The sequence below is a fragment of the Guyparkeria hydrothermalis genome, from assembly GCF_023555375.1.
In the GTDB taxonomy this organism is placed as follows: Bacteria; Pseudomonadota; Gammaproteobacteria; order Halothiobacillales; family Halothiobacillaceae; genus Guyparkeria; species Guyparkeria hydrothermalis.
Genome location: NZ_JAJSEE010000006.1, coordinates 1 through 57671, shown reverse-complemented (window position 1 = coordinate 57671; position 57671 = coordinate 1). Strand labels below are relative to the sequence as shown.

The window sequence follows — 57671 nt, the reverse complement described above, 5'->3', positions numbered from 1 at the left end:
CCTGATGCCCGAGCTCGAGGCGTACTTCCACTACCGCAACCTAGACGTCTCGACGATCAAGGAGCTGGCCCGACGCTGGCAACCGGACGTGCTGGCCGGATTCCGCAAGCCCTCGAATCACCAGGCAATGGACGACATCCGCGGGTCGGTTGCCGAGCTTTCCCACTACCGGGCCGGGTTTTTCAAGCTCTAAGGTTGGTAGACTTTGCCGCCTCGGTAACCAGAAGCCATCCCAAGTACAACCTTTGGAGTCGGACAGAAGATCATGAGCACACGAGTCGGGATTGTTGGCGCCAACGGCCGGATGGGTCGTCGCCTGATCGAGGCGGCCCACCAGGGTGGGCACACGCAGATGGGGGCGGCCTTTGCCCGCAGTGGCAGCCCGCTCATCGGCCAGGATGCCGGTCAGATCGCCGGGATCGGCCAGATCGGCGTGCCGGTCGTCGACGACCTGCCGGGCCACGGCGACGACTTCGACGTGCTGATCGACTTCACCTCCATCGACGCGACCATGCGCCACCTCGAGATCTGCCGCGAGGCGGGGCGGGCCATCGTGATCGGCACCACCGGCCTGTCCGATGCCCAGAAGGAACGGCTGGAGGAGGCCGCGCGTGACATCCCGGTGGTCTTCGCGCCCAACATGAGCATCGGCATCAACGTGCTGCTGCAGGTGCTGGGACAGGTAGCCACCATGCTGGGCGATGACTACGACGTCGAGATCATCGAGGCGCACCATCGCCACAAGGTGGACGCCCCGTCGGGTACGGCCTTGCGGCTGGGCGAGGCGGTGGCCGAGTCCCTCGACCGCGACCTGCAGCAGGTCGCCATTTATGGTCGCGAGGGCATCACCGGCGAGCGGGCCGCGGAGACCATCGGTTTCTCCACCATTCGCGGCGGTGACGTGGTGGGTGATCACACCGTACTGTTCGCCGGCATCGGCGAGCGCGTCGAGATCACGCACAAGGCCTCGAGCCGGATGACCTTCGCCAAGGGCGCCGTGCGCGCCGCCCACTGGGTGGCCGACAAGCCGGCCGGGCTCTACGACATGAGCCACGTGCTGGGCCTCAAGCCGGTCTGAACTCCCCTCGGCGTCGGCGACGGCAGGGCCTTGCCCGACCCGTCAGGAAGTGCTCCGCCGTGGACAGCATCGGGGCCTTTCAGTCATAATTGCGCCCCGAAACCGAGGCACGCCGACTGCCTCGATGGCCGGCGCCGACTCGGGCGGGGCGACACGACAATTCAGTGGGGGAAAGTTCTTGGATAGCACGGTCTCAGACGCGAACACCGGGCTCCCGGCCAACACGGCGCTCCTGGCTCTTGAAGACGGGAGCGTTTTTTACGGCACCTCCATCGGCGCCGATGGGGAGTCCGTGGGCGAGGTGGTGTTCAACACCGCGATGACGGGCTACCAGGAGATCCTCACCGACCCGTCCTACCGCCGCCAGATCGTGACCCTGACCTACCCGCATATCGGTAACGTCGGCATCAACGCCGAGGACGCCGAATCGGACTCGGTCCACGTGGCCGGCCTCGTCATCCGCGATTCCGGCCAGATGAGTTCCTGGCGCGGCGAGCAGAGCCTCGAGGACTACTGCCGCGAGCACGGCGTGGTCGCCATCGCCGAAATCGATACCCGCGAACTGACCCGCCGCCTGCGTGACCAGGGGGCGATGAAGGGCTGCATCGTCGCCGGCGGGGACCTGGACGCCACCGCCGCGATCGAGAAGGCGCGCGAGTTCGCCGGCCTGGCGGGCATGGACCTGATCCCCGAGGTCGGCACCCGCGAGGTGCGCGAGTGGGCCAAGGGCTCGTGGTGGGTCGACGTGTCCGATCGCCCCGAGGCCACCCGCCACGTGGTCGCCTACGACTACGGCTTCAAGCACAACATCCTCCGCAAGCTCGTCGATCGCGGTTGCCGCGTCACGCTGTTCCCGGCCGACACGCCGGTTGAGGAGCTCCTGGCCGCCAACCCCGACGGCATCCTGGTGGGCAATGGCCCGGGCGATCCGGCCGCCTGCACCAAGGCGATCGGTGACATCGAACGATTCCTCGAGACCGGCATACCGCTCTTCGGCATCTGCCTGGGTCACCAGCTGCTGGCGCTGGCCAGTGGCGCGAAGACCAGCAAGATGAAGTTCGGCCACCACGGGGCGAACCACCCGGTTCAGGACATCCGCAGCAAGCGCGTGCTGATCTCCAGCCAGAACCACGGCTTCGCGGTCGAAGAAGACAGCCTGCCCGCCCACCTCGAGGCGACGCACCGGTCGCTGTTCGACGGCAGCCTGCAAGGCATTCGCCGCACCGACTGCCCGGCCTTCAGTTTCCAGGGTCACCCCGAGGCGAGTCCCGGGCCGCACGATCTCGACCTGCTGTTCGATCAGTTCGTCGAGAGCATCGACGCCCGTCAGTGACACCGCCTTTTCAAGAACAACCAACTGCCCAGCCATGGCTGGCAGGTGAGTCGAGCATGCCAAAGAGAAACGATATCCAGAGTGTATTGATCATCGGCGCGGGGCCGATCGTCATCGGTCAGGCCTGCGAGTTCGACTATTCGGGTGCCCAGGCCTGCAAGGCGCTGCGGGAGGAGGGCCTGCGGGTCATCCTGATCAATTCGAACCCGGCGACGATCATGACCGACCCGGAGATGGCCGATGCGACTTACATCGAGCCGATCACCTGGGAGGCGGTCAGCGCGATCATCGAGAAGGAGCGCCCCGACGCGGTGCTGCCGACCATGGGTGGCCAGACGGCGCTCAACTGCGCGCTCGACCTTTACCGCCACGGCGTGCTCGATCGCTTCGGCTGCGAGCTGATCGGGGCGAGCCAGGACGCCATCGACATGGCCGAGGACCGTGATCGCTTCAAGGAAGCGATGACCGAGATCGGCCTGTCCACGCCGGCCTCGACCGTCGTGCACACCTTCGATGCCGCGGTGGCGGCCCAGGTGGAGATCGGTTTCCCGGCGATCATCCGCCCGTCGTTCACCATGGGCGGCACCGGCGGCGGGATCGCCTACAACCGCGAGGAGTACGAAGAGCTGGTCCGTCGCGGGCTGGACCTCTCGCCGACCAACGAGCTGCTGATCGAGCAGTCGGTGCTCGGCTGGAAGGAATACGAGATGGAGGTCGTGCGTGACAAGAACGACAACTCCATCATCATCTGCTCGATCGAGAACCTCGACCCGATGGGCGTGCACACCGGCGACTCGATCACCGTCGCCCCGGCGCAGACCCTGACCGACAAGGAATACCAGGTCATGCGCAACGCCTCGCTCGCGGTGCTGCGCAAGATCGGCGTGGAAACCGGCGGCTCGAACGTGCAGTTCGCGGTCAACCCGGAAAACGGCGACATGATCGTCATCGAGATGAACCCGCGGGTCTCGCGCTCCTCGGCGCTGGCCTCCAAGGCGACCGGCTTTCCCATCGCCAAGGTCGCCGCCAAGCTCGCCATCGGCTACACGCTCGACGAGCTGAAGAACGACATCACCAGCGGCGCGACCCCGGCCTCGTTCGAGCCGACCATCGACTACGTGGTCACCAAGATCCCGCGCTTCACCTTCGAGAAGTTCCCCGCCGCCAACGACCGCCTTACCACGCAGATGAAGTCGGTGGGCGAGGTGATGTCGATCGGCCGCACGTTCAGCGAATCCCTGCAGAAGGGGCTGCGTGGCCTGGAGATCGGTCGTGACGGGCTCGACGAGGTGCTCGAGGGCAGCCTGTCGGACGACGACATCGAGGATCGGCTGGTGCGCGAACTGCACTCGCCGGGTGCAGATCGCCTCTGGTACGTCGCGGATGCGTTCCGTCACGGCTTCGACGTCGAACGTGTCCACCGTCATTCGTTCATCGACCCGTGGTTCCTGCGCCAGATCGAGTACCTGGTCCGCACCGAGGACGCATTGCGCGGTGGCAAGCTCAAGGAGATCGGCACCGGGCAGATGTACCAGCTCAAGCGCCTGGGCTTCTCCGACGCCCGCCTGGCCAAGCTGCTCGACGAGACCGAGAGCACCGTGCGCAAGCATCGCCACGCGCTGGGCGTGCGCCCGGTCTACAAGCGGGTCGATACCTGCGCGGCCGAGTTCCCCACCTCGACGGCGTACATGTACTCGACCTACGAGCCGTTCTGCGAGGCCGAGCCGTCCAACCGTGACAAGATCATGATCCTCGGCGGCGGGCCAAACCGCATCGGCCAGGGCATCGAGTTCGACTACTGCTGCGTGCACGCCGCGCTCGCCCTGCGTGAAGACGGCTACGAGACCATCATGGTCAACTGCAACCCGGAGACGGTTTCGACCGACTACGACATCTCCGACCGGTTGTACTTCGAGTCGCTGACCCTCGAGGACGTGCTCGAGATCATCGAGGTCGAAAAGCCGCGAGGCGTGGTGGTCCAGTTCGGCGGCCAGACGCCGCTCAAGCTGGCCCGCGACCTCGAAAAGGCCGGCGCCCCGATCATCGGCACCACGCCGGATGCGATCGACCGGGCAGAGGACCGCGAGCGCTTCCAGGACATGATCCACAAGCTGGATCTCAAGCAGCCGCCCAACCGCACGGCCAAGTCCGCCGATCAGGCCATTCACCTGGCCGCCGAGATCGGCTACCCCCTGGTGGTGCGCCCGTCCTACGTGCTGGGCGGCCGGGCGATGGAGATCGTCCACGACGAGGAATCGCTCAAGCGCTACATCCGCGACGCGGTCAAGGTCTCCAACGAGTCGCCGGTGCTGCTCGATCGCTTCCTGGACGATGCCACCGAGATGGACATCGACGCCGTCTGTGACGGCGAGGACGTGGTGATCGGCGGGCTGATGGAACACATCGAGATGGCGGGCGTCCACTCGGGCGACTCGGCCTGCTCGCTGCCGCCGTACACCGTGCCGCGCTCCGTGCAGGATCGGGTCCGCGAGCAGATCAAGGCAATGGCCCGTGAGCTGAACGTGGTCGGCCTGATGAACACCCAGGTGGCCATCCAGGGCGACGACATCTACATCATCGAGGTCAACCCGCGTGCCTCGCGCACCGTGCCGTTCGTCTCCAAGGCGGTCGGCGTGCCGCTGGCCCAGGTGGCCGCCCGCACGATGGCCGGGGTGAGCCTCAAGCGCCAAGGGATCACCGCCGAACGCATCCCGCCGTTCTACTCGGTCAAGGAAGCGGTGTTCCCGTTTATCAAGTTCGCCGGCGTCGACCCGCTGCTGGGCCCCGAGATGAAGTCCACGGGCGAGGTGATGGGCGTCGGGCGCGAGTTCGGCGAGGCGTTCGCCAAGGCCCAGGCCGGGGCGAGCAACTCGCTGCCGCTCTCGGGTACCGCGTTTATCTCCGTGCGTAAGCAGGACTACAAGGGCATGCTGCCGGTGGCCAAGGCACTGGTCGAGTGGGGCTTCTCGCTGGTGGCGACCCGCGGGACCGCGCGTTTCCTCGACGAGAACGGGCTGGCCGTGACCACGGTCAACAAGGTCACCGAGGGCCGGCCCAACGTGGTGGACATGATCAAGAACAAGGAGATTGCCATGATCGTGAACACCACCTCCAACAGCCAGCAGTCGCGTAGCGATTCCTACGAGATCCGCCGCGAGGCGCTGCATTACCGTATCCCGTACTTCACCACCCTGGCCGGGGCGGAGGCCATGGCGCTGGCATTGAAGTACCTGCACCAGCCGGTCTCGGTCAACCGGCTGCAGGACCTGCATAAGGAGTGCGTTGCATGAACCAGACCCCGATGACGGCCGCCGGTGCGGCCAAGCTGGAGGAAGAGCTCAAGCGACTGCGCAGCGTCGAGCGTCCCCGCATCATCGCGGCGATCGCCGAGGCGCGCGAGCTGGGCGATCTCAAGGAGAACGCCGAGTACCACGCCGCCCGCGAGGAGCAGGGTTTCGTCGAGGGGCGGATCAAGGAGATCGAGGCCAAGCTGTCGCACGCGCAGATCATCGACGTCACGCGCATGCCGCCGGGTGACAAGGTGATCTTCGGCGCCACGGTCGAACTGCTCGACCTGGATACCGACTCGGAGATTCGCTACAAGATCGTTGGTGACGACGAGGCCGACATCAAGCAGAACCTGATCTCGATCCATTCGCCGATCGCCCGTGCGTTGATCGGCAAGTCGGTGGGTGACGAGGTCACCTTCAATGCCCCGGGTGGCACCACCCGGACGTTCGAGATCGTCGAGGTCGAGTACCTCGCCTGACCTAACGCGTCGACCCGGCACGCGTGCCGGTCGGCCTGTTCTTCGCAACCGCTGGATTCCCCATGCTTGACGCCCGAGTTCTTCGCCAGGAAACCGACGATGTCGCCGCGCGGCTGGCCCGACGCGGGTTTGCCTTCGACCGTGAGCGCTTCGAATCGCTCGAGTCCGAGCGCAAGGCCCTGCAGGTCGAGACCGAGTCGCTGCAGGCCGAGCGCAACGCCGAGTCCAAGAAGATCGGCAAGGCCAAGGCCGCCGGCGAGGACATCCAGCCGCTGATCGCCGCGGTTGGCGAGCTCGGCGAGCGCCTCGATGCCGCCAAGGCGAGGCTGGGCGAAATCGCCGAGGAACTGGACGCCTTTCTTGCCGGCATTCCCAACCTGCCCGACGACGATGTGCCGGTTGGCGAGAGCGAGGACGACAATGTCGAGATGCACGCGGTCGGCGAGATCCCGTCGTTCGACTTCGAAGTGCGCGACCACATCGACCTGGGCGCGGGGCTGGCCGGCATGGATTTCGAGGCGGCGGCCAAGCTCACCGGCGCGCGCTTTGTCACCCTGTCCGGGCCGGTGGCCCGACTGCACCGGGCGCTCGCCCAGTTCATGCTGGACCTGCATACCCGCGATCACGGCTACACCGAGGTGCAAGTGCCGTTCATCGTGCATGCCGACTCGCTGTTCGGTACCGGCCAGCTGCCGAAGTTCGCCGAGGACCTGTTCCGCCTCGAGGGGGACGCGCCGTGGTACCTGATTCCGACCGCCGAGGTGCCGGTGACCAACCTCGCGCGCGACCGGATCCTCGACCGGGACGAGCTGCCGCTCAAGATGGTGGCGCACACGCCGTGCTTCCGTTCCGAGGCCGGGGCGGCGGGCCGTGACACGCGCGGGCTGATCCGTCAGCACCAGTTCGAGAAGGTTGAGCTCGTCCAGATCGTCCCGGCCGGCGAGTCCGAGCGGGCCCTCGAGGAACTGACCGGGCACGCCGAGACGGTCCTCAACGCCCTGGGATTGCCATACCGCCGGTTGGTGCTATGCACCGGCGACATGGGCTTTTCCGCGGCAAAGACCTACGATCTCGAGGTCTGGTTGCCGGGTCAGGATCGCTATCGCGAGATCTCGTCGTGTTCCAACACCCGCGATTTCCAGGCCCGCCGCATGCAGGCACGTACCCGTAACGCCGAGGGCAAGCCCGAGCCGGTACATACCCTCAATGGCTCCGGCCTGGCCGTCGGGCGGACCCTGGTGGCGGTGCTCGAGAACTATCAGTGCGAGAACGGCGACGTCATCGTGCCGGAGGTCCTGCGTCCCTACATGGGTGGGGTCGAACGTCTCGAGGCGAGGGCATGACGCCGAACACCAGTGCCATCCCGGCACGGGATCCGCTGTTCGTGTCGGTCCGTGACGTGATCGTCCAGACACTCGATCTTGTCGGGCCCAAGCAGCGCTTCACCCCGGAGAGCGGGCTGTTCGGCGAGATTCCGGAGCTCGACTCGATGGGCGTGGTGCTCCTGCTCACCGCGCTCGAGGACCGCTTCGACATCCAGTTGTCCGACGATGAGATCGATGCCGAGTGGTTCGAGACCTTCGGCTCGGTAGCGACCTTCATTCGCGAGCGCGTAGATCAACCGGGCTGAGACCCGGCGCCCCGGCTCGTGGGCACCCAAGGTGACCCAGACGTGAAAAGGCCCGCCAAACGGCGGGCCTTTTGCGTTTCCTCGATCGCCCCCTGGGGCCAGGAGCCGGATCAGCTGCCGGTAAGCTGATGGTACTTGTCCATCAGCTGGTCTTCGGTCTCTTCGTTGTCCGGGTCGGTGATGATGCAGTCGACCGGGCAGACCTCAACGCACTGAGGCTCGTCATAGTGACCCACGCACTCGGTGCACAGGTTGGGTGCGATCTCGTAGATCTCGTCACCCTGGGAAATGGCGCCGTTCGGGCATTCCGGCTCGCAGACGTCGCAGTTGATGCATTCGTCGGTAATCAGCAGGGACATGCGGAATCCTCCCCAAGTATCTCGTCGGTTAATGCCGCATAGGATAACAGCTAAACCCGGCTTTGGTGCGCCGGACCGGCAAATTTCGCAGTGTCACGCTCGGTTAATGTCGGCAAGTGCCTCGACCACGGCCGGCGGGACGAAATCGGCCACGTCGCCGCCGAGTCGGGCGAGCTCCCGCACGATACTCGAGGAGATGAAACCAAGATCCTCGGCCGGGGAGAGGAACACCGTCTCCAGCTCGCTGTTCAACCGACGGTTGATGGCGGCCAACTGGATCTCGTACTCGAAATCACTGACTGCCCGCAGGCCTCGCACCAGGGCGGTGGCACCGACTTCCTGGGCAAATTCGACCAGCAGGCCGTCGAAGGATGCCACCCGAATCTTGCCGTCACTCTCACCAATCGCCTGTTCCGCCAGTGAGCGACGTTTATCGAGCGGAAAGAGGGTGCGCTTGCCCGAGTCGCCAGCCACGGCGACGATCACCTCGTCGAACAGGCGGGCGGCGCGATGCGCGAGATCGACGTGCCCAAAGGTGATCGGGTCGAAGGTGCCCGGGTAGACCGCGATGCGTTTGCTGGCTGTCATATGCAGGCCCCCCAAGGGTGTCGAGGTCAAGAGCAAATCGGTGTCGGCTCGGCTCAGGCGAGGATCATGTGCACGCCCAGTCCCATTAGGACGAAGGCGAAGATGCGCTTTAGCGTCCGGGCCGGCAGTATCTGCGCGAGTTTGGCACCGATGGGGGCGAAAAGCACCGAGAACACCGCGATCCCGATCAGTGCCGGCAGGTAGACGTAACCGGCCGTCATCTCGGGCAGGCCCTCGATGGTCCAGCCACTGACCACGTAGCCGGCCGCCCCGAACAGCGCGGTGGGCAGGGTCAACGAGGCGCTGGTGGCAATCGCGTTGCGCGCCGTGATGTTGCAGTAGAGGAAGAACGGCGTGGTCATGGCGCCGCCGCCCATGCCCATGATCGAGGCGATCGCCCCGAAGGTGCTCGACACCCCGGTCAGCGGCACGATCCCGGGGAGTTGCCGACTCGCCGGCGGGGTCTTGCCGAAGGCCATCTGTAGCGCGACCGCGATTTCGAGCACCCCGAACACGATCTTCAGCACGTCACCGGGCAGGTAGTGGGCCACGGTCGAGCCGAGGATCGCGCCCAGGGCCATCCCGGGGGCGAAACGCGCGAATACCCCCCACAGCACGCCACCGTGACGGTGGTGACTGTAGACCGAGGTGATCGAGGCAAAGACGATCGCGGCGAGCGAGGTGCCGATCGCGATATGCACCAGGTGGGGACCGCTGATGCCGATGGTCGGAAAGATCATCAGCAGCACCGGCACCATGATCAGCCCGCCACCGATGCCGAGCAGGCCGGCGGCCACGCCACCGACCATCCCCAGGATGGCGAACAACAGGTATTCCACTGGCCTTCTCCCTTTGCCGGCGCCCGATCAGCGTTTCTTGGGCGGCAACAGGTCCGTGATCGTGCCTTCGGCCATCTCGGCGGCAAAACCGAGCGTCTCCGACAGGGTGGGGTGCGGGTGGATGGTCAGGCCGATATCGGCCATGTCCGCGCCCATCTCGATGGCCAGCATGGCCTCCGCGACCAGCTCGCCGGCGTTCGGCCCCACGATGCCGGCACCGAGGAGACGATGCGTTTCTTTGCAGAACAGGGCCTTGGTCAGCCCCTCGTCCCGGCCAAGGCTGAGCGAACGGCCTGAGGCCGCCCAGGGGAAGGCGCCTTTCTCGTACTCGACGCCCTCGGCCTTGAGCTCTTCCTCGGTCTTGCCAGCCCAGGCGACCTCGGGGTCGGTGTAGGCGACACTGGGGATGCCCATCGGGGTGAAGGCCGACGGCAGGCCGCAGATGACCTCGGCGGCCACCTTGCCCTCGTGCACCGCCTTGTGGGCCAGCATCGGCTGGCCGACCACGTCGCCGATGGCGTGGATGTGCTCGACATTGGTCCGCTGGCGTTCGTCGACGGCGATAAAGCCGCGTTCGTCGACCGACACGCCGGCCTTCTCGGCATCGATCTTCTTGCCGTTGGGAGCACGACCGACGGCGACGAGAATGCGATCGAAAACAGCCGTTTCCGGCGTCTTCTTGCCCTCGAAGGTGACGTGCAGACCGTCCTTCTTCGCCTCGACGTTGGTCACCTTCGCGCCCAGGAAGATGTCCTTGTAGCGCTTCTTGAGGATCTTCAGCAGCGGACGCGTCAGGTCCTTGTCGGCCCCCGGGATGATGGTGTCGGCCAGCTCGACGATGGAGATCTCGGCACCGAGCGAATCGTAGACCTGGGCCATTTCCAGACCGATGATGCCGCCGCCGATCACCAGCATCTTGCCCGGTACTTCCTCGAGCTCGAGGGCGTCGGTGGAATCCATCACGCGCGGGTCGTCGTGCGGAATGAACGGCAGCTTTACCGGCTGCGAGCCGGCGGCGATGACGGAATGCTCGAAGCGCACCAGCGTCTCATTGCCCTCGTCGTCGACCACCTTGACGTGGTGGGGATCGACGAAACGGCCGTAGCCGCGCACGATCTGGACCTTGCGCTGCTTGGCCAGGGCCTCGAGCCCGCCGGTTAGCTTCTTGATGGTCTTTTCCTTGAAGCCGCGCAGCTTGTCGAGATCGATCTTGGGCTCGGCGAAGGTGACCCCGTGGTCGCTCATCGAGCGGGTCTCGTTTAGGACCTCGGAGACGTGCAGCAGGGCCTTGGACGGGATGCAACCGACGTTCAGGCAGACGCCACCGATGACCGGGTAGCGCTCGATCAGCACCACCGTCTTGCCCAGATCCGCGGCGCGGAAGGCAGCGGTGTAACCGCCCGGGCCGGAGCCGAGTACGCAGACCTCGCACTCGACGTCCGCCTTCTCGTCGGTGGCGGCAGCGGCGGCCGGGGCAGGGGAGGACGCCTCGTCTTCGCTGCCAGACGCTTGCTCGGCGGGCGCATCGGCGCTGTCGCTCGACTCGCCGGTGCCGCCGGCGGCCGGCTCGTACTTGGCGATCGGCTTGCCCGTGCTCACCTTGTCGCCCACGCCGACCAGCATCTCGGTGATCGTGCCGGCGGCCGGGGCCGGGATCTCCATGGTGGCCTTGTCGGTCTCGAGAGTGATCAGCGAGTCCTCGGCCTCGACGGTGTCGCCGGCCTCGACCAGCACCTCGATGATCTCGACTTCGTCAAAGTTGCCGATGTCGGGCAGGTTGATGGTTTCGATGGTCATCCGGCGCTCCTTACAGCATCAGTTCGCGAAGATCGGTGAGCGTGCGCGAGAGCGTGGTCATGAACCGCGCGCCCTCGGCGCCATCGATGACGCGGTGATCGTAGGAAAGGGCCAGCGGCAGCATCAGGCGCGGCTCGAACTCCGAGCCGTTCCAGACCGGCTGCATGCTGGCCTTGGAAACCCCCAGGATCCCGACTTCCGGCCCGTTGACGATCGGCGTGAACTGCGTGCCGCCAATCCCGCCGAGGCTGGAGACCGAGAAGGTACCGCCGGAGAGGTCGGCCCCGGTGAGCTTGCCGTCACGGGCGCGTGCCGAAATCTCCATGAGTTCCTCGGAGAGCTCGAAGATGCCCTTCTGGTCGACGTCGCGGACCACCGGCACGACCAGGCCGTTCGGGGTATCCACGGCCACGCCCAGGTTGATGTACTTCTTGACGATCAGGTGCTCGCCGTCCGGGGCGAGCGAGGCGTTCATGTTGGGGAATTCCCGCAGCACGTGCGCCAGCGCCTTCAACACGAACACCAGCGGCGTCATCTTGATACCGGCCTTCTCGGCCCGCGGCTTCAGCGACTTGCGGAAGGCCTCGAGCTCGGTGATGTCGGTCTCGTCGAACTGGGTGACGTGCGGGATGTTGAGCCACGCGGTCGACAGGTGCTTGCCCGAGAGCTTCTTGATCCGGGAGAGCGGACGCTCCTCGATCTCGCCGAACTGCGAGAAGTCGATCTCCGGCAGGGGCGGGATGCCGGCCCCGGTGGCGGCACCGCCCTTGGCCACGCCTTCCATCACCTTCTTGATCGCGCCCTCGACGTCCTCCTGCCGGATCCGCCCCTTGGGGCCAGTGCCGGTTACGTTGGCGAGATCCACGCCCAGCTTGCGAGCGAACAGGCGCACCGACGGGCTAGCGTGTGACTTTGCGCCGGCACTCTGGCGATTGACCGGAGCGGCAGCCGGGGCGGCCGGTTCAGGAGCCTTTTCGGCAGCCGGTGCCGGCGTTTCCGGCTCGGCCGGCTTCTGCTCGGCAGGTGCCTCGGATGCCGGCTCCTCGGCCGGCTTTTCCTCGGCCGCCGGCGCCTCAGCCTCGTCGTCGGCCTCGATCTCGGCGATCAGGTCGCCCTGGTTGAGGGTGTCGTCGACCTTGACCAATACCTTCTTGATCTCGCCCGTGTAGGGGGACGGGATCTCCATCGTGGCCTTGTCGGACTCCAGCGTGATCAGCGAGTCTTCCTTTTCGACCCGGTCACCGGGCGAGACCAGCACCTCGATGACGGGGGTGTTGTCGTAGTTGCCGATGTCGGGGAGGGTGATCGACTTGATGGCCATCAGCCTGTCTCCATGAAAGGTTGCATGCGCGCCCGCAAGGTCCTGCAGGCGTCGGATCGAATGGGGCCATGCCACCGGCCGACCATTCGGTCACCGATGGCGGGCGTGGCGGGTCTTAGCGCTCGATCGGCGGGGCGCAGTCCGGATCGATGCCGTACTTCTTGATCGCCTCGCCGACCTTGGATGCCGGGATGCTGCCCTCGTCGGCCAGCGACTTGAGCGCGGCGACCACGATGTGCGCGGCGTCGACCTCGAAGAACCGGCGCAGTGCCGCCCGGGTATCGGAGCGGCCGTAACCGTCGGTACCCAGGGTGGTGTACGAGCCGGGCACGAAGCGACGGATCTGGTCCGGGTAAGCCTGGATGTAGTCGGTGGCCGCGATCACCGGGGCCTCGCGCTCGGCGAGTGCCGTGGTGATGTACGGCGTCTTGGGATCCGCGTCCGGATGCAGGCGGTTGTGACGCTCGCAGGCCTGGCCTTCACGGGCCAGCTCGGTGAAGCTCGTGGCCGACCAGACGTCGGCGGCGACCTTCCACTCGTCCTCGAGCATGACGGCGGCGGCCTCGGCCTCGCGCAGGATGGTACCGGAGCCCATCAGCTGCACCCGGTTCTTGAGCTTCTTCTTGCTCTCGCGCAGGCGGTAGGCGCCCTTGAGAACCCCTTCCTCGACATCCTCGGGCATGGCCGGGTGCGAGTAGTTCTCGTTCATCGCCGTGATGTAGTAGTAGCAATCCTGCTTCTCCTCGACCATCGCCTTGAGGCCATCACGAATAATGATCGCCATCTCGTAGCCGTAGGTCGGGTCATAGACGCGGCAGCTCGGTACGGCGGAGAACATCATGATGTTGTGGCCGTCGTTGTGCTGCAGGCCCTCGCCCTCGAGCGTGGTCCGACCGGCGGTCGCACCGATCAGGAAGCCGCGCGCTCGGATGTCGCCAGCCAGCCAGGCCAGATCCCCGATGCGCTGATAGCCGAACATCGAGTAGTAGATGTAGAAGGGCACCATTGCCTCGCCGTAGTTGGCGTAGGCGGTCGCCGCGGCCAGCCAGGAGGACATGGAACCGGCCTCGTTGATGCCTTCCTGCAGCACCTGGCCGTTGGCCGCCTGCTTGTACCAGGCAACCTGGTCGGCATCGACCGGCTCGTAGAGCTGACCGGCCGGGTCGTAGATGCCCACCTGGCGGAACAGGCCCTCGAGGCCGAAGGTCCGGGCCTCGTCCGGGATGATGGGCACCACGCGCTTGCCGAGCTTCTTGTCGCGCAGGATCATCGCGAGGATACGACCGAAGAGCATGGTCGAGGACATCTCGCGCTCGCCGGTGCCCTTGAGGATCATGTCGAACGCCTTGAGGTCCGGCGCCGGGATCGACTCGGCCCGATCGACGCGGGCAGGCAGGTAGCCGCCCAGGTCCTTGCGTCGCTCGTTCATGTACTTGATCAGCTCGTGGCTGTCGTCCGGCTTGTAGAACGGAACGTCCTTTTCCAGCTGCTCGTCGGAGATCGGCAGGCCGAAGCGATCGCGGAAGTACTTGAGGCCTTCGTTGTCGAGCTTCTTCTGCTGGTGGGCCGTCATCGCACCTTCGCCGAACGGGCCCATGCCGTAGCCCTTGATGGTCTTGGCGATGATGACGGTGGGCTTGCCCTTGCAATCGTTGGCCGCCTTGTAGGCCGCGTACATCTTGCGCGGGCTGTGGCCGCCGCGGGTGAGCGAGAAGATCTCGTCGTCGGTCATGTTCTTGACCAGCTCGGCGGTCTCCGGGTACTTGCCGAAGAAGTGCTCGCGCACGAAGCCGCCGTCCTTCGCCTTGTAGGCCTGGTATTCGCCGTCGGGGACTTCCATCATGCGCTGGATCAGCTTGCCCGACTTGTCGCGGGCGAGCAGCTCGTCCCAGCCCGGGCCCCAGATGACCTTGATGACGTTCCAGCCGGCACCGCGGAAGCTGCCCTCGAGTTCCTGGATGATCTTGCCGTTGCCGCGTACCGGGCCGTCGAGGCGCTGCAGGTTGGCGTTTACCACGAAGACCAGGTTGTCGAGCTTCTCGCGCACGGCCAGGCCGATCGCGCCCAGGGATTCCGGCTCGTCCATCTCGCCGTCACCGAGGAAGGCGTAGACCTTGCGGCTGTTGACCTTGCCGAAGCCGCGCGCGTCCATGTACTTCATGAAGCGCGCCTGGTAGATCGCCATCAGCGGGCCGAGGCCCATGGAGACGGTCGGGAACTGCCAGAAGTCGGGCATCAGCCAGGGGTGCGGGTAGGAGCTCAGCCCGTCCTTGTGTGCCTCCTGGCGGAAGTTGAGCAGCTGCTCCTCGGTGATCCGTCCCTCGAGGAAGGCCCGGGCGTACATGCCCGGGGCCACGTGCCCCTGGAAGAACACCATGTCGGCGCCTTCCGGGTGGTCGTGGCCCTTGAAGAAGTGGTTGAGGCCGACCTCGTACATGGTCGCGCTGGACTGGTAGGAGGCGATGTGGCCCCCGACCGAGTTTTCCTTGTTGGCTCGCACCACGATCGCCATCGCGTTCCAGCGGATCAGGGCGCGCAGGCGCTGCTCGATCTGACGGTCGCCGGGGTACTGCGGCTCGTCTTCGGGCGGGATGGTGTTGATGTACGGGGTGGTGGCGGCGTACGGGGTGTCGATGCCGTGCTGGCGCGCCAGCTCGATCATGTGGCCGATCAAGTGTCGGGCCTTTTCCGTGCCTTCGAAGCTGACGACCGCCTCGAGCGCGTCAAGCCATTCCCGGGTTTCCTGCGGATCCTGATCGATGTAATCGGTCACAAGCACTCCTCAAAGCTGTCGTTGGGTGCGTTCGAAATCCTCGCAAACCGCGTCAGGGCGGGGTTTCGATGGTCGCACCGGACCTAAATTTGCGCCTCATTATGCGCGATTCCGTCACGATTTCCTATGTTCGAGCGCACGGGCAAGCCGTTTCACGCCGTTTTGTCAGCCCCCCCGTGGCGCGGCGAGTGCCGTATTGACGCCGCTCGTGGTGGTGTAATCGGGGGATTGAAAAACCCTATGCCCTGTCAAGGCGCGGCGGTGTCTATATAATGGCGCGATCACGTGCCACGCACATCGCAAACACAAATCGATATCAGGAGTTCTGATGAGCAATCCCGCGGCCCCCAAGAAGCTCGGCAAGGTGGTTCTGGCCTACTCCGGCGGCCTGGACACCTCGGTGATCCTCAAGTGGCTGGAAGAGACCTACGACTGCGAAGTGGTCACCTTCACCGCGGACCTGGGGCAGGGCGAGGAACTCGACCCGGCACGCGAGAAGGCCGAGAAGATGGGCGTCAAGGAGATCTACATCGACGATCTCCGCGAGACCTTCGTCCGTGACTACGTCTTTCCGATGTTCCGCGCCAACGCCATCTACGAGGGCGAGTACCTGCTGGGCACCTCGATCGCCCGCCCGCTGATCGCCAAGCGTCTGGTCGACATCGCCCGCGAGACCGGCGCGGATGCCGTCGCCCACGGTGCCACCGGCAAGGGCAACGACCAGGTGCGCTTCGAGCTCAACGCCTACGCGCTCAACCCGGAGATCCAGGTGATCGCCCCGTGGCGCGAGTGGGATCTCAACTCCCGCGAGAAGCTGATGAACTACGCAGAGAGTCGCGACATCCCGGTCGATTTCGCCGCGGCCGGCAAGAAGTCGCCGTACTCGATGGACGCCAACCTGCTGCACATCTCCTACGAGGGCGGCAACCTCGAGGACCCGTGGTGGGAGCCGGAAGAGGAAATGTGGCGCTGGTCGGTCAGCCCCGAGCGTGCCCCGGACGAGGCCACCGAGATCGTCATCGGCTTCGAGAAGGGCGACCCGGTCTCGATCAACGGCGAGAAGCTCTCGCCGGCCGAACTGCTCCTCAAGCTCAACCAGCTGGGTGGCGCCAACGGCATCGGCCGTCTCGACATGGTCGAGAACCGCTACGTCGGCATGAAGTCGCGCGGCTGCTACGAGACCCCGGGCGGCACGATTCTCCTCAAGGCTCGCCGGGCACTCGAGTCGCTGACGCTCGACCGTGGCGAGGCCCACATGAAGGACGAACTGATGCCCAAGTACGCCGAGTTGGTGTACAACGGGTACTGGTTCGCCCCGGAGCGCGAGATGCTGCAAAAGGCCATCGACGCGACCCAGGCCAACGTCAATGGTGACGTGCGTCTGCGCCTGTACAAGGGCAACGTGATTGTGGCGGGGCGCCAGTCGGACAACAGCCTGTTCGACCCGGCCATCGCTACCTTCGAGGACGACGCCGGTGCCTATGACCAACGCGATGCCGAGGGCTTCATCAAGCTCAACGCCCTGCGCCTGCGCATCGGCGCGAAGGCCGGCCGCCGAGGCTGAGTTAATGCCCCGCCGCATCCCGGTGACAACCCCGGGGGCGGGCGCGAGGGACGAGCCGCCCCGACCCCGCAAGGGTGTGTTTCACAGGCAAGGGATGTCTGGCATGCAGCGTGTGGCAAACCGCAGGAAGTTCGGCGCCAATGAGGCGCATTCGCCGAAAGGGCGGGTCGTGACGTGGGTCACGTCCCGCCTTTTTCATGTCCGCGGTCCGGCTTGCCGGTTCGCCTCGCGGGCGCGACACGCCATGGCACTCCTGCTAACCGCTTTCCTGCTGCTGGGCGGGCCGACGGCGGCACTCGCCCAGGCCTGGGCGAGCGAGGATCGGTTGATCACGATCGGTGTGCTCACCATCACCAGCAAGGAGGAGGCGCAGGCGCGCTGGAACCCGACCGCCGATTTTCTCAGCGACCGGATCGACGGGACGCGGTTCGAGATTCGACCGCTCTACCTGCAGGAGGTGGCCCGAGCGGTTCGCCAGGACGAGCTGCACTTCGTTCACTTGCAACCGCTGCAATTCGTCCAGTTGCGCGCCGACTACCGGCTCGAGGCCCTGGCCACCCGGGTGGTCAACGGGGCGGGCAGCCCGAGCAATCGCTTCGGCTCGGCGATCGTGCGGTTGAGCGATCGCGAGCAAATCCAGGATCTGGCCGATCTGCAGGGGGCGATCGTCGCGGGGGTCGCACCCAACGCGCTCGGCGCCTGGATTCTGGGCGTGGAGGAGATCGAGCGGGCGGGGCTGTCCATCGAGGCGGACATTCTGCCACTGTACGTTGGCCTGCCGATGCGCAACGTGCTCGGCGCGGTCGCCGCCGGTCGGGCCGATGCGGGTATCGTGCGGGCCGACGTGCTCACCCGCGAGATCGAGGCCGGACGATACGGGCCGGAGACCTTCACCGTCCTCAATCGGATCAGCGAGCCGGGCTATGCCCACCCCCTGTCCACGCGACTGGTGCCGCAATGGCCGCTTGCCGCCACCTCGCGCGCCGAGGCGCCGTTGCGCGAGCAGGTGCGGGCAGCGCTCCTGGCGATGCCGACCGAGTCGGCACCCATGCGGGCGGCGAACCTGTCCGGCTGGTCCGAACCGGCGGACTACAGCGGCCTCCAGTCGCTTGCCGATCGCTGGTTGACGCCGCCGGTGAGCGTGGTCGACTGGTTGCGCGCGCACTGGTGGGTGGTGCCGGTTGCGCTCAGTGCGGTGTTGTCGCTCCTGCTCTGGCAGCAATGGCGTGCCCGGCAATTGCTGGCACGCCGGGAGCGCGAGCACCGCGCCGCCCTGACGGCGATGCACGATGCCGTGATCACGCTGGACGGGGAAGGGTGCATCCAGTTTCTCAACCCGTCGGCCGAGCGGCTGCTGCCCGAGGGGTGCGACGCCGACACGGCGATGGGTCAACGGCTGACCGACGTCTTCGCCCTGATGTTGCGCCACGACAACCATGACTTCTCGCTGGTGGGCATGCTGGAACAACTCGCCACCCGCCAGTGGATGGAATACGCCGTGATACTTGCCCACGGTCAACCCCGGCGGGTGCTCAACCTGACCGTTGCCCGCATGGACTCGGCCGGCGAGCCCACCCGGCGCCTGGTCGTCTCGATGATGGACATCACCGAACTCGACGAAACCAGTCGACAACTGGCTTACCGCGCCACGCACGACGAACTGACCGGCCTGATGACGCGCCGGCACTTCCTCGAGAAGATCCGCGGCCTGCTGCATCCCGACGACGCCACCCGGTCGATCGAGGAGGGCATCCTGCTGTGGCTGGACCTGGACCATTTCCGCCTGGTCAACGAGGGCGGCTCCCACCGCATGGGCGACGAGCTGGTCCGCCGCCTGGCCGGCTACCTGCGGGTGGTGCTGCCGGCGAACACCCCGGTCGGCCGCGTGGGCGGCGACGAGTTCGGAATCTTTCTCAGGGGCGCCGAGGCCGGCAGCTGGCCGGAGCGTATCCTGCAGGCGATCCGGGATTTTCGCCTCGATGGCGAGGGGCGGGCGCTACGCACCTCGGCCAGCATCGGTGTCCGTCAGTTGGCCGCCGGCGGCAACTACAACGCGGAAACCGTCATCGAGGAAGCCGAATCCGCCTGTATGACCGCGCAGAAACTGGGTGGCAATCGCCTGGTGGTATTCGAGGAAAGTGGGGCCGAACGCTCCCTGCGTCAATCGGATTTCGCCGAGCTCAACCGGCTCAAGCAGGCGGTCGAGCAGGATCGTTTCGTGCTCCATGCCCAGGAAATCCACGCCATCGGCGCCGCGGAGACGGCCGGCGTACGACTGGAAGTGCTGCTGCGCCTGGCCGACGAGGCCGGCAACCTCGGCTCGCCGGCGCCGCTGATCGAACTGGCCGAGCGATTCAACTTCATGCCCCAGATCGACCGCTGGGTTGTTCGACGGGCGCTCGAGGGACTGCGTGCCCACCGGGCCGATAACGGTGAGCCACCGGCACGGCTCACGATCAACCTGTCGGGCCAGTCGATGCAGGACGGCGAGTTGATCGGGTTCGTGCGCGAGGAACTGCGTCGCAACGAGATCGACCCCACCTGGTTGTGCTTCGAGATCACCGAGACGGCCGCGATCTCGAATTTCGATCAGGCGGCAGAACTGATAGCCTCGCTACGCGACGTCGGGTGCCTGGTGGCGCTGGACGACTTCGGTGGTGGGCTGATCTCGTTCGAATTCCTGCGTCGACTCAAGCCCGACATCGTCAAGATCGACGGCAAGCTGGTCACCGACCTGGAGCACGACCCGGTCGCCGCCGTGATCGTCGAGTCGATCCACGAGGTGGCACGCGTGATGGGGGCGCGGACCGTGGGCGAATGGGTCGAGACCCCGGCCACGCTGGCCCAGCTGGAAACGATCGGCGTGGATTTCGCGCAGGGCTATCTCCTGCATCGCCCCGAGCCGTTGATCGCGCGGCTCGCCCTCGAGCAGCGGGCGCTGGCCGATTGACGACAACGCTTCCCCGGCCCGTCCTTGCACGGTTCTCTCCGTGTGGGGCAGGCGACCAGGCCGGTGCCCGCCAAAAACCGCTCGCGAATGCGCGGGGCAATCAAAGGATACGGAAGGTGAGATTGGCATGCCGCGAAACGGCAAGGACTGGCTGCAGATGATGGCCGCGCGTGTTCCGGGGCCACCGATGGACAAGCTGGCCCGGTTGCTTGCCGCGCTCGTCGTCGGCCTGGCGGTGCTCGGCGCCGGCCCGGTCGTGGCCCAATCCGCCGGCACCGAGAAACCGGCAACCTCGATCCGTGTGGGCGTGCTCGCGTATGCCGGCAAGGATGAGGCGGTCAACCGCTGGCAGGCAACCGCCGACTACCTGAGCGAACGCAATCCGGGGTATCGATTCGAGATCGAGCCATTGTTCCTTTCGGAACTGCGCCACGCCTTCGTTCAGGGACGGCTCGATTTCGTGCTGACCCAGTCACTGCAATACTCGGAGCTCTCGCGGCTCGGCACGATCTGGCCGTTGGCGACCTTGGTGGTCAGGGGGAACGGCGGTGAGCTCGAGCAGTTCGGTGCCGTGGTGTTCACGCGTCAGGGAACCGGGTTTGCCGCGCTTGACGACCTGGTGGGTACACGGATTGCCGGCACCAGCCCCAACGCACTGGGTGGCTGGCTGCTCGGCATGCAGGCGCTGGAGCACGCCGGTCTCGACGTGGAACACGAGATCACCCCGATATTCACCGGATTGCCCCTGGAGGCGGTGGTCGACGCGGTGCTCGACGGCCGCGCCCACGCCGGCGTGGTTCGGGCGAGCTTCTTCCAGCGCTATCTCGAGGCCTACCCCGACAGTCGACTGGTCCCCGTCGGCGAGGCGAAACGCGAGGGCTTTCCCTACCCGAGCAACACGCCGCTGGTCCCCGAATGGCCGTTTGCCGCGACCGAATACGCCCCCGAAGGGCTTGCCGCCCGGGTCGCCCGCCAGCTGATCGCCATGCCCGCACAGGCGCCGGCCGCCGAGGATGGCCGGATTGCCGGCTGGCGTACCCCGCTGGACTACTCAATCGTCGATCGCCTGCACGACAAGTGGTTGCCGGATCCGGTGTCGCTGGGTTCCCTGCTGCGCCATTTCTGGCACTACCTGGTGCTGATCCTCGCCGTTGTCCTTGCCCTGTTCGCGTGGCAGGCACGGCGTGCGACCCGGCGCCTGGGCGCCGAAAAGCGCCGCCTGCGCCGGGCGTTCTCCGGCCTGCACACCGGCGCGGTGCTCACGGATGCCGAGGGTCGCATCCTGCTGACCAACCACGCGGTCGAGGCCTTCGCGCAGCCCGAACTGACGGGCCAGTTGGGCGGGCGGGCGTTCTGCGATGCCTTCAACCTGCAGATCGAAGGACTGTCTCCGCAATGCGCCTTCGGTGACCTGGTCGAGCGTGTCGAGACGCGGGAAACGCAATCGATCGATGGGGTCATCGAGCGGGACAACCAGCGTCTTGACGTCAACCTGAAGATCAGCCGCCTGGAGGCGCACGGCGACGAGGGCGACACCCAGTTGCTGGTCTCCATGCTCGATGTCACGGATCTGCGCTCGGCAAATGCCTTGCTCACCTACCGCGCAACGCACGATCGCCTGACCGGGGTGCTCAATCGCGAGGCGATGGAGGAGTTTCTCTCTCAGGCCATGCCGGGCAAGGCACCGCGCAACGAGCCGATCCATGTAAGCTGCCTGGTCTGGATCGATCTCGACGAGTTCCGCCTGCTCAACGAGATCGGTAGCCGTGAGCTGGGGGACCGCATTCTCTCCTCGCTGGCCAGCCACTTCTCGCTGGAACTGCCGTCGGATGCGGTCCTCGCGCGCATGGGGGTGGACGAGTTCGTCATCTGGATGCCGCTGTCGAGCCGCGATACCTGCATGCTGGTCGCGCGCGAGGTACTCGAGATCATCCACGCCTTCCGTCTGCCGGACGAGCACGAGCACCTGCGCCTGAAGGCCAGTGTGGGCGTCACGCGCATCGACAGTGACGACCTGCTGGCCTCGCGCCGCCTGGAGGATGCCGAGCGCGCCTGCCAGAGCGCCCAACGGCTCGGCGGCGACCGCGTGGTGCAGTTTTCCGGCGAGGACACCGAACTGCTGGAGCGCGAGCAGCAGATCGAGCGCTACAACGCCTTGCGGGCCGCCATCGCCGAGGACCGGCTCGACCTGGCGGCCCAGCGAATCGCCCCGGTCGACCCGGCTCGCGGCGTGATCCACGAAATGCTGCTTCGGGTCACTGACGCCGACGGCCGGATGCGGTTTCCCAGCGAATACATCGAGATCGCCGAGAAACATCACGCCATGGGCGAGATTGACCGCTGGGTGATTCGGCAGAGTTGCCGCTGGTTGTCGCAACAGGCCCCGGAGGCCGGCACGGTCAGCATCAACCTCTCGGGCCATTCGGTGCAGGACCCCGAGATGCTCGACTTCATTCGCCAGGCCCTGGGCGAATCGGGCGTCGACCCGGCTCGGGTGATCTTCGAGATCACGGAGACCGCCGCGATCCTCAATCTCGACCAGGCCGAGCGCCTGATCGGCGCGATGCGTCGCATTGGTTGTCGCTTTGCCCTGGATGACTTTGGTGGAGGGTTCCTCTCGTTCGAGTATCTGCGGCGCCTGAACCCGGACATCGTCAAGATCGACGGACGATTGATCGACGACCTGTCGCACGATCCCGTGGCCGCAGTGATCGTCGCGGCCATCGCCCAGGTCTCGCGGGTGATGGGGGCGCAAACCGTGGCCGAATGGGTCGAGACCGACGAGCAGTACCACAAGGTGGTCGAGGTGGGTGTCGACTACGTACAGGGCTTCCTGCTGCACCGTCCCACGCCACTGATCAGGTCCTGAACAGGCGCTCATCGGGACAGGGGCCGCACTCGCAAGCATCGAGCGGATCGACTAGAGTCTCGCGCCCACGCTCTTGTTCAAGACACCAATCCACCCGTGGAGATGAATCATGCGCATTCTGCACACCATGATCCGCGTCAGTGACCTGGAAAAGTCGCTGGCCTTCTACACCGACGTACTCGGCATGAAGCTTCTGCGCCAGCAGGATTACCCGGCCGGGGAGTTCACGCTTGCCTTCGTCGGTTACGGCGAAGAAAGCGAAACGGCCGTGCTCGAGCTCACTTACAACTGGGGTGATCACCAGTACGACCTCGGTGACGGCTACGGGCACATTGCGATCGAGGTCGATGACGTCTATGCGGCGGCGGAAAAGATCCGCGAGAAAGGGGGCAAGATCCTGCGCGAACCCGGCCCGATGAATGCCGGATCGACCATCATCGCCTTCGTCGCGGATCCGGACGGTTACGCGATCGAATTGATCGGGGCGAAATGAAGGGAAAAATGACCGCTGTCAAGGGTTGACAGCCGGTATTTTCCACATCAACGAGGGCGCAACGTCGGTTGCGCCTTTTTCGTGGACGACGAATCAGACAGTTAGGGAAGGGGAAGCGATAACCCGTTGTTATTTAGGGGTTTGAGTCCCGGGGCGCGGATGTGGCGAAAAAATGACCAACAACGTCTCCTGCCTTGTGGGACCGTGGATTCTCGGGTTCTTCCACATAGTTATCCACAGTTTCTGTGAAAAACTTCGGAGGGTCGAAATCCGGTCGACTCAGGCCAAAATCTTGACGTCGTAAACGGCATGAAAATTGGCAGGTTTCGGGGCAAGGCAGGATGGGTCTCACGGCCGGGCACTGAATCGATCCCGTCGATGGGGCGTTCGCGCCACGCGGTCGGAAACCGGACGACATCCTCTTGTCATAAACCCGGGTTAGGATCGCCGTAATATACTTTGTATCGCATATATAAAGCCGTCGATCCGGGCGGCTTTGCGCAACCTGTGACTCGGCGTGCGGGAACGTTTCCTAGATCACAACCAGGAGTTTGACGACATGACCATCCGTGTAGGGATCAACGGCTTTGGCCGGATTGGCCGCCTGGCGTTCCGGGCGCTTGCCGATCGGCCGGAACTCGAGCTGGAGGTCGTGCACGTCAACGAGACGGCCGCCGATGCCGCTTGCATGGCTCACCTGACCGAATTCGACTCCGTGCACGGGCGCTGGTCGCGTTCCCTTGCCGGGGAGGGCGGCATGCTCGCGCTCGACGGGCGGGAGATCCGTTTCACGCAAAGCGAGTCCATCGAAACGATCGATTGGCGCGGATCCAACGTCGACGTGGTGATCGAGTCGACCGGTCGCTGGCGCCAGTTCGACGAAATCACGACACACCTGGAGCAGGGCGTCTCTCGCGTGGCCGTGGCAGCCCCGGTCAAGCACCCCGACGTGATCAACATGGTCATGGGCGTGAACCACCAGCACTTTGACGCCACCCGGCACCGGGTCGTCACGGCGGCCTCCTGCACCACCAACTGCCTCGCACCCGTGGTCAAGGTGCTGCACGAAGGGCTGGGCATCCAGCGTGGCACGATGACCACCATGCACGACCTGACGAACACCCAGGTGGTGGTCGACAGGGGCGACAAGGACTGGCGCCGCGCCCGGGCCTCGTCGATGTCGCTGTCGCCGACTACCACCGGGTCGGCCAAGGCGATCGGCGCGATCTTCCCTGAACTCGACGGCCGTCTCAACGGACTGGCCGTGCGGGTGCCACTGCTCAACGCCTCGCTGACCGACTTCGTCTTCACCCCCGAGCGCGGCACCACCGCCGAGGAGGTCAACGAGTTGCTGCGTGCGGCGGCCGAGAGCGGCCCGCTGGCCGGTATTCTCGGCTTCGAGACCCGCCCGCTGGTCTCCGTCGACTACGTCAACGACCCTCGCTCGTCGATCGTGGATGCCCCCTCGACCATGGTGATCGACGACGAACTGGTGAAGGTCATGGCGTGGTACGACAACGAATGGGGATACGCCCAGCGACTGGTCGAGCTCGTCTCGATGGTCGGCCGGGCCTGAGTCTCCAACCATGCCACTCGCCATGACCCAGGCATTGCGCCATTACCTGACCATCACCGGCAACTACTGGCTGTTCACCCTGACCGACGGGGCGATCCGCATGCTGGTGGTGCTGCATTTCTATCAGCTTGGCTACTCGCCGTTCGCCATCGCGATGCTGTTCCTGTTCTACGAGTTCTTCGGCATCGTCACCAACCTGGTGGGCGGATGGCTCGGGGCGCGCATCGGCCTGAACCGAACCATGCAGCTCGGTACCGGCCTGCAGATCGTCGCGCTGTTGATGCTCACCGTGCCCGATGCCTGGCTCACGGTGGCCTACGTGATGCTGGCGCAGGCGTTGTCCGGCATCGCGAAGGACCTCAATAAGATGTCGGCCAAGGCCGGGGTCAAGCTGGTGGCCCGCGAGGGCAACGCGCAGTTGTTTCGCTGGGTGGCGTGGATCACCGGCTCGAAGAACGCCCTGAAGGGCGCGGGGTTCTTTCTCGGGGCCGTGCTGCTGGCCGCAGTCGGCTTCCAGGGGGCGATGGGGGCGCTCGCCGCCGTACTGGTCGCGGGTTTCCTGATGACCCTGACGTTGCCGGGCGGCTTCGGTGCGATCAAGGAGAAGGCCGGTTTCCGCCAGATGTTCTCGCGTGAACCGTTGATCAACTGGCTGGCCGCGGCACGCCTGTTCCTGTTCGGTGCCCGGGATGTTTGGTTCGTCGTGGCGCTGCCGGTGTTCCTGGTCTCGATCGGCTGGGATTTCCACTGGGTGGGTGCCTACCTGGCCCTGTGGGTGATCGGCTACGGACTGGTCCAGTCGAGCGCCCCGTGGCTACTCGGGGCCCGGCGCAAGCCGGGGGAGGGTCATGGCAATGGGCCGGGCGCCCGCACCGCCGTGATCTGGAGCTTCGCGCTGGTCCTGCCGCTGGCCGCGCTGCTGCTCGCAATCGCCTCCGGACAGACCGCCGGCTGGATCATCACGCTGGGTCTCGCGTTCTTCGGCATCGTGTTCGCGCTCAACTCGGCCACGCATTCCTATCTCGTGCTGCGCTACTCGCCGGACGTGAAGGCCTCGCAGAACGTCGGCTTCTACTACGCGGCCAACGCCGGCGGGCGCCTGCTGGGCACTGTGCTGTCCGGGGCGAGTTACCAATGGCTGGGCATCGCCGGGAGCCTCGGTTTTGCCTTGGCCTTCGTGGTGATCGCCGGGCTGATCAGTACCCGGCTGGTCGCGCTCGAGACCGCACACGACGAGGCACCAGCCGGCTGATGCCGTTCCGCGCGCACCATCGTGTCGTCAGTCAGCGACGTTCTCTGCCGGGCCCTGGAGAGTGGCTGCGGCGTCGACCAGCTCACTGAACGCCTCGGCCAGCGGGTGGGGCGCTCGACCGAGCGGCGTGATTTCTCCCAGGCGTCGATGCGGCAAGCGATCGTCGCCATTGCCCCCGGGGTCGCCCAGGTCCAGGCGTACCAGATCGTCCCGTAACAGCGTGGGCGGCAGCACCGCCCAACCAACGCCGGTGGCGGCAAGGACCGCGATCGAGTCGAGCTGGTTGATCTCGATGATGGCCGGCGGCAGTAATTGCCGGTCGTCGAGCCAGCGGTCGATGGCCGTGCGGGTGCTGGTCGCCTCGGCCGGCAGGATCAACGGCAGGCGCTTGCCGATCGCCTCGAGGCCAGCCGGCATGCCGCCGGGACAATGGCGGCGGGCGACCACCGGTTGCATGACTTCTTCCCACAGCACGCGGGTGCGCACGCGGTCGTCAAGCCGCGGCGGCAGGGTGGCGTACGCCAGCGCGGTTTCGCCAGTGGCCACCTGGTCGATGGCCCGCTCGGAGTCGTGAAAACTCAGATCCAGCAGCACCTGCGGGTAGCGTTCCGAGAATCGCTCGAGCACCCCGGGCAGCAGGTGCAGGCCGGCGTAGTGGCTCAGCGACAGCGCGAGTCGGCCGCCGAGCGCCTCGCCACTCACCTCGGCGGCCGTGACGATGTCGTCCAGGCAGCTCTGCATCTCGCGCACTGCCGGAAGCAGTTGCTCGCCCCGGTAGGTCAGCACGACTCGCTGCCCCATCCGGTCGAACAGCGCGAAGCCCAGCCGGTCTTCGAGCTGCGCGAGTCGCTTGGATACCGCCGGCTGGCTGATGTGCAGCCGCAGGGCGGCCGACGAGAACGACCCGGTCTCGGCGACGGCGAGAAAGGTGAGCAGTTGCTGGGTATCGAGGTGAAGGGGGTTCATCGCGTCTCTCCGCGTCGTGCCTGCGCGTCACTATAACCAAAAGATATAGCACTCATGCGCGATTTCCATTTTAGTTATTGGTCGGGCACCCCTATGATTGCGACATGACAAACGCCGCCCTCAACGTGCTTGGCCTGCCACTGGCGAAATGCTCGGTGGATCCCGTAACCGGGTTCTACCGCGACGGCCGATGCCTGGTCGGCGCCGAGGACGGCGGGGTGCACGGCGTCTGCGCCGAGCTCGATGACGCGTTTCTCGACTACACCGCCGCGCAGGGCAACGAACTGCGCCGGCCGATACCGGCCTACGACTTTCCGGGACTGACCGCCGGCGATCGCTGGTGCGTCTGTGCCTGGCGGTGGCGCGAGGCCTTCGAGGCCGGCGTGGCGCCGCCGGTGGTGCTGGCCGCGACGCACCACGAGGTGTTGCGCGTGATCAAGCTACGCGACCTGATCCAGCATGCCGTCGACCCGCCCGCCTCGGGGCTGGACGACGGATTTTACGAGTTTTAGCGAACAAGACCTCGCAAGTCATTGACCCAAATTACTTATATGGCGGAATGAATCCCGAGCGGCCTGCGGCGCCGCCCGGGTGATCCGGAGGAAAAGGCCATGGCCGGAAAGACACTCTACGAAAAGCTCTTCGACGCGCACGTCGTCCACGAACAGGACGACGGTACGGCGCTTCTCTATATCGACCGTCACCTCGTTCACGAGGTGACCAGCCCGCAGGCCTTCGAGGGTCTGCGCCTGGCCGGGCGCAAGCCGTGGCGCACCGGCGCGATGCTGGCCGTGCCGGACCACAACGTGCCGACCACCAACCGGGCTGGTGGCATCGTCGACCCCGTCTCGCGCGAGCAGGTCAGCACGCTCGACCGCAATTGCCAGGAATTCGGTGTGCAGGAATTCCCGATGGCCGACATGCGCCAGGGCATCGTCCACATCATCGGCCCCGAGGAGGGCTTCACGCTGCCCGGCGCCACGGTCGTGTGCGGGGATTCGCATACCTCCACCCACGGGGCGATCGGCGCGCTGGCCTTCGGCATCGGCACCTCCGAGGTCGAGCACGTCATGGCCACCCAGACCTTGCTGCAAAAGCGCACCAAGACCATGCAGGTGCGCGTCGAGGGCGAGCTTGGGCCGGGCGTGACCGCCAAGGACGTCGTGCTCGCGATCATCGGCAAGATCGGCACCGCCGGCGGGACGGGCTACGCGATCGAATTCGCCGGTTCGGCGATCGAATCGCTCTCGATCGAGGGCCGCATGAGCGTATGCAACATGTCGATCGAGGCCGGCGCCCGCGCCGGCATGGTGGCCGTCGACGAGAAGACGGTCGACTACTTCCGGGACAAGCCGTTCGCGCCCACCGGCGAGATGTTCGAGCGCGCGGCCGAGTACTGGCGCACGCTCAAGTCCGACCCGGACGCGGTATTCGACAAGGTGGTCACGCTCGATGGCACCAAGATCGAGCCGCAGGTCAGCTGGGGCACCTCGCCCGAGATGGTCGTGCCGGTCAATGCCCGCGTACCGGACCCGGCGGCCGAGTCCGACCCGGTCAAGGCCGAAGGCATGCGCAACGCGTTGAAATACATGGGGCTCGAGGCCAACACGCCGATCACCGACATCCAGATCGACAAGGTGTTCATCGGCTCGTGCACCAACGCGCGCATCGAGGATCTGCGCGCCGCCGCCGCGGCGATCAAGGGCAGGCACGTCGCGGACAACGTGACGCTCGCCATGGTCGTGCCGGGCTCCGGGCTCGTGCGCGAGCAGGCCGAGAAGGAAGGGCTCGACAAGATCTTCCTCGAGGCCGGATTCGAGTGGCGCGAGCCGGGCTGCTCGATGTGTCTCGCGATGAACGCCGATCGCCTCGAGCCGGGCGAGCGCTGCGCCTCGACGTCGAATCGAAACTTCGAGGGTCGACAGGGGCAGGGCGGTCGCACCCACCTCGTCAGCCCGGCCATGGCCGCCGCGGCCGCCGTGGCGGGGCACTTCGTCGACGTCCGTCAAGCGTAAGGAGATTCATCATGCAGGCATTCACCACCCACAAGGGAATCGTCGCGCCGCTGGACCGCTCGAACGTCGACACCGACGCGATCATCCCCAAGCAGTACCTCAAATCGGTCAAGCGCACGGGTTTCGGCCCGACCGCCTTCGACGACTGGCGCTACCTCGACCCGGGCGAGCCGGGCATGGATCACAGCCAGCGCCGCAAGAACCCGGATTTCGTGCTCAACCAGGAGCCGTTCGACCGTGCCACCATCCTGTTGGCCCGCGAAAACTTCGGCTGTGGTTCCTCGCGCGAGCACGCCGTCTGGGCGCTGACCGACTTCGGTTTCCGCGCCGTGATCGCGCCGTCGTTTGCCGATATCTTCTTCAACAACAGCTTCAAGAACGGCCTGTTGCCGATTGCTTTGAAGGAAGAAGAGGTCGACGCCATCTTCAAGGCCGTCGCGGCCAACCCGGGGCTCGAACTCGAGATCGACCTGCCGAACCAGGTGGTCAAGGCGCCTGACGGCAGCGAGTACGCCTTCGAGATCGACAGCTTCCGCAAGCACTGCCTGATCGAGGGGCTCGACGACATCGCCCTGACCCTCGAACACGCGGACAAGATCAAGGCCTACGAGACCGCCCAGATGGAAAAGACGCCGTGGCTGTTCAACGACCTGCGCGGCAACGTCGGCGGCTGAACACCGAACAACGATTTGAAGAAAGGAAACGCAACACCGTGACAAGCAAGAACATTCTCGTGCTGCCGGGCGACGGCATCGGCCCGGAGATCACCGAACAGGCGGTCAACGTGCTCAAGGCGGTGGTCGAGGGAAGCGACCTCGAGCTGTCGTTCACCGACGGACTGATCGGCGGGGCGGCCTTTGATGCCGAGGGTCAGCCGTTCCCCGAGATCACGCGCCAACAGGCCAACGAGGCCGATGCCGTCCTGCTCGGCGCCGTCGGCAGCCCGCAGTACGACGAGCTCGATCGCCCGCTGCGCCCGGAGCGCGGCCTACTTGCCATTCGCAAGGAACTGGGCCTGTTCGCCAACCTGCGCCCGGCGATGCTCTACAGCGCACTGGCCGATGCCTCCTCGCTCAAGCCCGAGGTGGTCTCGGGGCTGGACATCCTGATCGTGCGCGAGTTGACCGGCGGGGTGTACTTCGGCCAGCCGCGCGGCATTCGCGAGGTCGATGGCCAGCGCGAGGGCTTCAACACCATGCATTACAACGAGGGCGAGATCGAACGCATCGGTCGCGTCGCCTTCGAAGCGGCGCAGAAGCGCGGCAAGCGCCTGTGCTCGGTCGACAAGGCCAACGTGCTTGAGACCTCCGAGCTCTGGCGCGAGGTGATGAACCGCCTGGCCGCCGAGTACCCGGACGTCGAGCTCTCGCACATGTACGTCGATAACGCCGCGATGCAGCTGGTGCGCGCGCCCAAGCAGTTCGACGTCATCGTCACCGAGAACCTGTTCGGCGACATCCTCTCCGATCAGGCGTCGATGCTGTCGGGCTCGATCGGCATGCTGCCCTCGGCCTCGCTCAACGAAAAGGGGCAGGGCCTCTACGAACCCAGCCACGGGTCGGCCCCCGACATCGCCGGGCAGGGCGTGGCCAACCCCATGGCCACCATCCTCTCGGCGGCGATGCTGCTGCGCTATTCGTTCGGCCGCGGCGATCTGGCCGAGCGGATCGAGAACGCCTGCGTGGCGGTGCTCGATCAGGGGCTGCGCACGCCGGACATCATGCAGGCGGGCATGCGACAGGTCTCGACCGCCGAGATCGGCGAGGCGGTTGTCAATGCGCTTGGCAACTGATTCCCCAATCCATTTCCCGCTTCGGTCGCCCGGCGTCATGCGCTAGGCTAGAGGCATTGCAGACAGCGGGCACGCGGCCGGTTAACGGCGGGCGGCCCGCCCACGATTTGCACCAGACTTCCAATCCCAAGGAGAAATCTTCATGAGCAAGACGGTCGACGTTGCTGTCGTCGGTGCCACCGGTGCCGTTGGCGAGACCATGCTGTCCATCCTGGCCGAGCGCAATTTCCCGGTCGGCAAGGTGTACGCGCTGGCATCCGAGCGTTCCGCCGGCAAGAAGGTGGCATTCGGCAACTCGTTCCTCACGGTCGAGGATCTGGCGACGTTCGATTTCTCCAAGGTCCAGGTGGGTCTGTTCTCGCCGGGTGGCGCGATCTCCCGCGAATTCGCGCCCAAGGCCGCGGCCGCCGGTTGTGTCGTGATCGACAACACCTCCGAGTTCCGCTACGACGATGACGTGCCGCTGATCGTTCCCGAGGTCAATGCCCACGCGATCGCGGGCTACACCCAGCGCAACATCATCGCCAACCCGAACTGCTCGACCATCCAGATGCTGGTCGCATTGAAGCCGATCTACGACGCCGTCGGCATCGAGCGCATCAACGTCGCCACCTACCAGGCGGTCTCCGGCTCGGGCAAGGAGGCGATCGAGGAGCTGGCTACCCAAAGCGCCCGCAAGCTCAATGGTCAGGACGCGGATGCCGTGGTCTATCCGAAGCAGATCGCCTTCAACGCGCTGCCGCAGATCGACGTGTTCCAGGACAACGGTTACACCAAGGAAGAAATGAAGATGGTCTGGGAGACCAAGAAGATCTTCGAGGACGAGTCCATCCTGGTGAACCCGACTGCCGTTCGCGTACCGGTGTTCTTCGGGCACTCGGAAGCGGTCCACATCGAGACCCGCGACAAGATCACCGCCGAGCAGGCCTGGGAGCTGTTCAAGAACGCCGAGGGGATCGAGGTGCTCGACACCCGGCGTGACGGCGGCTACCCGACGGCCGTGACCGAGGGCGCGGGGCACGACCCGGTCTACGTCGGCCGCATCCGCGAGGACATCTCGCACGAGCGCGGCCTGAACCTCTGGGTGGTTGCCGACAACGTGCGCAAGGGCGCGGCATTGAACAGCGTCCAGATCGCCGAGTGCCTGGTGCGCGACTACCTCTGATCTGTGGCACAATCGGGCTCGAAATGGGGCCAAGGGGAACTCTGCACGAATAACCAACGCCTCGGCGGGTCGCCAGGCGTCCAGATGCTAGGCGCAGCGCGCCGCCAATGGCCGTAGTCATTGGCAAGCGGTGCAACACCGCAGATGGGCGCCTGGCGACCCGCCCGAAGGGGCTTGCCATAGGCATTGGGTATTCGAGCAGATTTCCCCATAAGGAAGGCGCCGGAGCGTAGAAGGGGAGCTACCCATCACGCCGGCACGAGCAAGGAGTCAGTGACATGCGGAAGTTGAGTTTGGTGATTGCGGGTATTCTGGGTGCCGGGACCCCGTTGATCAGCCAGGCCGCCACCCTGGGCGAGGCCCGGGTGCAGTCGTACTTGAGCCAACCCCTCGACGTGCGGGTGCCTCTGGCGCGCTCTAGCGACGAGCCACTCGACGAGATCACCGTCAAGTTGGCCCCGCCCTCGTTCTACCGGGAGGCCGGGGTGCCCTTGGAGAACATCACGGGGAATCTCACCTTCCGCATCGCATCCGAGGGGGGGCGGGAGTTCGTCGTGATCGGGTCCAAGCGCCCGATTCGCGATCCGATCCTGAGCATCCTGCTCGAGGTCGATTCGCCGCAGGGGCGAATGATCCGCGAGTACAACCTCTTGCTCGATCCCCCGTCGATCGGCGCCTCGCAGCAGTCCCGCGTCACCGCGGGCAGCACCGACCAACCGGCCACAACCGCTTCGACACCCCGTGCCAAGCCGGCCTCCACCGCATGGCAGCGCGTGGAGCCGGCTCGTGACGTATCGCTCGACGCCACCCGTGACGTTCAGCGTGGAGACACCCTCTACGAGATTGCCCGCGACTACGTGGACGACGGCGCCGACGTGCGTCCGATGATGCAGGCGATCATCGATGCCAACCCCGAGGCGTTCGCCAACGGCAACGGCAATGCCCTCATGGCGGGGGCCCGTCTGAAGGTGCCCGGCAACGCGTCTGCCGATAGCGTGGCCAGCGATACGGCCGACGCAGGGCAGGAAGAGGGCGCCTCGCCGGTCGAGCGGCTGCCGGCGCTGGAGCTGCTGGGCCCCGAGAACGAAGGCGGTGAAACCGCCGCCACACCGACCGAGCTTGGCGGTTTCGGTGACCTGTCCCGCGAACAACCCCTGGCGGCGATCGCCGACAGCACGCAGGCATCGCCCGATGCCACTGTCGACCGCGAGACGGCGCTCGATCAGGAAGAGGTCGAGTCCGTGCGGGCGGAGAACGAGGCGCTCACGGAACAGCTCCGCGCGCTCAAGGACCAGATCGATTCGGTCAAGGTCGCGATCGACGAGCGCGACGCGCAGATCGCCGAGTTGCAGGAAGTCGTGCAGCAGTCGCGCGCCGAATTGGCCCAGGCCCAACAGGATTCCGGAAATTTCTGGGTCCAGTGGGGCAAGTACCTCACCGGCGCGCTGGGTCTGGTCGTCATCGCCTTGTTGATCGCCCTTGGCCTGCGACGCGGTCGTCGTGACGAGGAGCCCGCCATTGCCATGCCCGTCACGGCGGACGCCGCCGATCGTTCCGACACGCGCCGCAGTGAGCGCGAGCCGGTGGTCGAATCGACCCCGCCCGGTTCTTCGGCGGCAACCACCGCCGGTGCCGCCGCCTTTGGCGCGGCTGCCGTTGGTGCCCAGTCGTCTGCCGGGGCGGCTTCCGAGGATGCGTCGGAGGAGTCGACCTCCGCGTCGGCCACGGGCATGGACGACCCGATGAACCCGGAGATGGCGCTGGAAGAGGCGAGGGTGCTCGAGTCGTTCAACCTGACCCACCAAGCAGTGGAATTATTGCAGGACAGCTTGGCGGAGCATCCGGGTCACGCTGGCCTTCAGTCGGCGCTCAACCGACTCAAGGGCATCGAGGACGCCGAAACCCACAACGCCGCCGTGACGCCGTCCGACGTGGACGCGTCCGGTGAAGGGACTCAAGAGGATGACCTGACCCCGGAGATTGGCGACTCGGATGCTTCGACCGCCGGTGCACCGGAATCGACCGACGATTGGAGTGCCGCGGAACCGGAAGGTCAGGAGGGTGCGGTCGATTGGGACGATGCCGACGACATGCTCGCCACGCCGGAGCCTGAAGCGACGCCGTCCGAGGACGATCAGCTGATGGACTTCGATGACTCGTTCGCGCTGGAGACCCCGGCCGCCGAAGAGGGCGATGCCACGGCATCGACCGCGACGAGCGGCGAGGAACCGGGCGAGCTCGAATTGCCGAACAACGAAGCGCCAGCGGCCAGTGTCGAGGATCAGGGCATCGAGACGGGCGAACCCGAACCGCTGGACCTGGACCTGTCCGGTTACGAGCCGGCCGGAGAGGCACAAGAGCCGAAGGCCACGCCGGACGAGGACGTGGGCCTTGATCTCGATCTCGGCGAAACGCCGGCCAGCGACGAGCAGGCCCAGGACGAGGCGGAGGCGCTCGAGAGCGCTGCCGCCGAGGAGAAGGCCGCGGCGGCGGACGCCGAGGCCGATATCGACACCCGCGTTGGTCTGGCCGAAGCCTTCCTGGACGTTGGCGATCGCGAGAGCTTCGACATGATCGAGTCCGAGCTGCGGGAGGAGGGCGCAACGGCCGCCCTGGAGCGCCTGGAAGCGCTCAAGGCGCGTTTCAACGCCGGCTGACGGCTCGGGGCGCTGCCTCGGGTGGTCCTTTTGCCGCCTCCCGAAGTGGAACAACGAAAAAAGGCCCACCAACGGCGGTGGGCCTTTTGTTATTGTCGGAGGCGGTTCCCGTCCGGATCACGTGGTCCGAAAACGAAAAAGGCCGAGACTGCGTGAGTCGTCGGCCTTGATCGGGTCTTGAATTTGGTGCCCAGGAGAGGACTCGAACCTCCACGGATCTCTCCACTAGTACCTGAAACTAGCGCGTCTACCAGTTCCGCCACCTGGGCAACGCGGCGCATATTAGGAATCCTGAGAGGGGCTGTCAACAGTGAATGCAAAAAAAACGCCGACGTTGGTGATGCGGGCGGTCGAGCCCGCGTCCAGGAATCGGCTGTCCCAAACCGACAACCGGTTGATTGCGTGCAGAAAGCCGTATCCGGACGCCGCGCGTCTGACGGTTTTTGCGCGTCTCGACGGGACGCCGGGCGACTTTCCCGACGTGGCGTCCGACGACCTGGACGTCGACCAGTTGATCGCCAGGACGATCGACACCGAGGTGGTGATTGAACTGATCGTGGAGTTGGACGCGTGGTCGGATGCGCTGTTGCCGCTGTTCGCCGCGTTACGCGATCGCGCGAACCACCCGGTGATCGCGCACGTTGGCCACGATCATCCGATCGGAAGTGACGTGAATCGGAAGATGGTGTCACTGGGATTCACCCGCCAGGCGCCGGACGCGCCCGTCTACCTGTTCGACATAAAGACGTACAAGCACACGCCGGATTGGCTGAACGCGCGCAACTGGGCCAACCCCGAGTTGTGGGGAAAGTACCGGTGGTAGGTGAGAAGACGTCATGTGGCGGCAGCAAGTCCGTCGAAAGGCGGACGAGACTGTTATCCATGGCCGCGCCATCGTTCCGATGGCAGGGATCACTCTCAACTATATTTAACATAATATATATTCTACGAATAGTCATGCCCGGTCAGGCGAGTGAGTGATCCTGGCCGTCACGTGTCGATGCCTGTCGGTCGCCGCTTTCGTCCGCCATGCCGGCAGGCAGTTGCACTACAATGGACGCCATTGGCCCGACCCGGCGTCCGGCCACGTGAATCCACCGTCTCGACAGGCCCGCCATGCGCCCGATCTCGCCCGCCGCACCGATTCCCGGAATGAGCCTTGCGACCATTGCCACCCTGGCCATGGTCGTCGGGCTGGGTTCCGGTTGCTCGATCAGCCCGGCCGCCGAGCGCTCGGTGCCGACCGGTGTCGACGTCTCACAACCCACCGGCACATCTCCCACGGCCACGTCGCGTGAGCTCGAGGCCTTCGATCAGGGACCGATATTTCACATCCTGGCCGGTGAATTCTACGGACGCGAGAAGAACTACGATCAGGCCGCCATGCATTACGCCGAAGTGGCCAGGAACAGCAATGACGCGGCCGTTCTGGAGCGTGCCATCCAGGCCGCGATCTTCGCCGACCGCTTCGACCTCGCTCAGGAATTGGGCGAACGCCTGCGTGGACTCGCCCCGGGCAACGCGCGAGCGGCCGCGGTGATGATGATTTCGTCGCTGGAGCTCGGGGAAACCGAGCAGGCCGACCGGGCACTCAATCAGTGGCTGGAGTCCGATTCCGGCAACGTCGAGAAGATCTTCAACGAAACCGGTCAGTATCTGCAGAAGAGTCTCGAGCGCGAGCGTGCCGTGGCCTACACGCATCACCTGGCCGAGCGCTTTCCCCAGCAGTACGAGGCCCAGGTCGTCGTCGCCAAGCTCGCGTTGTCCTTTGGCGAAATGACGCTGGCGCGCGAGGCGGCCAGCCGGGCCATGTCACTGCGCCCCGACGAAACCATGGCCTACGACCTCGCCATGGTGATCGCCAACCGCGACGGTGACGTCCAGCAGGCGATCCGGGTGCTGGAAAAGGCCCACAATCGCTTCCCGGACCAAGGCCGTTATGCAAGCGGCCTGATCGAAGCGCGCCTCGCCGCCGGCGAGAACGAGAGTGCGCTCGCACTGCTTGAACGCACCCTGCAGACCCGGCCGAACGACCCGGAACTGCTCCGCAACGTTTCGCTGTTCGCGTTCCGGCTGGATCGTCCCGACCTTGCCGAACAGGCGCTGGCGCGCCTCGAGCGATTGCCGGGTCAATCCGACGTGGTTCACCTGATCCGCGGCCGAGTCGCGCTGCAGGAAGCCGATCTCGCCGCCGCCGAATCGGCCCTGTCCCGGGTCAGCGCGCGCAGCGAGCATTACGCCAACGCCCAGGTGCTGCTCGCCGGCGCCCGCGTGGACCAGGGTGAGCCGGACGCGGCCCTACGTGGCCTTGAAACCGCCCTGCTTTCCGAGGAGATCGACGAGGCAGATCAGCAGCAACTGATGCTTGCGCTGGCCTCGACGCTGGCCCAGTCCGGGCGCTTCGAGGAGAGCCTCGATATCGCCGATCAGGCCATCGACGCGTGGCCGGATGCCAGCGACTTCCGGCTCCAGAAGGCCATGACCCTGTTTGCCCTGGACGAATCGGGCTCGGCAATCAGCGTGCTGCGCGAACTGATCGAGCGTGACCCCGAACACGCGCCGGCCCTCAACGCCCTGGGCTACACGCTGGCCGACGAAGACCGCAGCCTTGACGAGGCCGAGGATCTGATCGGGCGTGCCTTGCACATCGATCCGGACAACCCGGCTTACCTCGACAGCCTCGGGTGGCTCAAATATCGCCAGGGCGACGTGCAAGCGGCCCTCAAGGCGCTGCGCAGCGCTTATCGCAGCGCTCCCAACGCCGAGATCGGCGCCCACCTTGGCGAAGTGCTTTGGGTCGACGGTCAGCGTGATGCCGCGCTGGGGGTCTGGCAGGAGTCCCTGAAACTCGATGCCGACGACACGACGCTTCTGGATACCTTGCGCCAGTACGCCCCGGAATTGGTGCCGGCGGACGGACAGCCCTGACCCGACAGGCCCAGCCGCCGTCGTTCCGTGTTTCTCCTGGCGGTCCGATGGCCCGATCCCATACCTGACTACGAATACCTAACCACATGCCTGCCATCGCCTCAGTACCCCTCCCGTTCCCGCGCGCGCTCGCCCTGCTCGCCGCGAGCGCCCTGCTTTCGGGCTGTGCCTCGCTGCTCGGCACACCACCGTCCGAACCGGCCAGCGACGCGCAGCTGGCCGCCTGGGAGTCCCACGAACAGTCCCTCGAATCGATGAGCGACTGGGCCTTCGATGGACGCGCCGCGGTCCGCTCCGGGGTGACGGGCGGTAGCGTGCAGCTCGAATGGACCCAGGTCGGCACGGTCACCTCGCTGGAACTGGCCGGCCCCTTTGATACCGGTCGACTGGCCATGACTGGCACCGCCGATCACATGCTGTTGACCGACGGTAACGGGAATCGCCGCGTCACCGATCGTCCCGAGGCCCTGCTCGAGGAGCAGACCGGCTGGCGCATCCCGTTGTCGACCCTGCCCCGCTGGGTGCGCGGCCTGCCCAGCGATTCGCTCGAGGCACTCGAATCGGACGAGTACCGCCTCGACGACCAGGGACGGTTGCTGTCCTTTACCGACGAGGGCTGGGAGGTGGAATACGACCGCTACCGCGAGATCGGGCGATTCGCCCTGCCCCACTTCGTCGAGCTGCGCCACGACGGCATGCGTATCCGTATCGCCGTCCACGCCTGGGACGTGGGGCAAGGCCGGCAATGACGGCCGATGGGCAGACCACCGACCGGCCCCTGGAAAACGCCACCACCAAGGGCGGGAGCCCGACCTGGCGGCGGGCCGGCAGCAAGCTCAATCTCTACCTGCACATCAATGCCCGACGTCCGGACGGTTACCACGAGCTGCAGACGTTCTTCGAACTGCTCGACTACGGCGACGAACTCCTCGTCGACACGAACCCCGAGGACATCCGCGTCGACTGGATCGCCGGTGACGAGCCGATCGACGGGCGGCCGACCGACCCCGGCGATGATCTCCTGTACCGCACCGCCTTGCGATTGCGCCAATACGCGCACGACCTCGAACAGGCCCCACGGCGGCGACCGCTCGGCGCACACATCACCCTGAAAAAGCACGCGCCCGTCGGGGGCGGATTGGGTGGCGGCTCGGCCGCGGCGGCCTGCCTGCTGCTCGCGCTCAACCGAGAATGGGCACTCGATCTGCCACGCGAGACACTAGCCGAAATTGGCCGGGAACTCGGCGCGGATGTGCCGGTGTTTGTCCGAGGGGAGAGTGCCACGGCCCACGGGATCGGCGAGGAGTTGCATCCCGGCACCGCCGGGCAGACCACCGGCACCTACCTCGTGCTCATTCCGGCGCTGTCATCGCCGACGGCCCGACTGTTCGCCGCCGACGGACTCAAGCGCGACACGCCCAAGCGTTCCGACACCGACCTGCTCGAACACTGGCGCCAGGGGGCAACCAACGTCTTCGAACCGCTACTCCTGGCGGCGCATCCGGCGCTGGCTGCCCTGCGCGATGATCTCGAATCCCAGGCCGGATTCGCCCGCGTGACCGGCTCCGGCGCGTGCCTGTTTGCCCCGGTCTCCTCCGCCGACGAAGGCCGGCGAATCGGCCACGCCCTGGCAGCGAAACACCCCGTCCTGCGCCGCTATTTCGTTTCCCGGTCGGTCGGCAACGGCAAATCAGCCAGTTAGAAATCCGTGGGCACCGATTCGGAAAAAATCGGCAAAAAACCGTGCTCAGGCCTTGGCAAACCCGGATCGCTTGGTTAAGATGCGCACCTCTTTCGAATGGGCCGTCGCCAAGTTGGTTAAGGCACCGGATTTTGATTCCGGCATTCGCAGGTTCGAATCCTGCCGGCCCAGCCAAACAACCGGCGAGACCGATGTCACTATCACGCTCCTTGATGGTCTTCACGGGCAACGCGAATCGGCCACTGGCCGAACGGGTTGCGGAAAGTCTGGATAGCCAACTCGGACAGGCATCGGTAACGCACTTCTCGGACGGTGAATCCGCCGTCGAGCTCCTGGAAAACGTCCGCGGTCGCGACATCTTCGTCATCCAGCCGACCTGCGATCCGACGAACGACCACATCATGGAGCTCATGCTGATGACCGACGCGCTGCGTCGGGCCTCGGCTCACCGCATCACCGCGGTCATCCCCTACTTCGGCTACTCCCGTCAGGACCGTCGTGTCCGCTCCTCCCGCGTGCCGATCAGCGCCAAGGTCGTGGCCAACATGCTGCAGAGCGGCGGCGTGGACCGGATCCTGACCGTCGACCTGCACGCCGATCAGATCCAGGGCTTCTTCGATATCCCGGTCGACAACGTCTACGCCTCGCCCATCCTGCTGGGCGACATCTGGCGCCAGAAGTACGAGGACCTGATCGTGGTCTCGCCCGACGTGGGGGGCGTGGTGCGTGCCCGAGCCGTTGCCAAGCGGCTCGACGACGCGGATCTCGCCATCATCGACAAGCGCCGTCCGCGCGCCAACGTCTCCCAGGTGATGCACATCATCGGCGAGGTCAAGGGCAAGACCTGCGTGCTGGTCGACGACATGGTCGACACCGCCGGCACGCTCTGCAAGGCGGCCGATGCACTCAAGAAGCACGGTGCCCGCAAGGTGGTGGCCTACTCCACCCACGCCATCCTCTCGGGCAACGCGATCAGCAACATCGAGGCATCGTCCCTCGACGAGCTGGTGGTGACCGACACCGTGCCGCTCAAGCCCGAGGCCGAGGCCTGCGAGCGCATCCGGGTGCTTTCCGTCGCCGGCATGCTGGCCGAGACGATCCGCCGCATCCACACCGACGAGTCGGTCAGCTCGCTCTACAACGACGACTGACCCGCCCCGCCCTTCCGGTCGGCATCCGAATCCTGTACAATTCGCGCGCCACTCGAACGATCGGGTGGCGCGCGTCGGTTGTGGGCTTGGTCGCGGGCCGCAGCCGTACATCAGACGCCGGGAGTCGGCCTCGAGTCGCCCCGGCGGTTTTCATTTCTGGAGTGGACCCAATCATGTCTCAAGAAACTTTCAAGATTGAAGCGTCCGTTCGCGATGACCTGGGGAAAGGTGCGAGCCGCCGCCTGCGTCGCGAAGGGAACATCCCGGCAATCGTCTACGGTGGCAAGAAGCCGCCGGTCTCGCTGACCATCAACCATAACGAGCTCCTGAAGCACCTCGACCACGAGGCGTTCTTCTCACATATCCTCGAGCTCAATGTCGACGGCGAGACCGACGAGGTGGTCCTGCGTGACCTGCACCGCCACCCGTACAAGACCACCGTCGTGCTGCACGCCGACTTCCAGCGCATCACCCGTGGTCAGAAGATGCGTATGCACGTGCCGCTGCACTTCGACAATCGCGAAGAGAGCAAAGGCGCGAAGGCCGGCGGCGTCATCAGCGTCATCCACAACGAGATCGAGATCGAGTGCCTGCCGCGTCAGCTGCCGGAATACCTCACCATCGATCTGGCCGACCTGGACGTGAACGAGTCCATCCACCTGTCCGAGATCAAGCTGCCGGAAGGCATCGCCATTCCGGAGCTGGCCCTGGGTGAAGAGCACGACGTCGCCGTCGTTGCCATCCACCCGCCGAAGGTGGAGAAGGAGCCGGAAGAGGAAGAGCAACAGGCCGAGACCGGCGGCGAGGAAGAGAAAGGCGACGAAGAAGCCTGATCTTCCCTGCCTCGATGCTCGACCGACCCCGATCGATTGATCGGGGTTTTTTCGTTTGACCCCGGCGAGCAGCGCGTTCGGCTATGCGATAATCCGCGCCCATGAGTATCAAGCTGATCGTGGGACTGGGTAATCCCGGGCAGAAGTACGACAACACGCGTCACAACGCCGGCTTCTGGGCCGTGGATGCGATTGCGGCGACGCTGGGCGGCCACTGGGCCGAAGAGCGCAAGTTCAAGGGATCGGTCGCCCGCGTGATGGTTGATGGTGTCGACCTGCGGCTACTGCGCCCGGACACGTTCATGAACCGTTCGGGCCAGTCGGTCGGACCGCTGGCTCAGTTCTTCAAGATCGCCCCGGAAGAGATCCTCGTGATCCACGACGAGCTCGACCTGCCGCCCGGCCGCCTGCGGCTGAAATGCGGCGGTGGTCACGGGGGTCACAATGGCCTCAAGGACATCCAGGCGGCCCTGGGCAGCGCGAATTTCTGGCGCCTGCGTATCGGCGTGGGACACCCGGGGCACCGAGACGCCGTGGTCGGCTACGTGCTCACCAGTGCCCCGCCTGACGAACGCCGACTGATCGACGATGCCGTGATCGAGATCCGTCACCTGGCGCCCGACCTGGTCCGTGCCGACGAACCGGCATTGATGCAGGCCATCAACAGCTATCGGCCGTCCTCCTGAGAGGGCGGCACACACATTCCGCGGCCGCCCTGCCCGGCCGCGCCTAAGGAAGGTCTGCACGATTCGATGACGTCTTTGGAGGCCCGCCCGGACGGGGCTCGCGGGTTTGTCCGCACTCGTCGTTGCCGTCCCTCGACGGGCAATGAGCCCGTCTTCGGTCCGGCGCCAGAAAAGCGAACAAACCCGCGGGCCAGAGATGCCATCGCAATCGTGCAGACCTTCCCTAAACATTGAATCAACGGAGTCCCTATGGGTTTCAACTGTGGCATCGTGGGCCTGCCCAACGTCGGCAAGTCCACCCTGTTCAATGCACTGACCAAGGCCGGCATCCAGGCCGCCAACTACCCGTTCTGCACCATCGAGCCGAACGTCGGCGTGGTGGCGGTGCCCGACCCGCGCCTCGACACCCTCGCCCAGATCGTCAAGCCCGAGCGGGTCATCCCCACCAGCATGGAGTTCGTCGACATTGCCGGGCTGGTGGCCGGCGCCTCCAAGGGCGAGGGCCTGGGCAACCAGTTCCTCGCGAACATCCGCGAGACCGATGCCATCGTTCAGGTCGTGCGCTGCTTTGCCAATGACGACGTCGTCCACGTCGCCGGCAAGGTCGACCCGGCCGCCGACATCGAGGTGATCAACACCGAACTGGCGCTCGCCGACCTCGACACCGTGCAGAAGGCAGTCGATCGGCTGACCAAGCAGACCAAGTCCGGGCAGAACAAGGACGCCGCGGCCAAGCTCGAGCTGGTCAAGCAGGTCGCGGAAGTGCTCGACGAGGGTCACTCGGTCCGTTCCATGAAGCTCGAGGCCGACAAGCTCGCCCTGCTCCACGACCTGCACCTGCTCACCGCCAAGCCGCTGATGTTCATCGCCAACGTCGACGAGAACGGGTTCGAGAACAATCCGTTCCTCGACCAGGTGCGCGAGCTTGCCGCGCGCGAGGACGCCACCGTGGTTCCCGTCTGCGCGACCACCGAGGCCGAGCTGATCGATCTCGAGGGGGACGACAAGGCGATGTTCCTCGAGGAGATGGGCCTCGAGGAGCCGGGGCTCGATCGCGTGATCCGCGCCGGCTACGACCTGCTCGGACTGCAGACCTACTTCACCGCCGGGGTGAAGGAGGTGCGTGCCTGGACGATCAAGCGCGGCATGACCGCCCCGCAGGCGGCCGGCGTGATCCACACGGACTTCGAGAAGGGGTTCATCCGCGCCGAGGTGGTCGCCTACGAGGACTTCGTCGCCTGTGGTGGCGAACAGGGGGCCAAGGAGGCCGGCAAATGGCGCCTGGAAGGCAAGGACTACGTCATGCACGAAGGGGATATCGTGCACTTCCGCTTCAACGTCTGAGCGGACGACAAATTCCGCGTGAAAAGGCGCGCGGACAGGGTTGACAAGCCCCCGGGGAATCCCGATAATGCGCGCCTCGCTTGGCTATGTAGCTCAGCTGGTTAGAGCACGGCACTCATAATGCCGGAGTCGGTGGTTCGAATCCACCCATAGCCACCAGACCCGATTTCACCTTGCGATGGAATCACGAAACCCCCGCCGGATGGCGGGGGTTTTTCGTTTCTGGACAATTCGATACGAGCGTTACGCGGGCTCGCCTGACAAGTGGTCGGCTCAGCCCGGCCTGCTCATCGCCCTCGACCGCCATCCCGCCACGGCGAGCACGAGCAACATCAAGCCCAGTACGGGCCAGGCACCCGTAAGGGCCAGGGGCGTGTTGCCCCGGCGGGGCTGCAGCTCGGCCGTCAGCACGCCCTGCTCGCCGGTCCCCAGGATTTCCCGGACACGACCGTTCGTATCGATGATCGCGGAAATGCCGGTGTTGGTCGCGCGTGCCAACGGGCGCTGGAACTCGATGGCACGGGCCCTTGCCATTTGCAGATGTTGGTGCGGTGAGAAGCTATCGCCGAACCAGGAGTCGTTCGACACGGTCACCAACACGTCGGCGGTGGGGATGGTGGCGCGGATGTCACGGGAGAAGTCCGCCTCGAAACAGATCGACGCGCCCAGCATCACGCCATCGACACGCAACGGTGCCTGGTCCGACGGCCCAGGGCTCAGGTCGGACATCGGGACCTCGAAGAGCCATGGCATGCGCTCGATCAGACCGCGTAACGGGAAGTACTCGCCGAACGGCACCAGGTGGCGCTTTCGGTACTCGCCCGACGACCCGGGGAAACCCAGCAGCGCGTTGTAATAGCGACCGGCGGCATCACGCGTGAAGGTGCCGGCAAGGAGCGTGGCGTCGCGGTCGTTGGCAAGCGCGTCGAGCTCGGCGCGAAGGTCGGGAAGATCGCCGATCACCCGCGGAATCGCGGTTTCCGGCCACACGATCAGATCCACTGCCGGCAACGACGCGGTCAGGTCGCGGTAGATCGAGAGCGTGCGCTGGAAGAACGCCGGGTCGAACTTCTGCATCTGCGCAATGTTGCCCTGCACCAGCCCGACAGTCAGTGGCGAGCCGTTCGGCTGCGACCACTCGGCGCGCTGCAGCGGCAAGGAGGCCAGCAAGACGGCGGAAATCAGCGCGACCGGCCCCACCCAGCGACGCCAATCCGGCCCGTGAGACCCCAGTTGGCTCACGACACGCCACACCGCCACGGCGAGCACGAGCAGGATCGCGCTGACACCGTACTCGCCCACGATGGGCAGCCAGCCGACCAACGGCCCGTCCACCTGGCTGATCCCCAGGTTGAGCCAGGGAAACCCGCCAAAGAGCCAGGCGCGCAGGGCCTCGATCAGGACCCAGCTGGCGGCGAACGCCGCGGCGCGCGCCGGCCACTGGCCTCGACGGGTGACACGCACGGCCAGCCAGGCAGAGACGGCCGGGTAGAACGCCAGGCCCATCACGAACAGTGAAGTGACCAGGACGGCCAACGGGGCGACGATACCGCCGAACAGGGTGAAACTCTCGTAGACCCAGCTCACGCCGAGACCGAACTGGCCCAGCCCGAACCACCATCCCAGTCGGAATGCACGACCCGGCGTGCATCGACGGATGAGCCCAAACAGGGCGGCCGGCGCCAGGATGGCGGCCGGCCAGAATTCAAACGGCGCGAAGGCCAGTACCAGGGACGCGCCGGCAAGCAGCGCCAGCAGGCTGCCGAGCCAACCGTTCAACCGGTCCGGGATGGCAACCGGAGTCGACCCGGTCGCCGCACCGTCTCCCGCTGCCCGGTCAGCCCTCGTCGCTGGCCGATGCGCCATCCGCGTCCTCGCTCGGTTCGAAGTCGAGCTTGGTCACCAGCAGCAGGTGCAGACGGCGCCGGTCGGCCCCGAGGACCTTGAACTCGTACTCGCCCAGACGGGCGACCTCGCCGCGGCGCGGCAGGTGGCCCAACGTGTTGGATACCAAGCCGCCGATGGTGTCGTACTCGTCGTCCGAGAAGTCGGTGCCGAACACCTCGTTGAACTCGCCGATCGGCGTCAACGCGCGAACGGTGTGGCGTCGCGGCGCCTGCTGGCGAATGTTCACCCGCTCCTCGACATCGAACTCGTCGTCGATGTCACCGACGATCTCCTCGAGCACGTCCTCGATGGTCACCAGACCGGCCACTCCACCGAACTCGTCCAGGACGATGGCCATGTGCGTGCGGGTCAGACGGAATTCGGCGAGCAAGGCATCAAGGCGCTTGCTTTCCGGTACGAACATCGGGGTACGGACCAGCGAGAGCAGGTCGAAACCGGTCTCGTCCCCACCCTGCTCCTGCGAATTGGCATAGAAACGCAGCAGTTCCTTGACCAGCAGGATGCCGATCACCTCGTCGCGGTTGCTGCGGATGACGGGGTAACGGGAATGGCCGGTCTCGATCGCGGCCGAGAGGAGTTGCGGCAGCGTGGTGCCCTCCTCGATCACGTCCATCTGGCCACGCGGCACCATGACGTCGCGTACGCGCAGATCGTGGAAATCCAGCACCGAGTCGATCAATCCGCCGGTCGACACGGGGAACACCTCGGTTTCCGTCGCCTGGCGGACCAGGGACTTCATCTGGTCGACCGACCGGATTTCACAGGGACAGAGGCGTTGCTTTACGCGTTGCAACAGGGACCCGCGCGGCGAGTCCGTACTAGGAGGTTCGTCTTCCATGGGGCTCTTTTTCAGAAGGGATAAAGGTGAGGAAAATCAAATGGATCAACCCGACCCGCTACACGCTTTCACCGGTCGCAACGGTGTGGCAAGTCAGGCATAGGGATCGGGGTAACCCAGCGAGGCGAGCACGCGAATCTCGATCGATTCCATCCGCTCGGCCTCCTCATCGGTGAGGTGATCATAGCCCAACAGGTGCAAAATCCCATGAACCGCCATGTGGGCGTGATGCGCGCGCCGACTCTTGCCCTGCTCGGCCGCCTCGCGCTCGACGATCGCCGGGCAGATGACCAGGTCTCCCAGGTAGGGACGATCGGAGCCGGGCAGCGTCATCAGCTCGCCCGGTTCATCCGCGGCCGGGAAGGACAGCACGTTCGTCGGTCGATCCTTGTGGCGAAACTGCGCGTTCAGCTCCCGGCTCTCCCCGGGCTCGACGTAGCGCACCGTCACCTCGCCCTCACCCGGCCCTTGCGCGTCCAGTTCGTCGAGGGTTTGCGCGACCCAGCGCGTCAGCGTCTCCCGGGACGGGCATCGTGCCTGGCAGGCGCGCTGTCGGTCGATCGAGACGCGGGCGTTCAATCGGTCGCCCGTCCCCGGCTTTCGTAGGCATCGATGATGCGCTTGACCAGCGGGTGACGCACCACGTCGCGGCTCTGGAAAAACGTGAACTGCACGCCTTCCACCTCACTGAGCATGTCGATCGCGTGTCGCAAGCCCGAGGTCACCCCCTTGGGCAGGTCGACCTGGGTGATGTCGCCGGTGACCACCGCGGAGGTGCCGAACCCGATGCGGGTGAGGAACATCTTCATCTGCTCGATGCTGGTGTTCTGCGCCTCGTCGAGGATCACGAACGACTCGTTGAGCGTGCGTCCGCGCATGAAGGCTAGCGGCGCGACCTCGATCACGTTGCGCTCGATCAGGCGGTTGACCTTGTCGAAGCCCATCATCTCGTAGAGCGCGTCGTACATCGGGCGCAGGTACGGGTCGATCTTCTGCGCCAGATCGCCAGGCAGAAAGCCCAGCTTCTCGCCCGCTTCCACCGCCGGGCGCACCAGCACGATGCGCTGGACCTGGCCGCGCTCAAAGGCATCGATCGCGCTGGCCACGGCGAGATAGGTCTTGCCGGTACCCGCCGGGCCGATACCGAAGTTGAGATCCGACTCGCGGATCGCCTTGAGGTATTGCACCTGCCGGTTGCCTCGGCCGCGGACGATGCCGCGCAGGGTCTTGATCATCACCTCGTCGCCCGGCGGCGGGGGCGCCTCTTCCATGCCGGCCTGCTGCATGCCCAGATTGACCCGCTCGGGATCGATCACCTGGCTTTCGCTGAGCTTGTACAGGTCGGCGAGCAGGGTCTCCACCTGGCCGGCGACCGCGGCCGGTCCGATCACCGCGAACAGATTGCCGCGGTGATTGATCTCCACGCCCAGTCGACGCTCGATCATGCGCAGATGCTCGTCGAAGGTGCCCGCGAGGTTGGCCAGCCGCTCGTTGTCGGCCGGCTCCAGGGCGAATTCGAGGCGTTCGGCTTGCGTGTCCACCATTACGCTGCCACCAGGTTGCGCGCCTTGGCGCGCTCACGGTCGGTCGGATGGATGTCGATGAACTCGCCACGCAGCGAGTTGGGGTTGACCTGCGTGATCTCGAGATCCACGAACAGCCCCACCAGGCCCGGCCGGCCGCGGAAGATCACGCTGCGATTGTTCTCGGTCTTGCCCATCAGCTCGTTGGGGTCCTTCTTGGACGGCCCCTGCACCAGTACGGTCTGCGTGGTGCCGAGCATCGACTGGGAGATCTCCTGCTCGAACTCAGTGATGCGCGACTGTAGGCGCTTGAGGCGGGCCTTCTTGACCTCCTCGGGCTGGTCGTCCGGCAGGTTGGAGGCCGGCGTGCCCGGCCGCGCGCTGTAGATGAACGAGAAGGAATGGTCGAAACCGATCTCCTCGATCAGCTTCATCGTCTGCTCGAAGTCGTGATCGGTCTCGCCGGGGAAGCCGACAATGAAGTCCGAGGAGATCGAGATGCCCGGGCGCGCCTCGCGCAGCTTGCGGATCTTCGACTTGTATTCCATTGCCATGTGGCCGCGCTTCATCAGCGCCAGCACGCGGTCAGACCCCGATTGCACCGGCAGGTGCAGGAAGCTCGCCAGTTCCGGCACGTTGCGGTAGGCCTCGATCAGGCGGTCGGTGAACTCGACCGGGTGCGAGGTGGTGAAGCGGATGCGGTCGATGCCGTCGATCTGGGCGATGACCTCGATCAGCAAAGCGAGGTCCGCGATCTGCCCGTCGTGCATCGGCCCCTGGTAGGCGTTGACGTTCTGACCCAGCAGGTTCACCTCGCGCACGCCCTGCTCGGCCAGATCGGCCACCTCGGCCACGACGTCGTCGAACGGGCGCGAGATCTCCTCGCCCCGGGTGTAGGGCACCACGCAGAAGGTGCAGTACTTCGAGCAGCCTTCCATGATCGAGACGAAGGCCACCGGGCCGTCGGCGCGTGGGTCCGGCAGGTTGTCGAACTTCTCGATCTCAGGGAAGGAGATGTCGACCACCGGCGTGCGCTCGGCCTCCACCACCGCGACCATCTCGGGCAAGCGGTGAAGGGTCTGCGGGCCGAAGACGATGTCGACGTACGGGGCGCGGTCACGGATCGCCTCGCCTTCCTGGCTCGCGACGCATCCGCCGACGCCGATGATCAGGTCGGGGTTCTTTTCTTTGAGCGGACGCCACTGGCCGAGCTGGGAAAACACCTTTTCCTGCGCCTTCTCGCGGATCGAGCAGGTGTTGAGCAGGATCACGTCGGCCTCGGCCGGGTCACTCACCGGATGGAACCCGCGCGACACGCCGAGCACGTCGGCCATCTTCGCCGAATCGTACTCGTTCATCTGGCAACCCCAGGTCTTGATGAAGAGCCGCTTGCCGGCGCCATCGGTGGGCACGGATGTCTGGTGGGTGGCTGTCGTCGTCACGTGAACGAATTCCTCGTCATTCCGGCTGTCGAAAAAAGGGGATGAAAGATAGCAGAAAACGCCGCCAAACCGAAGTGGGGACAAGGGTTTACCCCCTTCTGCCCGTGTGTGTCGACACCCGGACTCCGTGAGCGGTCGTTATGCTTGAAAAAACCGTACCGGTTTAGTACTTTTAAGCCACTTATTCCCGGTGCCGTGGGCGTGGTCGACCACTTTCGAGTTGGCAGACCGGTCCGGCAACCGGGCCACCGGACCGCCATCCGCGGAGGCAGGCATGTTGAAAATCAGCCGACTGAGCGATTACGCGATCGTGCTGTTGACGGCACTCGCCGGCGATCCGCGCGGAAAGCCGAGCGAGCAGCGCGCCAATGCCCGCGCCCTGGCCGAGCGCACCGGCATCAACATGCCGACGGTCGGCAAGCTGTTGAAACTGCTCAATGGCGAGGGGATCGTGCAGTCGCGCCAGGGCCGCAGCGGCGGGTACTTTCTGGCCCGTCCGGCCGCCGAGATCACGCTGGCCGAGATCATCGAGGCCATCGACGGCCCGATCGCGATGACCGACTGCTTTCGACCGGACCACGACTGCTCGATGCAGGGTGACTGCGCGGTCCGACCCCACTGGGAGGCGATCAACCGGGGCGTGCATGCCCTGCTCGATGCCACCACGCTGGCGGACATGACGCGTCCCGTGGGCAGCCAGGCGACGACCCAGGTGCCGGTCTGGTACGAGCGTTCGCGCGGCGGCGAGCTCAAGGACGCCGAGGCCGGCACGCGTCGAGACGCGTCCTGAACGAATCGAGAACACGAACACCGCCGGGCGGGCACCCGCCCGGCCACCAGCCTTCGACCAGGTGACAACGACATGACCGAAACACAGGAACTCGAACAACTCGTCAAGCGCGAGTACAAGTACGGTTTCACGACCGACATCGAGCAGGAAATCATCCCACCCGGCCTCGATGAGGACGTGGTGCGCATGATCTCGGCCAAGAAGAACGAGCCGGAGTTCATGCTTGAGTGGCGCCTGTCGGCGTTCCGCCAGTGGAAGAAGATGACCGAGCCGGAGTGGGCCCACGTCCACTACCCGAAGATCGACTACCAGGCACTGTCCTACTACGCCGCGCCCAAGAGCCAGGAAGAGCTCGACGCCGAGGCGCCCGAGTCGCTCGACGACGTCGACCCGAAGCTCCTGGAGACCTACGAGAAGCTCGGCATCCCGCTGCATGAGCGGGCCGCACTCGCCGGCGTCAAGGGCGCGAACGTGGCGGTCGACGCCGTGTTCGATTCGGTCTCGGTCACCACCACGTTCAAGGAGAAGCTCGCCGAGGCCGGCGTGATCTTCTGCTCGTTCTCCGAGGCGGTCGAGAACCATCCCGAGCTGGTCAAGCAGTACCTCGGCACCGTCGTGCCGCAGGGCGACAACTTCTTCGCCGCCCTGAACTCGGCGGTGTTCTCCGACGGGTCGTTCGTCTACGTCCCCAAGGGCGTCAAATGCCCGATGGAGCTGTCCACCTACTTCCGCATCAACGCGAAGAACACCGGCCAGTTCGAGCGCACGCTGATCATCGCCGAGGAAGGCGCCTCGGTCAGCTACCTCGAGGGTTGCACGGCCCCGCAACGCGACGAGAACCAGCTGCACGCGGCCGTGGTCGAGCTGGTCGCACTCGACGATGCCGAGATCAAGTACTCCACCGTCCAGAACTGGTACCCGGGCGACGAGGAAGGCCGTGGCGGCATCTACAACTTCGTCACCAAGCGTGGCGAGTGCCGTGGCGATCGCTCCAAGATCACCTGGACACAGGTCGAGGCCGGCTCGGCGATTACCTGGAAGTACCCGAGCTGCGTGCTGAAGGGCGACGACTCGGTCGGCGAGTTCTACTCGGTCGCGGTGGGCAACAACTACCAGCAGATCGACTCGGGCACCAAGATGATCCATCTGGGAAAGCGCACCCGGTCGACGATCGTCTCCAAGGGCATTTCCGCCGGCCGCGCGGAGAACGCCTACCGCGGGCTGGTGCACATCGGCAAGACCGCGACGGACGCGCGCAACTTCACCCAGTGCGATTCGCTGCTGATCGGCGATCGCTGCGGCGCGCACACCTTCCCGTACATCGAGGCGAAGAACGCCAGCGCGCAGGTCGAGCACGAGGCGACCACCTCCAAGGTGAGCGACGACCAGATGTTCTACCTGCGCTCGCGCGGGCTGTCCGAGGAAGACGCGATGAACATGGTGGTCAGCGGCTTCTGCAAGGACGTATTCAACGAACTGCCGATGGAATTCGCCGTCGAGGCGCAGGCCCTGCTGGCCGTGTCGCTCGAAGGCTCCGTGGGCTGACCCGCGGCAACGCGACGAATTACCAACCGGTTACCCGAACAATCTATTGAGGCTTATCAACATGGCGCTTCTCGAAATCAAGAACCTGCACGCCGAAATCGATGGCAAGGAGATCCTCAAGGGGATCAACCTGAGCATCAACGCCGGCGAAGTCCACGCCATCATGGGGCCGAACGGCTCGGGCAAGAGCACGCTCTGTCACGTGCTGGGCGGCCGTGACGGCTACGAGGTCACGCAAGGCACGATCACCTTCGACGGCCACGATCTCCTGGAAATGGAGACCGAGGAACGCGCCGTGGCCGGCATGCTGCTGGGCTTCCAGCACCCGGTCGAGATCCCGGGCGTCAAGAACATCTACCTCTTGAAGGAGGCATTGAACGCCAAGCGCGAGGCGCAGGGTCTCGACGAGATCGACACCTTCACCTTCATGAAGCAGGTGCGCGAGCTGGTTGCCTCCATGGACATGGACGACGCCTTCCTGCACCGCGGCGTGAACGCGGGCTTCTCCGGCGGCGAGAAGAAGCGCAACGAGATCCTGCAGATGTTGCTGCTCGAGCCCAAGCTTGCGCTGCTCGACGAGACCGATTCGGGCCTCGACATCGACGCGCTCAAGGTGGTCTCCGAGGGCATCAACCGCATGCGTGGCGAGGAGCGCGGCATCATCCTGGTGACGCACTACCAGCGCCTGCTCAACTACGTCGAGCCGGACTTCGTCCACGTCCTCTACAAGGGCAAGATCATCAAGTCCGGTGACAAGACCCTCGCCCACCGCCTGGAAGCCGAGGGTTACCAGGAGATTCTCGAGGAGGCATCGTGATGCGCCAAGGGCTTCCCGATTGGCTCAAGACGGCCTTGCCGCAGACGGCGGCGGCCCCGGCAACCATCGCCCGCACCGCGCGCGAGCAGGTCGAGACGCTCGGCCTGCCCGGCCTGCGTGACGAGGAATGGCGCTGGACCAACATCCGCGCGATCCAGCGCGGCAACTTCAGCGCCCCGGCCGGCGTCGGTGCCGACATCGAGCCGGCCATCCGCCTGCCGCTCGACAACCCGCTGCGCCTGCGCTTCATCGACGGCGTGTTCCAGGGCGTGCCGAACGACGCGCCCGAGGGCCTGACCCTGACCGCCCTGGCGGATGCCGACGAAGCGACCCGTCAGGCGGCCTTCTCGCCCAAGCCGGCCCCGAGCGTGGAGAACCCCAACGACGCGCTGGTCACCCTGAACACGGCCATGGCCCGCGAGGGCGTCGTGATCGACGTCGCGGCCAACGCCACCATCGAGCGCCCGATCGTGATCGAGTGGCTCGACGGCGCCACCGAATCGGTCATGAGCCATCCGCGCGTGCTGGTCCGCCTCGGCCAGAGCGCCAAGGCCACGGTGGTCGAGCACATCGAGACCGTCGGCGATCAGCCGGCCTGGCGCAACAGCGTGATCGTCTCGACCATCGCGGCCAACGCCGCGTTGACGCACATCGCCCTGGGCCTGGACGGTGCCTCGCGTCTGGCGACCGAGCGCAGCTTTGCCTCGCTCGAGCGCGACGCCCGCTATCACAGCTACAACGTCCAGCTCGGCGGGCAGATGATTCGCCGCGAGTACGACATCCATGTCGGCGGTTCCGGCGCGCACACCGACCTGATCGGGCTGATGATGCCGCGCGGCAAGCAGGTGCTGGATACTCACACCCGCATCACGCACGCGGCCGCCGACACCACCAGCAACGAGCACTACCGCACCATCGCCGACGACGCCGGTCGCGGCATCTTCAAGGGTCGCATCCTGATCGAGGAAGACGCCCAGCGGATCGAGGCGTACCAGTCGAGCAACAACCTGATCCTGTCGGACAACGCGGAGATCGACGCCAAGCCCGAGCTCGAGATCTACGCCGACGACGTCAGTTGCTCGCACGGCGCCACCATCGGCCGGCTGGACCAGGAAGCCCTGTTCTACCTGCGCACGCGCGGCGTGCCGCTGGCCGAGGCGCGTGGCCTGTTGATCGCCGGCTTTGCCCAGGAGGTGATCGACGAGATCCCGCTGGTCGAGCTGCGTGACTGGCTGAGCATCCGCCTCGAAGAGCGCCTGGGCGAGCAGGACCTCGCCGGCCACGAGACCGAGTGATGACGGACGACGGTCGCACCCAGCCGTTCGACGTCGAGTCGATCCGGGCCCAGTTCCCGGCGCTCGACCAGCAGGTGCACGGCAAGCCGCTGGTCTACCTCGACAACGCGGCCACCACGCAGAAGCCGCAGGTGGTGATCGACACCATCCGCGAGTTCTACGAGCGCGACAACGCCAATATCCACCGTGGCGTGCACACGCTCTCCGCCCGAGCCAGCGAACGGTTCGAGAACGCCCGTGCCCGGATCGCCCGGTCGCTCAATGCCGAGAGCGAGCGCGAAATCGTGTTCGTGCGTGGCGTGACCGAGGCGATCAACCTCCTGGCCCACTCGCTGTCGGATGACTGGCAGGCGGGCGACGAGGTGATCCTGAGCGAACTCGAGCACCACGCGAACATCGTGCCCTGGCTGATGGTCGGTCAGCGCAAGGGCATCGTGATTCGCACCATTCCGGTCAACGACCGGGGCGATCTCGAGCTCGACGCCCTGCCCGGCCTGATCACGGACAAGACGCGGCTGATTGCGGTCAACCATGTCTCCAACGCGCTGGGCACGGTCAATCCGGTCGCCCGCATCGCCGAGACCGCCCAGGCACACGGCATCCCCGTGCTGGTCGACGGCGCGCAGGGCCTGCCGCACGGGCCGGTCGACGTGCAGGCGCTGGGCTGCAACTTCTACGCCTGTTCGAGCCACAAGGTCTTCGGCCCCAGTGGGGTCGGCGCCCTGTACGCCCGCGGGGACTGGCTCGATCGCCTGCCGCCGTTCCTGGGTGGTGGTGACATGATCGAGGAGGTCCGCTTCGACGGCGTACGCTTCGCCCCGCCGCCGTCGAAGTTCGAGGCCGGGACGCCCAATATCGAGGGCGCGATCGGCTTCGGCGCGGCCCTCGAATGGGCCGATGGGCTCGACTGGCTTGCGATCGAGCGCCACGAGGCCGCCCTGCTCCAGCGGATGACCGAGGGACTCGCCGAGATCCCCGGCCTGCGCCTCGTTGGCCAGGCGGCGCACAAGGTGCCGGTGGTCTCGTTCCTGATCGATGGTGCCCACCCGCACGATATCGGCACCCTGCTCGATTCGATGGGTATTGCCGTGCGCACCGGCCATCACTGCGCCATGCCGCTGATGCAATGCGTCGAGGCACCGGCGGGGACCGCGCGCGCCTCGGCGGCCTTCTACAACACACTCGACGAGATCGACCAGTTCGTCGCCGCGGTCGCCCGCGTGCGCGACATGCTCGTCTGAACCGGGAGAACCAACCGTGGAACCGATGGAACGCATTCGCCTGGCCCGGGACGTGGTCTGCACCATGGTCCCTTCGGGCCAGAAGGTACTTGCCTCCAAGGACACGCCCGTCGAGCTGATGCAGGCCCTGGGCGGCAGCTTCACCATCAAGGCACGCGGCCATCTGCTCCGGGTCGAGGGCAAGGATGCCGACGCACTGGGCAAGGAGCCGCCCCCGCAGCCCGAGTTGCCGGAAAACGCCTCCGACGAGGAGGTCGAGAAGATGGTCTGGGATCAACTGCGCGGCGTGTTCGACCCCGAGATCCCGATCAACATCGTCGACCTCGGGCTCGTCTACAAGGTGAAGGTCGAATCCCTGCCCGTCTCCGGTCGGCGCGTCGAGGTGGACATGACGCTGACGGCCCCCGGCTGCGGCATGGGTGGCGTGATCGCCTCGGATGCCCACCAGCGGATCATGGAGATCCCCACCATCGAGGAAGCGGCGGTGGAACTGGTCTTCGACCCGCCCTGGAGCCGCGAGATGATGTCCGACGAGGCGAAACTCGCCACGGGCATGTTCTGACCGAACCGGAACGAACCGACCGAAGAAAAATCAAACCCTTGAGAGCCGAACCGTGAGTGAATCGATGGACGACAACTGGATCCGGGTCTGTGAGCAGCGCGAGCTGGCTCCCGGCGAGCGCCGCGTGGTGGAAGGCCCGGACGTCGACATCCTCGTGGTCAACGCCGATGGCGTGATCCTGGCCGTGGCCGACGAATGCAGCCACCAGGAACTGCCGATCTCCGAGGGCCCGCTGGACGGGGACATCATCACCTGCCCTTGGCACAACGCCGAGTTCTGCCTGCGGGACGGCGAGGCACTCTCGGCCCCGGCCTACGAGCCGATCGACTGTTACGATGTTCGAGTCGAAAACGACACCATTTTTGTCGCCAAGACGCCGCGCGACAGCTGAACTGGAGGTGGTCCATGACCGCTCAGACGCACAGCGCACAACCCGTTTCCAACACGCCCGTCAGCCCGGTCGACCCGGCGGCGATCGAGGCCGCCCGCCAACGCGCCGTTGCCCTGCCCGAGGGCCAGCGGCTGACCATGACCGAGGCGGCACGCAAGCACCTCGAGCGCACGTTCGCCGACGATCCGACGGCGCTGGGGCTGCGGCTGGGCATCAAGAAATCCGGCTGCTCCGGATTCGCCTACGTGATGGACGTGGCACGCGACGTCGCCGATGACGATCTGTGGTTCGATTGCGACGGCATACCGATCATCACCGACCCGCAGAGCCTCGATGCCATCCGTGGCTCGGAACTCGACTACGTGGTCGACGGCCTGACGCGCATGCTCCACGTGAACAACCCCAACGTCGAGGACAGCTGCGGCTGCGGCGAGAGCTTCACCGTCCGCGAAACCGACTGACCAGGAGGCTACCCATGGCCGATCAGGCGCCCAGCATCGACGCCGAGATCCAGGCGCTCAAGGACGAATTCGCCTTTCTCGGCGACTGGACCGAGCGCTACCAGTACATCATGGACATGGGCAAGCAGATGCCCGCGTTTCCGTGCGAAAAGCAGGACGAGGCGCACAAGTTCCATGGCTGTCAGTCGCAGGTGTGGTTCGATTACGAATGGGATGGCGACCGCCTCGACTTGCGCGGCACCAGTGACGCGATGATCGTCAATGGCCTGATCGCGCTGCTGTTTCGCGTCTATTCCGGTCGCACGGCCGATGAGATCCTCGCGACCGACGGGGCGTTCATCGACGAGCTCGGTCTGTCGGCGCACCTCTCGGCCAACCGGGCCACGGGCCTGTCCAACATGATCGAGAAGATTCGCCAGCTCGCCGCCGAACGCGCGGCCGCCTGATTCCCGGGACAGCCTACCTCGAGACCGAATCGACCAGGGATTCCATCATGCACTGGTGCGCCGGGCTCGCCATCAGGTCGCGTTGCCGATAGAGCATCAGTGCGGCCTCGGGGCACAGGCCGTCGTCGACCGGCAGCACCTCGAGATCCGTTTCGGTCCGGACCTCGTGCTCGGGAAGCCAGCCGAAGCCCAGTCCCGAGCGCATCAATTCCACCGCCGTGTGCAGGTGATCGACGGTGATGCGTTGCGCGGCGCCCAGCCAGCCGGCGTTGGCGCTGCGTTCCGGGTGCGAATCGCGCAGGACGACCTGTCGGTGCTGCCGCAACTGGCCCTCGGAGAGCCGTTCGTCATCGGGCAACTCGGCGGCCATCTCCGCCAGAGGATGATTCGGGCCGACACAGGGCACGAATCGCACTCGCCCCACCTGCACCCCCGTGTGATCACCGACGGGTTCAAGCCCCAGGTAGACGCCCACTTCCCCGTCGCGAAACATCGCCGGTCCCCCGCCCAGCACCGTTTCGAACAACTCGATCCGCGTGTGCGGATACTCGGTGGAGAAGGTTTCCATCGCCGCGATAAGGCGGTCGTGCGGGAACACCTGGTCGACGGCCAGTCGCATGACCGAGGCGCCGGTATCGCGGAACTGTTCGATCACCCCCCGCACGCCCTCGAGTTCACGGATCAGCGGGCGCATGTGCTCGAGCAGGATCGAACCGGCCTCGGTCAGCTGGATGCGCCGGGCACGGGTTTCGACCAGGGTGACCCCGATGCGGCGCTCGAGCTGCTTGATGGCGTGACTGATGGTCGATGGGGTGCGATGCAGCCGCTCGGAGGCGGGCTTCAAGCCGCCGAGCTCGATCACCGTCTCAAGCCAGTGCCAGGTGCGAAAATCGTCCATCGTCGCTCCTCAAGGGGAAACCCGGACTATACCCATCCCGGGGTCATCAAGGCCATGCCTGTCGGATCCGACCGCGGCCAGACG

The 57671-nt window shown here is 65.7% G+C and carries 49 protein-coding genes and 3 tRNA genes (1 of these 52 running past the window's edge); 38 read left to right on the top strand and 14 right to left on the bottom strand.

Annotated elements, in window-relative coordinates; all coding sequences use genetic code 11:
* The 7 genes from orn to LV475_RS08935 all read left to right on the top strand — a co-directional run.
* On the top strand, positions 1-193 hold the end of the coding sequence (orn, locus tag LV475_RS08965; RefSeq protein ID WP_136866127.1) for an oligoribonuclease. Its footprint begins 353 nt before the window's first position; only the last 193 of its 546 coding nucleotides appear in the window; the start codon falls outside the window, past its left edge; it ends in the stop codon at positions 191-193.
* 72 nt (positions 194-265) lie between these two features.
* On the top strand, positions 266-1078 hold the full coding sequence (gene dapB, locus LV475_RS08960; protein WP_136866126.1) for a 4-hydroxy-tetrahydrodipicolinate reductase: 813 nt from the start codon (positions 266-268) through the stop codon (positions 1076-1078).
* A gap of 178 nt (positions 1079-1256) precedes the next feature.
* Positions 1257-2411 (top strand): glutamine-hydrolyzing carbamoyl-phosphate synthase small subunit, encoded by a 1155-nt coding sequence (carA, locus tag LV475_RS08955; protein WP_231505734.1) that lies wholly within the window; start codon positions 1257-1259, stop codon positions 2409-2411.
* A gap of 56 nt (positions 2412-2467) precedes the next feature.
* The gene (carB, locus tag LV475_RS08950) at positions 2468-5701 is read left to right on the top strand and encodes a carbamoyl-phosphate synthase large subunit (protein ID WP_136866125.1); all 3234 of its coding nucleotides are present in this window, start codon (positions 2468-2470) and stop codon (positions 5699-5701) included.
* Positions 5698-6180, top strand: a complete 483-nt coding sequence (greA, locus tag LV475_RS08945; protein WP_136866124.1) for a transcription elongation factor GreA — start codon at positions 5698-5700, stop codon at positions 6178-6180. The genes carB and greA overlap by 4 nt, the downstream gene beginning before the upstream one ends.
* Before the next feature lie 62 nt (positions 6181-6242).
* Positions 6243-7523, top strand: a complete 1281-nt coding sequence (serS, locus tag LV475_RS08940; RefSeq protein ID WP_136866123.1) for a serine--tRNA ligase — start codon at positions 6243-6245, stop codon at positions 7521-7523.
* The gene (locus LV475_RS08935) at positions 7520-7810 is read left to right on the top strand and encodes an acyl carrier protein (RefSeq protein ID WP_136866122.1); all 291 of its coding nucleotides are present in this window, start codon (positions 7520-7522) and stop codon (positions 7808-7810) included. The genes serS and LV475_RS08935 overlap by 4 nt, the downstream gene beginning before the upstream one ends.
* Positions 7811-7920: 110 nt before the next feature.
* Here the strand turns inward: LV475_RS08935 and LV475_RS08930 are convergent, their stop codons facing one another.
* The 6 genes from LV475_RS08930 to aceE all read right to left on the bottom strand — a co-directional run bounded on the left by LV475_RS08930 (position 7921) and on the right by aceE (position 15487).
* Positions 7921-8169, bottom strand: coding sequence for a YfhL family 4Fe-4S dicluster ferredoxin (locus LV475_RS08930; RefSeq protein ID WP_136866121.1), 249 nt, complete (start codon positions 8167-8169; stop codon positions 7921-7923).
* Between the two features lie 93 nt (positions 8170-8262).
* Entirely contained in the window at positions 8263-8757 is a 495-nt protein-coding gene (coaD, locus tag LV475_RS08925) for a pantetheine-phosphate adenylyltransferase (protein WP_136866120.1), read from the bottom strand.
* A gap of 53 nt (positions 8758-8810) precedes the next feature.
* The gene (locus tag LV475_RS08920; protein ID WP_231505733.1) at positions 8811-9596 is read right to left on the bottom strand and encodes a sulfite exporter TauE/SafE family protein; all 786 of its coding nucleotides are present in this window, start codon (positions 9594-9596) and stop codon (positions 8811-8813) included.
* 27 nt (positions 9597-9623) lie between these two features.
* Positions 9624-11393, bottom strand: a complete 1770-nt coding sequence (gene lpdA, locus LV475_RS08915) for a dihydrolipoyl dehydrogenase (RefSeq protein ID WP_156573959.1) — start codon at positions 11391-11393, stop codon at positions 9624-9626.
* A gap of 10 nt (positions 11394-11403) precedes the next feature.
* Positions 11404-12714 (bottom strand): dihydrolipoyllysine-residue acetyltransferase, encoded by a 1311-nt coding sequence (gene aceF, locus LV475_RS08910; RefSeq protein ID WP_136866118.1) that lies wholly within the window; start codon positions 12712-12714, stop codon positions 11404-11406.
* A gap of 115 nt (positions 12715-12829) precedes the next feature.
* On the bottom strand, positions 12830-15487 hold the full coding sequence (aceE, locus tag LV475_RS08905; protein WP_136866117.1) for a pyruvate dehydrogenase (acetyl-transferring), homodimeric type: 2658 nt from the start codon (positions 15485-15487) through the stop codon (positions 12830-12832).
* A gap of 328 nt (positions 15488-15815) precedes the next feature.
* Here aceE and LV475_RS08900 point away from each other — a divergent pair, with 328 nt between their 5' ends.
* The 6 genes from LV475_RS08900 to arsJ all read left to right on the top strand — a co-directional run bounded on the left by LV475_RS08900 (position 15816) and on the right by arsJ (position 26191).
* A complete protein-coding gene (locus LV475_RS08900; protein ID WP_136866116.1) occupies positions 15816-17051 on the top strand; it encodes an argininosuccinate synthase in 1236 nt (411 codons plus the stop codon).
* Between the two features lie 244 nt (positions 17052-17295).
* Positions 17296-20001 carry an EAL domain-containing protein gene (locus LV475_RS08895; protein WP_250106155.1) on the top strand — a complete coding sequence of 902 codons (2706 nt, stop codon included), beginning with the start codon at positions 17296-17298 and terminating at the stop codon, positions 19999-20001.
* Between the two features lie 127 nt (positions 20002-20128).
* On the top strand, positions 20129-22870 hold the full coding sequence (locus tag LV475_RS08890; RefSeq protein WP_250106154.1) for an EAL domain-containing protein: 2742 nt from the start codon (positions 20129-20131) through the stop codon (positions 22868-22870).
* A 109-nt stretch (positions 22871-22979) separates the two neighbouring features.
* Positions 22980-23363: a lactoylglutathione lyase gene (gloA, locus tag LV475_RS08885; protein ID WP_250106153.1), complete on the top strand. Its 384-nt coding sequence runs from the start codon at positions 22980-22982 to the stop codon at positions 23361-23363.
* Between the two features lie 559 nt (positions 23364-23922).
* Entirely contained in the window at positions 23923-24939 is a 1017-nt protein-coding gene (locus LV475_RS08880) for an ArsJ-associated glyceraldehyde-3-phosphate dehydrogenase (RefSeq protein WP_250106152.1), read from the top strand.
* A gap of 10 nt (positions 24940-24949) precedes the next feature.
* Entirely contained in the window at positions 24950-26191 is a 1242-nt protein-coding gene (gene arsJ, locus LV475_RS08875) for an organoarsenical effux MFS transporter ArsJ (protein ID WP_250106151.1), read from the top strand.
* A 27-nt stretch (positions 26192-26218) separates the two neighbouring features.
* Here the strand turns inward: arsJ and LV475_RS08870 are convergent, their stop codons facing one another.
* Entirely contained in the window at positions 26219-27157 is a 939-nt protein-coding gene (locus LV475_RS08870) for a LysR family transcriptional regulator (protein ID WP_156573947.1), read from the bottom strand.
* Between the two features lie 104 nt (positions 27158-27261).
* On the opposite strand from LV475_RS08870, the gene LV475_RS08865 reads away from it, so the two are divergent.
* From LV475_RS08865 to LV475_RS08840, 6 genes are all read left to right on the top strand, one after another.
* On the top strand, positions 27262-27669 hold the full coding sequence (locus LV475_RS08865; RefSeq protein WP_250106150.1) for a DUF2237 family protein: 408 nt from the start codon (positions 27262-27264) through the stop codon (positions 27667-27669).
* 99 nt (positions 27670-27768) lie between these two features.
* The gene (gene leuC / locus LV475_RS08860) at positions 27769-29172 is read left to right on the top strand and encodes a 3-isopropylmalate dehydratase large subunit (RefSeq protein ID WP_136866109.1); all 1404 of its coding nucleotides are present in this window, start codon (positions 27769-27771) and stop codon (positions 29170-29172) included.
* A gap of 11 nt (positions 29173-29183) precedes the next feature.
* On the top strand, positions 29184-29846 hold the full coding sequence (leuD, locus tag LV475_RS08855; RefSeq protein ID WP_136866108.1) for a 3-isopropylmalate dehydratase small subunit: 663 nt from the start codon (positions 29184-29186) through the stop codon (positions 29844-29846).
* Positions 29847-29908: 62 nt separating this feature from the next.
* Positions 29909-30964, top strand: coding sequence for a 3-isopropylmalate dehydrogenase (leuB, locus tag LV475_RS08850; protein ID WP_136866220.1), 1056 nt, complete (start codon positions 29909-29911; stop codon positions 30962-30964).
* A 142-nt stretch (positions 30965-31106) separates the two neighbouring features.
* Positions 31107-32129, top strand: a complete 1023-nt coding sequence (locus tag LV475_RS08845) for an aspartate-semialdehyde dehydrogenase (RefSeq protein WP_136866107.1) — start codon at positions 31107-31109, stop codon at positions 32127-32129.
* A gap of 278 nt (positions 32130-32407) precedes the next feature.
* Positions 32408-34786: a FimV/HubP family polar landmark protein gene (locus LV475_RS08840; protein ID WP_136866106.1), complete on the top strand. Its 2379-nt coding sequence runs from the start codon at positions 32408-32410 to the stop codon at positions 34784-34786.
* Positions 34787-34970: 184 nt separating this feature from the next.
* Here the strand turns inward: LV475_RS08840 and LV475_RS08835 are convergent.
* Positions 34971-35055: transfer RNA gene (locus LV475_RS08835), tRNA-Leu, on the bottom strand.
* A 71-nt stretch (positions 35056-35126) separates the two neighbouring features.
* Between LV475_RS08835 and LV475_RS08830 the strand changes: the two genes are divergently transcribed.
* From LV475_RS08830 to LV475_RS08785, 10 genes are all read left to right on the top strand, one after another.
* Entirely contained in the window at positions 35127-35609 is a 483-nt protein-coding gene (locus LV475_RS08830; RefSeq protein WP_136866105.1) for a DUF6231 family protein, read from the top strand.
* 329 nt (positions 35610-35938) lie between these two features.
* A complete protein-coding gene (locus LV475_RS08825) occupies positions 35939-37714 on the top strand; it encodes a tetratricopeptide repeat protein (protein ID WP_169303511.1) in 1776 nt (591 codons plus the stop codon).
* A gap of 86 nt (positions 37715-37800) precedes the next feature.
* Positions 37801-38463 (top strand): lipoprotein insertase outer membrane protein LolB, encoded by a 663-nt coding sequence (lolB, locus tag LV475_RS08820; RefSeq protein WP_136866103.1) that lies wholly within the window; start codon positions 37801-37803, stop codon positions 38461-38463.
* Positions 38460-39416: a 4-(cytidine 5'-diphospho)-2-C-methyl-D-erythritol kinase gene (ispE, locus tag LV475_RS08815; RefSeq protein WP_250106149.1), complete on the top strand. Its 957-nt coding sequence runs from the start codon at positions 38460-38462 to the stop codon at positions 39414-39416. The genes lolB and ispE overlap by 4 nt, the downstream gene beginning before the upstream one ends.
* A gap of 97 nt (positions 39417-39513) precedes the next feature.
* Positions 39514-39590: transfer RNA gene (locus LV475_RS08810), tRNA-Gln, on the top strand.
* A 17-nt stretch (positions 39591-39607) separates the two neighbouring features.
* Positions 39608-40567 (top strand): ribose-phosphate diphosphokinase, encoded by a 960-nt coding sequence (locus tag LV475_RS08805; protein ID WP_136866101.1) that lies wholly within the window; start codon positions 39608-39610, stop codon positions 40565-40567.
* A gap of 173 nt (positions 40568-40740) precedes the next feature.
* Entirely contained in the window at positions 40741-41400 is a 660-nt protein-coding gene (locus LV475_RS08800) for a 50S ribosomal protein L25/general stress protein Ctc (protein ID WP_136866100.1), read from the top strand.
* 101 nt (positions 41401-41501) lie between these two features.
* Entirely contained in the window at positions 41502-42086 is a 585-nt protein-coding gene (gene pth, locus LV475_RS08795; RefSeq protein WP_136866099.1) for an aminoacyl-tRNA hydrolase, read from the top strand.
* Positions 42087-42335: 249 nt separating this feature from the next.
* A complete protein-coding gene (ychF, locus tag LV475_RS08790; RefSeq protein ID WP_136866098.1) occupies positions 42336-43430 on the top strand; it encodes a redox-regulated ATPase YchF in 1095 nt (364 codons plus the stop codon).
* Between the two features lie 82 nt (positions 43431-43512).
* A tRNA-Met gene (locus tag LV475_RS08785) sits at positions 43513-43589 on the top strand.
* Positions 43590-43703: 114 nt separating this feature from the next.
* On the opposite strand, the gene lnt is transcribed toward LV475_RS08785, so the two are convergent.
* The 5 genes from lnt to miaB all read right to left on the bottom strand — a co-directional run bounded on the left by lnt (position 43704) and on the right by miaB (position 49141).
* On the bottom strand, positions 43704-45209 hold the full coding sequence (gene lnt, locus LV475_RS08780; protein ID WP_169303510.1) for an apolipoprotein N-acyltransferase: 1506 nt from the start codon (positions 45207-45209) through the stop codon (positions 43704-43706).
* Between the two features lie 58 nt (positions 45210-45267).
* On the bottom strand, positions 45268-46077 hold the full coding sequence (locus LV475_RS08775) for a CorC family transporter (RefSeq protein ID WP_231505731.1): 810 nt from the start codon (positions 46075-46077) through the stop codon (positions 45268-45270).
* Positions 46078-46269: 192 nt separating this feature from the next.
* Complete coding sequence (gene ybeY / locus LV475_RS08770; RefSeq protein ID WP_247709456.1) at positions 46270-46755, bottom strand: rRNA maturation RNase YbeY; 486 nt, start codon at positions 46753-46755, stop codon at positions 46270-46272.
* Positions 46752-47720, bottom strand: a complete 969-nt coding sequence (locus tag LV475_RS08765; RefSeq protein WP_136866095.1) for a PhoH family protein — start codon at positions 47718-47720, stop codon at positions 46752-46754. Before LV475_RS08765 ends, ybeY begins: the two co-directional genes overlap by 4 nt.
* Positions 47720-49141: a tRNA (N6-isopentenyl adenosine(37)-C2)-methylthiotransferase MiaB gene (gene miaB, locus LV475_RS08760; protein ID WP_282097221.1), complete on the bottom strand. Its 1422-nt coding sequence runs from the start codon at positions 49139-49141 to the stop codon at positions 47720-47722. Before miaB ends, LV475_RS08765 begins: the two co-directional genes overlap by 1 nt.
* A 274-nt stretch (positions 49142-49415) precedes the next feature.
* On the opposite strand from miaB, the gene LV475_RS08755 reads away from it, so the two are divergent.
* From LV475_RS08755 to LV475_RS08715, 9 genes are all read left to right on the top strand, one after another.
* Positions 49416-49931, top strand: a complete 516-nt coding sequence (locus LV475_RS08755; protein WP_197039037.1) for an SUF system Fe-S cluster assembly regulator — start codon at positions 49416-49418, stop codon at positions 49929-49931.
* Positions 49932-50003: 72 nt separating this feature from the next.
* Complete coding sequence (sufB, locus tag LV475_RS08750) at positions 50004-51476, top strand: Fe-S cluster assembly protein SufB (protein WP_136866094.1); 1473 nt, start codon at positions 50004-50006, stop codon at positions 51474-51476.
* A gap of 61 nt (positions 51477-51537) precedes the next feature.
* Entirely contained in the window at positions 51538-52293 is a 756-nt protein-coding gene (sufC, locus tag LV475_RS08745) for a Fe-S cluster assembly ATPase SufC (protein ID WP_136866093.1), read from the top strand.
* Positions 52293-53588, top strand: coding sequence for a Fe-S cluster assembly protein SufD (sufD, locus tag LV475_RS08740; protein ID WP_156573915.1), 1296 nt, complete (start codon positions 52293-52295; stop codon positions 53586-53588). Before sufC ends, sufD begins: the two co-directional genes overlap by 1 nt.
* Entirely contained in the window at positions 53588-54829 is a 1242-nt protein-coding gene (locus tag LV475_RS08735; protein ID WP_136866091.1) for an aminotransferase class V-fold PLP-dependent enzyme, read from the top strand. Before sufD ends, LV475_RS08735 begins: the two co-directional genes overlap by 1 nt.
* A gap of 16 nt (positions 54830-54845) precedes the next feature.
* Complete coding sequence (gene sufT, locus LV475_RS08730) at positions 54846-55391, top strand: putative Fe-S cluster assembly protein SufT (protein ID WP_136866090.1); 546 nt, start codon at positions 54846-54848, stop codon at positions 55389-55391.
* A 52-nt stretch (positions 55392-55443) separates the two neighbouring features.
* Positions 55444-55782, top strand: a complete 339-nt coding sequence (locus LV475_RS08725; RefSeq protein ID WP_250106148.1) for a Rieske (2Fe-2S) protein — start codon at positions 55444-55446, stop codon at positions 55780-55782.
* 14 nt (positions 55783-55796) lie between these two features.
* Positions 55797-56243 (top strand): HesB/IscA family protein, encoded by a 447-nt coding sequence (locus LV475_RS08720; RefSeq protein ID WP_250106147.1) that lies wholly within the window; start codon positions 55797-55799, stop codon positions 56241-56243.
* Positions 56244-56257: 14 nt separating this feature from the next.
* Positions 56258-56689 carry a SufE family protein gene (locus tag LV475_RS08715; RefSeq protein ID WP_250106146.1) on the top strand — a complete coding sequence of 144 codons (432 nt, stop codon included), beginning with the start codon at positions 56258-56260 and terminating at the stop codon, positions 56687-56689.
* Positions 56690-56702: 13 nt separating this feature from the next.
* On the opposite strand, the gene LV475_RS08710 is transcribed toward LV475_RS08715, so the two are convergent.
* Positions 56703-57587: a LysR family transcriptional regulator gene (locus tag LV475_RS08710; protein WP_250106145.1), complete on the bottom strand. Its 885-nt coding sequence runs from the start codon at positions 57585-57587 to the stop codon at positions 56703-56705.
* Positions 57588-57671 lie beyond the last annotated feature (84 nt).

Bases quoted from the DNA above. Each gene is read 5' to 3' on its own strand.
- LV475_RS08805 (WP_136866101.1), top strand. From the start codon at position 39,608: ATGTCACTATCACGCTCCTTGATGGTCTTCACGGGCAACGCGAATCGG.
- coaD (WP_136866120.1), bottom strand. From the start codon at position 8,757: ATGACAGCCAGCAAACGCATCGCGGTCTACCCGGGCACCTTCGACCCG.
- carB (WP_136866125.1), top strand. From the start codon at position 2,468: ATGCCAAAGAGAAACGATATCCAGAGTGTATTGATCATCGGCGCGGGG.
- serS (WP_136866123.1), top strand. From the start codon at position 6,243: ATGCTTGACGCCCGAGTTCTTCGCCAGGAAACCGACGATGTCGCCGCG.
- LV475_RS08735 (WP_136866091.1), top strand. From the start codon at position 53,588: ATGACGGACGACGGTCGCACCCAGCCGTTCGACGTCGAGTCGATCCGG.
- LV475_RS08720 (WP_250106147.1), top strand. From the start codon at position 55,797: ATGACCGCTCAGACGCACAGCGCACAACCCGTTTCCAACACGCCCGTC.
- leuC (WP_136866109.1), top strand. From the start codon at position 27,769: ATGGCCGGAAAGACACTCTACGAAAAGCTCTTCGACGCGCACGTCGTC.
- arsJ (WP_250106151.1), top strand. From the start codon at position 24,950: ATGCCACTCGCCATGACCCAGGCATTGCGCCATTACCTGACCATCACC.
- LV475_RS08830 (WP_136866105.1), top strand. From the start codon at position 35,127: ATGCGGGCGGTCGAGCCCGCGTCCAGGAATCGGCTGTCCCAAACCGAC.
- lolB (WP_136866103.1), top strand. From the start codon at position 37,801: ATGCCTGCCATCGCCTCAGTACCCCTCCCGTTCCCGCGCGCGCTCGCC.
- gloA (WP_250106153.1), top strand. From the start codon at position 22,980: ATGCGCATTCTGCACACCATGATCCGCGTCAGTGACCTGGAAAAGTCG.
- LV475_RS08840 (WP_136866106.1), top strand. From the start codon at position 32,408: ATGCGGAAGTTGAGTTTGGTGATTGCGGGTATTCTGGGTGCCGGGACC.
- LV475_RS08935 (WP_136866122.1), top strand. From the start codon at position 7,520: ATGACGCCGAACACCAGTGCCATCCCGGCACGGGATCCGCTGTTCGTG.
- LV475_RS08765 (WP_136866095.1), bottom strand. From the start codon at position 47,720: ATGGTGGACACGCAAGCCGAACGCCTCGAATTCGCCCTGGAGCCGGCC.
- ispE (WP_250106149.1), top strand. From the start codon at position 38,460: ATGACGGCCGATGGGCAGACCACCGACCGGCCCCTGGAAAACGCCACC.
- LV475_RS08825 (WP_169303511.1), top strand. From the start codon at position 35,939: ATGAGCCTTGCGACCATTGCCACCCTGGCCATGGTCGTCGGGCTGGGT.
- dapB (WP_136866126.1), top strand. From the start codon at position 266: ATGAGCACACGAGTCGGGATTGTTGGCGCCAACGGCCGGATGGGTCGT.
- sufD (WP_156573915.1), top strand. From the start codon at position 52,293: ATGCGCCAAGGGCTTCCCGATTGGCTCAAGACGGCCTTGCCGCAGACG.
- ychF (WP_136866098.1), top strand. From the start codon at position 42,336: ATGGGTTTCAACTGTGGCATCGTGGGCCTGCCCAACGTCGGCAAGTCC.
- LV475_RS08890 (WP_250106154.1), top strand. From the start codon at position 20,129: ATGCCGCGAAACGGCAAGGACTGGCTGCAGATGATGGCCGCGCGTGTT.
- LV475_RS08865 (WP_250106150.1), top strand. From the start codon at position 27,262: ATGACAAACGCCGCCCTCAACGTGCTTGGCCTGCCACTGGCGAAATGC.
- LV475_RS08775 (WP_231505731.1), bottom strand. From the start codon at position 46,077: ATGAAGTCCCTGGTCCGCCAGGCGACGGAAACCGAGGTGTTCCCCGTG.
- LV475_RS08895 (WP_250106155.1), top strand. From the start codon at position 17,296: ATGGCACTCCTGCTAACCGCTTTCCTGCTGCTGGGCGGGCCGACGGCG.
- leuD (WP_136866108.1), top strand. From the start codon at position 29,184: ATGCAGGCATTCACCACCCACAAGGGAATCGTCGCGCCGCTGGACCGC.
- pth (WP_136866099.1), top strand. From the start codon at position 41,502: ATGAGTATCAAGCTGATCGTGGGACTGGGTAATCCCGGGCAGAAGTAC.
- sufC (WP_136866093.1), top strand. From the start codon at position 51,538: ATGGCGCTTCTCGAAATCAAGAACCTGCACGCCGAAATCGATGGCAAG.
- sufB (WP_136866094.1), top strand. From the start codon at position 50,004: ATGACCGAAACACAGGAACTCGAACAACTCGTCAAGCGCGAGTACAAG.
- lpdA (WP_156573959.1), bottom strand. From the start codon at position 11,393: ATGACCATCGAAACCATCAACCTGCCCGACATCGGCAACTTTGACGAA.
- greA (WP_136866124.1), top strand. From the start codon at position 5,698: ATGAACCAGACCCCGATGACGGCCGCCGGTGCGGCCAAGCTGGAGGAA.
- LV475_RS08870 (WP_156573947.1), bottom strand. From the start codon at position 27,157: ATGAACCCCCTTCACCTCGATACCCAGCAACTGCTCACCTTTCTCGCC.
- LV475_RS08900 (WP_136866116.1), top strand. From the start codon at position 15,816: ATGAGCAATCCCGCGGCCCCCAAGAAGCTCGGCAAGGTGGTTCTGGCC.
- LV475_RS08930 (WP_136866121.1), bottom strand. From the start codon at position 8,169: ATGTCCCTGCTGATTACCGACGAATGCATCAACTGCGACGTCTGCGAG.
- LV475_RS08710 (WP_250106145.1), bottom strand. From the start codon at position 57,587: ATGGACGATTTTCGCACCTGGCACTGGCTTGAGACGGTGATCGAGCTC.
- LV475_RS08845 (WP_136866107.1), top strand. From the start codon at position 31,107: ATGAGCAAGACGGTCGACGTTGCTGTCGTCGGTGCCACCGGTGCCGTT.
- LV475_RS08880 (WP_250106152.1), top strand. From the start codon at position 23,923: ATGACCATCCGTGTAGGGATCAACGGCTTTGGCCGGATTGGCCGCCTG.
- LV475_RS08755 (WP_197039037.1), top strand. From the start codon at position 49,416: ATGTTGAAAATCAGCCGACTGAGCGATTACGCGATCGTGCTGTTGACG.
- LV475_RS08715 (WP_250106146.1), top strand. From the start codon at position 56,258: ATGGCCGATCAGGCGCCCAGCATCGACGCCGAGATCCAGGCGCTCAAG.
- LV475_RS08800 (WP_136866100.1), top strand. From the start codon at position 40,741: ATGTCTCAAGAAACTTTCAAGATTGAAGCGTCCGTTCGCGATGACCTG.
- aceF (WP_136866118.1), bottom strand. From the start codon at position 12,714: ATGGCCATCAAGTCGATCACCCTCCCCGACATCGGCAACTACGACAAC.